Annotated in this window: 43 protein-coding genes and 3 pseudogenes (1 of these 46 only partly in view); 23 read left to right on the forward strand and 23 right to left on the reverse strand. The window is 40.5% G+C overall.

The genetic code is table 11. The annotated features are described in order from the left end of the window. Both BLV99_RS08540 and serA read right to left on the reverse strand, forming a co-directional pair. On the reverse strand, window positions 1–263 hold the beginning of the coding sequence (locus BLV99_RS08540) for an EamA family transporter (RefSeq protein ID WP_092689648.1). It extends 628 nt beyond the left edge of the window; only the first 263 of its 891 coding nucleotides appear in the window; the start codon lies at window positions 261–263; the stop codon falls past the left edge of the window. Window positions 264–515: 252 nt separating this feature from the next. Beyond that, the gene (gene serA, locus BLV99_RS08545) at window positions 516–1,748 is read right to left on the reverse strand and encodes a phosphoglycerate dehydrogenase (protein ID WP_086164685.1); all 1,233 of its coding nucleotides are present in this window, start codon (window positions 1,746–1,748) and stop codon (window positions 516–518) included. Window positions 1,749–2,103: 355 nt separating this feature from the next. Here serA and BLV99_RS08550 point away from each other — a divergent pair, with 355 nt between their 5' ends. From BLV99_RS08550 to craA, 4 genes are all read left to right on the forward strand, one after another. Further along, the gene (locus BLV99_RS08550) at window positions 2,104–3,513 is read left to right on the forward strand and encodes an FAD-binding oxidoreductase (protein WP_092689650.1); all 1,410 of its coding nucleotides are present in this window, start codon (window positions 2,104–2,106) and stop codon (window positions 3,511–3,513) included. A 96-nt stretch (window positions 3,514–3,609) separates the two neighbouring features. Further along, window positions 3,610–3,987, forward strand: coding sequence for a hypothetical protein (locus tag BLV99_RS08555; protein ID WP_092689730.1), 378 nt, complete (start codon window positions 3,610–3,612; stop codon window positions 3,985–3,987). A 94-nt stretch (window positions 3,988–4,081) separates the two neighbouring features. Beyond that, window positions 4,082–4,930: a hypothetical protein gene (locus tag BLV99_RS08560; RefSeq protein WP_086184280.1), complete on the forward strand. Its 849-nt coding sequence runs from the start codon at window positions 4,082–4,084 to the stop codon at window positions 4,928–4,930. Between the two features lie 429 nt (window positions 4,931–5,359). After that, the gene (gene craA / locus BLV99_RS08565; protein ID WP_092689653.1) at window positions 5,360–6,589 is read left to right on the forward strand and encodes a chloramphenicol efflux MFS transporter CraA; all 1,230 of its coding nucleotides are present in this window, start codon (window positions 5,360–5,362) and stop codon (window positions 6,587–6,589) included. Between the two features lie 75 nt (window positions 6,590–6,664). Here craA and BLV99_RS08570 read toward each other — a convergent pair whose 3' ends face one another. The 5 genes from BLV99_RS08570 to BLV99_RS08590 form a co-directional block, all read right to left on the reverse strand. Then, window positions 6,665–6,961, reverse strand: coding sequence for a DUF3817 domain-containing protein (locus tag BLV99_RS08570; protein WP_086164919.1), 297 nt, complete (start codon window positions 6,959–6,961; stop codon window positions 6,665–6,667). 121 nt (window positions 6,962–7,082) lie between these two features. Continuing rightward, window positions 7,083–9,233 carry a YccS family putative transporter gene (gene yccS / locus BLV99_RS08575; RefSeq protein ID WP_092689655.1) on the reverse strand — a complete coding sequence of 717 codons (2,151 nt, stop codon included), beginning with the start codon at window positions 9,231–9,233 and terminating at the stop codon, window positions 7,083–7,085. A gap of 462 nt (window positions 9,234–9,695) precedes the next feature. Then, entirely contained in the window at window positions 9,696–10,247 is a 552-nt protein-coding gene (sodC, locus tag BLV99_RS08580; RefSeq protein WP_092689658.1) for a superoxide dismutase family protein, read from the reverse strand. Window positions 10,248–10,369: 122 nt separating this feature from the next. Further along, a complete protein-coding gene (locus BLV99_RS08585) occupies window positions 10,370–11,500 on the reverse strand; it encodes an AI-2E family transporter (RefSeq protein ID WP_167356316.1) in 1,131 nt (376 codons plus the stop codon). 140 nt (window positions 11,501–11,640) lie between these two features. Beyond that, window positions 11,641–12,285 carry a ParA family protein gene (locus BLV99_RS08590; RefSeq protein WP_092689660.1) on the reverse strand — a complete coding sequence of 215 codons (645 nt, stop codon included), beginning with the start codon at window positions 12,283–12,285 and terminating at the stop codon, window positions 11,641–11,643. Between the two features lie 119 nt (window positions 12,286–12,404). Between BLV99_RS08590 and BLV99_RS08595 the strand changes: the two genes are divergently transcribed. Further along, the gene (locus BLV99_RS08595) at window positions 12,405–12,872 is read left to right on the forward strand and encodes a Holliday junction resolvase-like protein (RefSeq protein ID WP_092689663.1); all 468 of its coding nucleotides are present in this window, start codon (window positions 12,405–12,407) and stop codon (window positions 12,870–12,872) included. An 18-nt stretch (window positions 12,873–12,890) separates the two neighbouring features. Next, window positions 12,891–13,148 (forward strand): annotated as a pseudogene (locus tag BLV99_RS18470) (hypothetical protein); the annotation flags it as partial. 167 nt (window positions 13,149–13,315) lie between these two features. Here BLV99_RS18470 and BLV99_RS08605 read toward each other — a convergent pair. After that, the gene (locus BLV99_RS08605; RefSeq protein ID WP_092689665.1) at window positions 13,316–13,945 is read right to left on the reverse strand and encodes a class I SAM-dependent methyltransferase; all 630 of its coding nucleotides are present in this window, start codon (window positions 13,943–13,945) and stop codon (window positions 13,316–13,318) included. A gap of 175 nt (window positions 13,946–14,120) precedes the next feature. Between BLV99_RS08605 and BLV99_RS08610 the strand changes: the two genes are divergently transcribed. Beyond that, window positions 14,121–14,684, forward strand: coding sequence for a hypothetical protein (locus BLV99_RS08610; protein WP_086184273.1), 564 nt, complete (start codon window positions 14,121–14,123; stop codon window positions 14,682–14,684). Window positions 14,685–15,104: 420 nt separating this feature from the next. Here BLV99_RS08610 and BLV99_RS08615 read toward each other — a convergent pair whose 3' ends face one another. Continuing rightward, window positions 15,105–15,437, reverse strand: coding sequence for a HopJ type III effector protein (locus BLV99_RS08615; RefSeq protein WP_092689733.1), 333 nt, complete (start codon window positions 15,435–15,437; stop codon window positions 15,105–15,107). Between the two features lie 161 nt (window positions 15,438–15,598). Here BLV99_RS08615 and crcB point away from each other — a divergent pair, with 161 nt between their 5' ends. Beyond that, the gene (gene crcB, locus BLV99_RS08620) at window positions 15,599–15,979 is read left to right on the forward strand and encodes a fluoride efflux transporter CrcB (RefSeq protein WP_092689668.1); all 381 of its coding nucleotides are present in this window, start codon (window positions 15,599–15,601) and stop codon (window positions 15,977–15,979) included. 132 nt (window positions 15,980–16,111) lie between these two features. On the opposite strand, the gene BLV99_RS08625 is transcribed toward crcB, so the two are convergent. The 4 genes from BLV99_RS08625 to BLV99_RS08640 all read right to left on the reverse strand — a co-directional run bounded on the left by BLV99_RS08625 (window position 16,112) and on the right by BLV99_RS08640 (window position 20,111). Further along, entirely contained in the window at window positions 16,112–16,366 is a 255-nt protein-coding gene (locus tag BLV99_RS08625; protein WP_092689670.1) for a type B 50S ribosomal protein L31, read from the reverse strand. Between the two features lie 120 nt (window positions 16,367–16,486). After that, on the reverse strand, window positions 16,487–17,785 hold the full coding sequence (locus BLV99_RS08630; protein ID WP_092689673.1) for an ABC1 kinase family protein: 1,299 nt from the start codon (window positions 17,783–17,785) through the stop codon (window positions 16,487–16,489). Between the two features lie 463 nt (window positions 17,786–18,248). Then, a complete protein-coding gene (locus BLV99_RS08635) occupies window positions 18,249–19,553 on the reverse strand; it encodes an MATE family efflux transporter (RefSeq protein ID WP_167356317.1) in 1,305 nt (434 codons plus the stop codon). Between the two features lie 96 nt (window positions 19,554–19,649). Beyond that, window positions 19,650–20,111 carry a DMT family transporter gene (locus tag BLV99_RS08640; RefSeq protein WP_092689676.1) on the reverse strand — a complete coding sequence of 154 codons (462 nt, stop codon included), beginning with the start codon at window positions 20,109–20,111 and terminating at the stop codon, window positions 19,650–19,652. A 124-nt stretch (window positions 20,112–20,235) separates the two neighbouring features. Between BLV99_RS08640 and hemW the strand changes: the two genes are divergently transcribed. Both hemW and BLV99_RS08650 read left to right on the forward strand, forming a co-directional pair. Then, on the forward strand, window positions 20,236–21,390 hold the full coding sequence (gene hemW / locus BLV99_RS08645) for a radical SAM family heme chaperone HemW (protein ID WP_092689678.1): 1,155 nt from the start codon (window positions 20,236–20,238) through the stop codon (window positions 21,388–21,390). A gap of 38 nt (window positions 21,391–21,428) precedes the next feature. After that, entirely contained in the window at window positions 21,429–22,364 is a 936-nt protein-coding gene (locus tag BLV99_RS08650) for an acyltransferase family protein (RefSeq protein ID WP_092689680.1), read from the forward strand. Window positions 22,365–22,410: 46 nt separating this feature from the next. On the opposite strand, the gene BLV99_RS08655 is transcribed toward BLV99_RS08650, so the two are convergent. Continuing rightward, on the reverse strand, window positions 22,411–24,234 hold the full coding sequence (locus BLV99_RS08655; RefSeq protein ID WP_092689683.1) for an acyl-CoA dehydrogenase C-terminal domain-containing protein: 1,824 nt from the start codon (window positions 24,232–24,234) through the stop codon (window positions 22,411–22,413). A gap of 241 nt (window positions 24,235–24,475) precedes the next feature. On the opposite strand from BLV99_RS08655, the gene BLV99_RS08660 reads away from it, so the two are divergent. Beyond that, a complete protein-coding gene (locus tag BLV99_RS08660) occupies window positions 24,476–26,899 on the forward strand; it encodes a hypothetical protein (protein WP_092689686.1) in 2,424 nt (807 codons plus the stop codon). Window positions 26,900–26,955: 56 nt separating this feature from the next. On the opposite strand, the gene aroE is transcribed toward BLV99_RS08660, so the two are convergent. The 4 genes from aroE to ribA all read right to left on the reverse strand — a co-directional run bounded on the left by aroE (window position 26,956) and on the right by ribA (window position 30,645). After that, window positions 26,956–27,744 carry a shikimate dehydrogenase gene (gene aroE, locus BLV99_RS08665; protein ID WP_092689689.1) on the reverse strand — a complete coding sequence of 263 codons (789 nt, stop codon included), beginning with the start codon at window positions 27,742–27,744 and terminating at the stop codon, window positions 26,956–26,958. A gap of 147 nt (window positions 27,745–27,891) precedes the next feature. Further along, entirely contained in the window at window positions 27,892–28,098 is a 207-nt protein-coding gene (locus BLV99_RS08670; RefSeq protein WP_086184261.1) for a hypothetical protein, read from the reverse strand. A gap of 586 nt (window positions 28,099–28,684) precedes the next feature. Beyond that, entirely contained in the window at window positions 28,685–29,626 is a 942-nt protein-coding gene (gene hemF, locus BLV99_RS08675; protein ID WP_092689691.1) for an oxygen-dependent coproporphyrinogen oxidase, read from the reverse strand. Between the two features lie 416 nt (window positions 29,627–30,042). After that, window positions 30,043–30,645 carry a GTP cyclohydrolase II gene (gene ribA, locus BLV99_RS08680; protein WP_086184259.1) on the reverse strand — a complete coding sequence of 201 codons (603 nt, stop codon included), beginning with the start codon at window positions 30,643–30,645 and terminating at the stop codon, window positions 30,043–30,045. Window positions 30,646–30,953: 308 nt separating this feature from the next. Between ribA and dxs the strand changes: the two genes are divergently transcribed. From dxs to BLV99_RS08720, 8 genes are all read left to right on the forward strand, one after another. Beyond that, entirely contained in the window at window positions 30,954–32,864 is a 1,911-nt protein-coding gene (gene dxs / locus BLV99_RS08685; RefSeq protein ID WP_092689694.1) for a 1-deoxy-D-xylulose-5-phosphate synthase, read from the forward strand. 111 nt (window positions 32,865–32,975) lie between these two features. After that, the gene (locus BLV99_RS08690) at window positions 32,976–33,806 is read left to right on the forward strand and encodes an inositol monophosphatase family protein (protein ID WP_004650520.1); all 831 of its coding nucleotides are present in this window, start codon (window positions 32,976–32,978) and stop codon (window positions 33,804–33,806) included. A gap of 542 nt (window positions 33,807–34,348) precedes the next feature. Next, complete coding sequence (locus BLV99_RS08695; protein ID WP_092689695.1) at window positions 34,349–36,310, forward strand: DEAD/DEAH box helicase; 1,962 nt, start codon at window positions 34,349–34,351, stop codon at window positions 36,308–36,310. A gap of 404 nt (window positions 36,311–36,714) precedes the next feature. Further along, window positions 36,715–37,533, forward strand: a complete 819-nt coding sequence (locus tag BLV99_RS08700) for an ABC transporter ATP-binding protein (protein ID WP_086184257.1) — start codon at window positions 36,715–36,717, stop codon at window positions 37,531–37,533. Further along, window positions 37,530–38,309: a lipid asymmetry maintenance ABC transporter permease subunit MlaE gene (gene mlaE / locus BLV99_RS08705; protein WP_004650515.1), complete on the forward strand. Its 780-nt coding sequence runs from the start codon at window positions 37,530–37,532 to the stop codon at window positions 38,307–38,309. Before BLV99_RS08700 ends, mlaE begins: the two co-directional genes overlap by 4 nt. Further along, on the forward strand, window positions 38,309–38,977 hold the full coding sequence (gene mlaD, locus BLV99_RS08710; RefSeq protein WP_092689698.1) for an outer membrane lipid asymmetry maintenance protein MlaD: 669 nt from the start codon (window positions 38,309–38,311) through the stop codon (window positions 38,975–38,977). The genes mlaE and mlaD overlap by 1 nt, the downstream gene beginning before the upstream one ends. A gap of 18 nt (window positions 38,978–38,995) precedes the next feature. Next, window positions 38,996–39,628, forward strand: a complete 633-nt coding sequence (locus BLV99_RS08715) for an MlaC/ttg2D family ABC transporter substrate-binding protein (RefSeq protein WP_092689700.1) — start codon at window positions 38,996–38,998, stop codon at window positions 39,626–39,628. Between the two features lie 15 nt (window positions 39,629–39,643). Next, a complete protein-coding gene (locus BLV99_RS08720) occupies window positions 39,644–39,934 on the forward strand; it encodes an STAS domain-containing protein (protein ID WP_086184254.1) in 291 nt (96 codons plus the stop codon). 108 nt (window positions 39,935–40,042) lie between these two features. On the opposite strand, the gene BLV99_RS08725 is transcribed toward BLV99_RS08720, so the two are convergent. Further along, window positions 40,043–41,056, reverse strand: a complete 1,014-nt coding sequence (locus tag BLV99_RS08725; protein WP_086184253.1) for a CorA family divalent cation transporter — start codon at window positions 41,054–41,056, stop codon at window positions 40,043–40,045. Between the two features lie 152 nt (window positions 41,057–41,208). Between BLV99_RS08725 and BLV99_RS08730 the strand changes: the two genes are divergently transcribed. Beyond that, window positions 41,209–41,802, forward strand: coding sequence for an LOG family protein (locus tag BLV99_RS08730; RefSeq protein WP_086164916.1), 594 nt, complete (start codon window positions 41,209–41,211; stop codon window positions 41,800–41,802). Window positions 41,803–41,804: 2 nt separating this feature from the next. Next, entirely contained in the window at window positions 41,805–42,206 is a 402-nt protein-coding gene (locus tag BLV99_RS08735) for an NUDIX hydrolase (protein WP_092689703.1), read from the forward strand. A 43-nt stretch (window positions 42,207–42,249) separates the two neighbouring features. On the opposite strand, the gene BLV99_RS08740 is transcribed toward BLV99_RS08735, so the two are convergent. The 3 genes from BLV99_RS08740 to recG are packed head-to-tail and all read right to left on the reverse strand — an operon-like array spanning window position 42,250 to window position 45,377. Next, the gene (locus BLV99_RS08740; RefSeq protein WP_092689705.1) at window positions 42,250–42,882 is read right to left on the reverse strand and encodes a ComF family protein; all 633 of its coding nucleotides are present in this window, start codon (window positions 42,880–42,882) and stop codon (window positions 42,250–42,252) included. Between the two features lie 44 nt (window positions 42,883–42,926). Continuing rightward, a complete protein-coding gene (locus tag BLV99_RS08745) occupies window positions 42,927–43,313 on the reverse strand; it encodes a DUF7668 domain-containing protein (protein ID WP_092689708.1) in 387 nt (128 codons plus the stop codon). 18 nt (window positions 43,314–43,331) lie between these two features. Next, window positions 43,332–45,377 carry an ATP-dependent DNA helicase RecG gene (recG, locus tag BLV99_RS08750; RefSeq protein ID WP_092689712.1) on the reverse strand — a complete coding sequence of 682 codons (2,046 nt, stop codon included), beginning with the start codon at window positions 45,375–45,377 and terminating at the stop codon, window positions 43,332–43,334. Between the two features lie 34 nt (window positions 45,378–45,411). Between recG and BLV99_RS08755 the strand changes: the two genes are divergently transcribed. After that, the gene (locus BLV99_RS08755; protein ID WP_092689716.1) at window positions 45,412–46,218 is read left to right on the forward strand and encodes a sugar nucleotide-binding protein; all 807 of its coding nucleotides are present in this window, start codon (window positions 45,412–45,414) and stop codon (window positions 46,216–46,218) included. 95 nt (window positions 46,219–46,313) lie between these two features. Here the strand turns inward: BLV99_RS08755 and plsB are convergent. Next, window positions 46,314–48,485, reverse strand: a pseudogene (gene plsB / locus BLV99_RS08760) (glycerol-3-phosphate 1-O-acyltransferase PlsB); the annotation flags it as partial. A gap of 51 nt (window positions 48,486–48,536) precedes the next feature. On the opposite strand from plsB, the pseudogene BLV99_RS18035 reads away from it, so the two are divergent. After that, a pseudogene (locus BLV99_RS18035) lies at window positions 48,537–48,646 on the forward strand (IS6 family transposase); the annotation flags it as partial.

The following is a 48,646-nucleotide window of genomic DNA, read 5'->3' on the forward strand; positions in this document are numbered from 1 at the left end:
TAGAACATGGCATTCATACCTGCCAAAGCAATGCCATAGCTGCTAATGGCACGCCAGTTCACGTGTCTAAAATTGATGTGCCAAATTTTAAAAATCATGGCCAGAATGAGAGAGCCTAATAACAGGCGCATGACTGAAACGGTCAGTATAGGAAACTGACCGAACAGAATTTTGGCCAGCGAGCCACTGCTTTGCATACTGATCATGGCAATAAACAATAAAATTAAAGCTTGAGTTTGTGGCGTATTTTTAAAATTCGGCATTCATTTCTATAACTAAATTTGTTTCGATTATTCGAATAGCGGGAGATGAGCGATCAGCGGTAAAATGACTGAAAATTTTTACATATAAACGTTTAGAACACATCTTTGTATTTGGATGATTGTCTGTCTATTTTCTATAGTAGAACTGCATATCGTGTCATTACGGAACGTATCTTTTCTTAAATGCTGCTTTTAAATGTTCAAAATAAAAAACCACAGCACGAATGCTGTGGTTTTGCGTTCTAAATTAAATTAGAACAATACGCGAACGCGGATTGTACCTTCAACTTCGTTTAAGGTATCCAAAGCTTCTTTAGAAGCAGTTGCGTCAACGTCCATGACTAAGTAACCAACGTCACCTTTGGTCATTAACGATTGACCAGAGATGTTGATGCCGTGTTCAGCAAACAAGTTGTTGATTTTAGAAAGAACGCCAGGAATATTTTTGTGAATGTGCAGTAAACGGTGTTTACCTTCAGTCAACGGCAAAGCAATTTCTGGGAAGTTCACCGCAGATAAAGTCATACCTTTATCTGAGTAAGCAACAAATTTCTCTGCCACTTCTAGACCAATGTTTGCTTGCGCTTCCATGGTCGAACCACCCACGTGAGGGGTTAAAATCACGTTGTCCAAGCCACGAAGTGGAGAAACAAATTCTTCACCGTTTGCTTTAGGCTCTTTCGGGAATACGTCAACTGCTGCACCCGCAATGTGACCCGATTTAATCGCATCCGCCAAATCTTCAATAAGCACACATGTACCACGTGCAGCATTAATGAAGATCGAACCTTCTTTCATTTGAGCAAATTGGTTTTTGCCAAAGAAGTTACGCGTAGATGGTACGTCTGGCACGTGTAAAGATACCACGTCAGCATTGGCAAGAAGTTCAGCCATAGAACCGACTTGACGTGCATTACCCATAGGTAATTTAGTCACTGCATCATAATAAATGACGTGCATACCCATGCTTTCAGCAAGCACTGAAAGTTGAGAACCGATTGAGCCGTAACCCACGATACCTAAAGTTTTGCCACGTGTTTCGAATGAACCAACTGCCGATTTGTTCCAACCACCACGGTGCGTTGAAGCAGATTTAGCAGGAACACCACGAAGTAACAGAATTGCTTCAGCAAGTACCAGTTCAGCCACTGAACGTGTATTTGAATATGGTGCGTTAAAGACTGGAATACCACGAATCATCGCAGCATTCAGATTAACTTGGTTAGTCCCGATACAAAAACAGCCAACAGCGATAAGCTTGTTGGCTGCTTCAAATACTTCTTCAGTCAGCTGAGTACGTGAACGAATACCGATGAAGTGAGCATCTTTAACCGCTTCTTTCAACGCTTCACCCTCAAGCGCAGTTTTACGGGAATCGATGTTGGTGTATCCAGCAGCATTTAATGTATCGATTGCGTTTTGGTGAACGCCTTCTAACAACAAGAAACGAATTTTATCTTTAGGTAGAGAAAGATGTTGGCTCATTACGGCTCCGCTACAAAGGCCAAATTTAGTCGCGATATGATAACATACGAGAAGGGTCTATATACATTTCCTTTATGACGCAGCGGATAGGTATTTTTGCCATAGATACACTATGAAATGCAGATTTTGGTCTAACTAAAGCTGTAATTTCTAAGCTGTGATGATCAAAAAGCTTATTTTCGCAGGGTTTCGAGAGAAAATGTCTTATAATGCTATGCAGTGAAAAGCATCCCCGTGATGCTGTTGATTTTATCTTCACGCCCAGTCTTAAACAGTGTTTTTTTCTTCATCTTTTTTAAATGAATGCTGTATAGACCATCCACCACTTGTATATTTCTTGCTAGGTCTGCAAACGATGAATGCTCCAGTCGCTTTAACACCTGAGTTATTAACCCAATTGACAGCTATTGTTGGTGAAAACCGCATTAGAACTGATGCTGCTAGTCTAGATGCCTGGGGCAGAGACTACACCAAGCATTTTGATCCAAATCCATCTGTCATCGTTTTTCCATCCAGCACAGAACAAGTGCAAGCAATTGTTAAATTTGCTAATGAACAGAATATTGCCATTACCCCATCGGGCGGCCGTACCGGTTTATCTGCGGGTGCTGTTGCAGCCAATGGTGAAATTGTCGTGAGCTTCGACAAAATGAACCAGATTCTTGAGTTCTTCCCCGCAGACCGTATGGTACGTGTACAAGCAGGTGTGGTGACGGAACAATTGCAAAACTATGCTGAACAACAAGGCATGTATTATCCTGTTGATTTTGCATCTTCAGGTTCTTCTCAAATTGGCGGTAACATTGGCACCAATGCAGGCGGTATTAAAGTGATTAAATACGGCATGACGCGTAACTGGGTGTTGGGTTTAACCGTTGTGACCGGTAACGGTGATGTACTGCGCTTGAACAAAGGCATGATTAAAAATGCCACAGGTTATGCACTACAACATTTATTCATTGGTGGTGAAGGCACTTTAGGTTTAGTGACAGAAGCGGAAATTAAGCTTGAGCGTCAACCGCATGACTTACAAGTGATGGTATTGGGTGTGCCAGACTTTGATGCGATCATGCCTGTGTTGCACGCATTCCAAAGCAAAATTGATTTAACTGCATTTGAGTTCTTTGGTGAATTGGCAATGCAGAAAGTGTTGGATCATGGTCACGTGCAACGTCCATTTGAAACTGCTTGTCCTTTTTATGTCTTGCTTGAGTTTGAAGCGCCATATGAACCGATTATGGATGCGGCAATGGAAATCTTTGAGCATTGCATGGAACAAGGCTGGGTGCTGGATGGCGTGATGAGCCAAAGCCTAGACCAAGTCCATAGCTTATGGCGTTTGCGTGAAGACATTTCGGAATCAATCGCGCCATTTACCCCATACAAAAATGACATTTCCGTGTTAATTACCCATGTTCCTGCATTCATTAAAGAAATTGATGCAATTGTGGAAGCGAATTATCCTGATTTTGAGATTTGTTGGTTCGGGCATATTGGTGATGGTAACTTGCACTTAAATATCTTAAAACCTGCGGATTTAAGTAAAGATGAATTCTTTGCCAAATGTCAGGTGGTGAATAAATATGTGTTTGAAACCGTGAAAAAATATGATGGTTCAATTTCTGCGGAACATGGTGTGGGTATGACCAAAAAACCATATTTGGAATATTCACGTACTGCACAAGAAATTGAATACATGAAAGCATTGAAACAAGTATTTGACCCGAAAGGTATTATGAATCCGGGTAAGTTATTTGATTTATAAGGTTGTTGCGCGGATAACTACATAAAGTTAATCGTGTGAAAAATGAAGGCATGGCATCATGGGTGCGATGCCTTTTTTGTTTTGGGGAATATAATGATGATCCGTTTATTTTCAATTTCTGCTTTGTGTTTAGCTGTACTTTCTGGTTGTGCAACCACTGAGAAATTAGCCAGTAAAGTCAGTTTTTCTGGCCCAGATACACCGATGCAGCAGGTATTAAAAGCACAACCTGATTTGGTCAAAAATCAAAATAGTCTTTCGATTCGTCAAGTATTTGACCGAGTAGAATCCCCAACAGCTGCACAAATTGCAGTGATTGAGTCCAATTTAATGGATGATTCTGTTTCTGCGATTCGTACCGATTATATTTTTAAGTGGGTGGAAGATGATTGGAAATTGCAGGAAAGAAAGACGAGTTATCAATGTGCCCGTGGGAAAAATAAAAGAAGTTTTCAAACAGCCGTTTGTCCATAATAAATATTTGATTTTGCTTGAAAGTTAGGCTGTTGTACCTCATAAAAAGCGTATCAGATTTGGTACGTTTTTTAGTTTTGGGGAAATAATAACAATGAGTTTAAATGAAATTATAGATAGAGATTTAAATAAGCTATCAACTTTTTTTCTTGATTCGTTAGATTACAAAGTTAATAAAAATAACAATAGTTTTCTACAGCTCATGAATTTAAAGCATTGGTTTATAGCTGATAAGTCAAGAAAAATAAGTTTTGCTAAGGATTTTAGATTACCACTGGAGTATGAAGATGGATTTAAAATTCTACTTAATAAATGTAAATCTGGTACTGGTGGAATATATCAGCATCAAAGTAGGAAGTTATTTAAAGGTAATACTATAGATTTGATGTTATGTGATTTTGGTATTCATCATTTGCATTTAGGTGTTAAGGAAGATTCTAATCATAAGCGGATGGTGCAAGGTACAGCAGATGTTGTATTTGTATATGTGAATGATGATGAGATTTTTTTTATTAAAGTGGCAGGACATGGAGAATGGCACTTAAAAAACAGTTTAGAAATTATTCATAGAGAACGTCCTGATTTAATTAAGCACAGAATAATAAGAGGCATTAAGGGGAATAGTTTTAAAGATGAAGAAATATTAGCTTTAAGAAGTAAGGGGTATGCTTATTTTATAAAGATTGGTACAGTCTGTTATATGCCTGAGCAGATTTGGGCCGGGAAAAATTTAGTGAAAGGTTTAGCATATTTTATTCAGCTAAAATTGAAAATTGAACAGATTATTGAAAGACAAATCAAGATAGTTTGTTCTGAGCAAAATTTATCTAATACTGATGAAGTTAATGTGAAAATAGTTGATTTTGATTTTAGTAAATTTGAAGATTTTCATTTTGAGTTGATAGTTAATAACAATATGACGAGTTATAAAGCACAGATATGAAAACCCTCGCTTTTATCAATACTAATATCATACAAACTGCCATTGGTGACTTACGCTAGTGCTCTCAGCATTTTTCTGATTACGAGTTGGGTAATACTATTCTATTATTATTACTGATTTATGCTTGGTGAAATTCATAGTAATTAATCTAACTAAATGATTTTAAGAGGCTCACAGATTTAGATGATAGTTTCTGTTAAACTATACCTACTCAACCAAGTCGGTGTACTTGGTTGAAACATAATAACCTCACAATTACTTATTTTTATCTACTCAGACACCTTGTGAAAACGGTGTTTTAAATCGCTTATTTTCAAGCGTATTTTTCCAACTCAATTTCTAAAAACTCAGTGCTTGTCATTGGGCTGACGCTTATCTCCCTAAAAATAGTGTTTAGCTCCACAAGCCTATAACGATATGTAGAAAACAATGCAAAAGGTTAAAACCACAACGTTAAGCCGTGCCACGCTTATGTTTCCATTGGCATTGGTCTTATTTGAATTTTCCGTCTATATCGGCAACGACTTAGTTCAACCCGCTATGCTTGCCATTACCAAAGAGTTTGGTGTGAGTAGCAGTTGGGCACCTTCGTCTATGTCATTTTATTTACTCGGTGGCGCATGTGTTGCATGGCTACTCGGCCCATTGTCTGACCGCATAGGACGAAAAAAAGTTCTACTGGCAGGCGTATTATTTTTTGTCCTGTGTTGCTTACTCATTTTACTGACACAGAATATTGAAAGCTTTTTAGCACTGCGCTTTTTACAAGGCATAGGCTTAACCGTGATTTCCGCTGTCGGTTATGCTGCCATTCAAGAAACCTTTGAAGAACGTGATGCCATTAAAGTCATGGCACTTATGGCGAATATTTCACTGCTTGCGCCATTACTGGGTCCTGTGGTGGGTGCATTTCTAATTGATCATGTGTCATGGCATTGGGGCTTTATTGGTATTGCATTGTTGGCTTTTTTAAGTTGGTTTGGTTTAAAAGCCAAAATGCCAGAGAGCCAAGTGAGTATCCGAAAACAGCCGCTTAGCCATATTTTTTATGACTTTAAAAAAGTCTATAAAAACAAACGTTTTTTAGGCATGACTTTGGCACTGCCTATGGTCAGTATGCCGTTAATGTTATGGATTGCACTGTCACCTGTCATGTTGGTGGAAGAATTGGGTTTTAGTAGCATGCAATATGGCTTGGCACAATTTCCAGTGCTGGGTGGCTTAATTCTGGGCAATATTGTATTAATTAAAATTATCGACAAATTGGCTTTGGGTCAGTCCGTGTTAATTGGTTTACCCATTATGTTATTGGGAAGCTTGGTTTTAGTTGCAGGGGTGATTTGGCAGGATTATCTGATCTGGTGCCTAATTGCAGGGATGACGCTACTAAGCTTTGGTGAAGGCATTAGTTTTTCGGTACTTTACCGTTTTGCTCTCATGTCTTCGGAAGTATCAAAAGGCACTGTGGCAGCAGCAGTGTCGATGCTGTTGATGTTTAGTTTCTTTTTTATTATTGAATTGGTGCGTGTGTTGTATGAACAATTTCATTTAATCGGTTATAGCATGTCATGTTTTATCTTGATTGCACTGTGGTTTACTTTCCCTCGGGCCATACTGAAACAAGTGCTACTAGAACGTAAACAGAGTGGTGTGTTTTAAATACCTTGATCTGATCAGTTCCTCTCCTGCAAAAATGGAGGAGAGGACGAGTGAACTTAACGATAAGGAGTTTTTTTATTCACTGATCGGCTGTTCAAAGCGCTTTAATTTTCGATCAAAAACAAAAGGCCCAAAGGGTAAAATAGAGGCAGCTAGACCCATTAAAAAAATCGTAATTGACCATTTCTGTTTTTCACAAACGGTAAATAAAACAATTAAAAACAGGATGAAAAGTACGCCGTGCCCCATGCCAACATATTTCACTAAAATTGGATTATCAAACATATATTTCATCGGCATAGCGATGAATAAAAGCAGAAGAAAGGAAAGACCTTCCAAAAAACCGACAACACGTAAAGTTTGGATATTCATGGTCATGCTTAAATCAATCAGAATGACCCCTGAGTGTACTCAATATTGCAGTAGAGGTGAATGAAAAATAAATATATTTATGAGTAGTATCAAATATTTATAACCAACGATTTGACTCTGGTTATTTTATTTCCTGTAGAAACAATGCAGTTCTTAACTTTAACAATTCAGGCAAGGTTTCCAATAATAAACTGATCTGTTTGAGCACCAATAATAAGTCCTCGGATAAATTTTCTTGTGTGCTTATCTGTTGAATTTCTTTTAGCTTAGCCTGAACTTGATCTTCGGCTAAAGGTTGTTGTTGCAACAGGACTGCGAATAAAGTGTCTTTGCACCAGCGCATTAAATCCAGTACTTGTGTGTCTTGCACTTGCTCACGGTGACTGCCTAAAGCCGAGACATAACTCAACTGACTATGGCTATAGACCAAATAGCGAAATGCAGAATGAATCAGTGCTTGGTTCGGGTTCGGTTCAGTACTTAAACTGGAAATCATGCTCGACAGTTCAATTTGTGCATTATGCGCAGAACGACGTGCTTTACGATAATCAATACTGTTGTTTTTACCCGATTGGTATTGTTGTACCACTGCATCGAAATACTCCAAAGTGGCTTGATTGCTTTTTTTGATGGTGTTTGAAATGTCACGAAAATTCCAATCGGGCCAAATAAAACTGACCGCAAACCATGCAATGAAACAACCTAAAAGGGTGTCGATAATGCGCGGTAAAATAATGGCATAGCCCGCACCTTTTAAGTTAAAAATCAGTAACACCATCAGCGTTGCCATCAGGGTCGCCATGGCATATTTTTTCGAGCGTAAATAGAAAAAAGATACGCCAAAAATAATGGTCAGTACCAATTGTCCTTCAATACTGGGCACAAAATATAAAACGGGAACCCCTAAAATAACGCCTAAAACCGTGCCTAAAGTGCGCAGTTTCAGACGGCTTTTGGTGGCAAAATAGCTCATCTGACAGACAAATAAACTGGTCAGTAAAATCCAATAACCATGTTTGGCAAAGGACAGTAATGAAATGGCATAACCGACGGCAAAAACAAAGGCGATGCGAACCGCATGGCGAAATAGCGCAGACTGGGGCGTTAAGTGTTGTTTAAGCTTGAGCCATAAATCGGGTAGATCGTGAATATCGTCATCCAACAAATTTAAGTTGTCCTGATGCTGAAAATAGTTTTGACGATAATTATTCTGTTCACGACTGAGGTTGATAAATTGTTCCTGAATTTTCTTTAAATTGCGCAAAATCAGTAGCAGGTTTTTGACTTCTAAATTATGTGGATTTTCTGCAATCCATAATTGGATGGACTGTTCTAAGTTAGCAATCGCAATATCTGTTTGTGGGTCAGATTGATAGGTCTGATGGTTGAGAATATTTTGTGCCAGTTTTTGACAAGATAAAGCATGCAGTTTTACATTTTTTTGAATGCGAAAAATCAGGTCGGTGCGGCTAAAATTTTGATGAATTTTTTCGTAATGCAAATAATTGGATGTGGCTTGTTCATGAATATCTTGTGCTAAAAAATACAAATTGAGCCAGTAAATGGTATTTTTATTGGCACGAGCGGCTTTTAAACGGGTGAGTAAAGAGCCTTTTGTCATATTTAAACTTTGGACTACAAGGCTGTTTTTAAGTGAAAGTTGATACAACAAGGGTTCAATATTATCGGTATTGTCTGGGTCAAAGAGATGGGCTTTGCTCAGCAATAAGTCTGCAATGGCATTAAAATTGGCGGCTAAATTGTCTTGTAGTGCTTGAGTGGGTTTGAGTAAATAAAAGATGATTGAGGTTAGGCCATACCACAGTGTGCCCAGCACAAAATAGCTGGGCTGTTGATACCATTCGCTGTATTCACCTAGTCCAAACATGGTGTAAATAGACAATAAAATCGTACCAAAAGAAATGGTTGCATAACGCTGCCCAAATGCACCCATTAAAATAAAAGCAGCACTGGATAGGGATAAATACAGAATAAACAGCAGTTTATAAGGGTAGAGAAATTCAAGAATACTACTGACAGCAAAAAATAGGATGCAGACATAGAGCAAATTGCGTAAGCGAATACTCAAGCGATCATCAAAATCGGTTAGCGCTGTTGCAATTGCTCCTAAAGTGATTGGCACAATTAAGGGTTCATGATCTAAAAAAAGCAGACCGAGCGTCGTTCCCGTAAGAACAATAAAAATTTGCAAGCAATAGATCAAAATGGAATTAGATTTAAAGCGTTGCAGCAGATCTTTTAGGCTATTCACGATTTTTCTAAAGTGTCATTATTATGCATATAGCGTGAGCTTTTTTAACTGTGCTGTCAATTTATGATCCTCCTCATTGCTGGATGGAATGTTGCCATAAGTAAGCGAATTGAACAAAAAAGCAGGTCTGGAGCCTGCTTTTTTAATAGATAGTTTGCGTTAGTCGTTTTCTGATCTATATGGGTGGTTTGTAAAGCCAAAATTTAAAACAAATTTTAGCAGGTATTGGATTCATGAGTGTGGCATGGATGCCGCACGTTTCCCATCCTTGCACTGCGTTTTAAAGCAGTGCCTTAAAACTGGCTCAGGATGTCGTGTATGGGGAACAAAAGGTTTTTCTTGCGTAGCAGTGCTCCTCATTTTGACCTTTCAAAAGTAGAGGTAATGCCTACGAAAAGGCATAAAAATTGAATCAATCAAATGAGGCAATGCTGATTTTAAAAAATAGAATTTTAAAGAAGATTATTGAATCAGACCACAAGCAATGCGCTCTCCACCACCGCCTAAGGGTTTAGGCTGATCGGCATAGTTATCGCCACCCGCATGGACCATTACGGCTAAACCATGAATGTCTGCCAATTTTAAGCGTGGCGCAATTAAGCTGGTTTTCGCCTGACCTTGAGCATCGACATTTAATACAGGTAAATCACCGAGATGACCTTGCAGAGGGGTGCCGTGATGAGGGGCTTGCGTAGGGTTAAAGTGACCACCCGCAGCAATGGCTGCACCCATTTTCCCATCTTTTTCAGCAGGATCACATGAACCTTTTTCATGAATATGAAAGCCATGAGGGCCAGATGGTAATTCAGATAAGTCGGTGTTAATCACTAAACCTGCTGGACTGTCTTTAAATTGAATACTGCCAATAGCACGGCCGACACCCTGAGCAGACACAGCATGAACGATTACCCGATGTTCGTTGCTGGATGATGACATGGGGGTGTTGGCGCAGCCAACCATTGCAAGACCCGTCATGGCGCAGAGCAATGTGAAGTTAAACAGTGACGATGACATTGAGTTGCATCCTTTTCTTTTATAATGACCTTGATCATTCAATCAAGGTAGAGGATACAATTCAATGTTGATTAAGTATTTGAATGTATGAGTTTCTTAACCTTTAAGCTTAATCTTTTAGCTTAGTTTTTATCGTTACTTGGCGGGTCTTCTTCGTCATCAATATCATACGCCAGTGTCGATTTTGGCATCATGAGGGCATTAAAATCATTGGTCTCATGTAGCCATTCACGCCAAATCGCCAGTAATACAGCAAGAATAACAGGGCCAATAAATAAACCGACCAGACCAAAACTGGCAATTCCCCCCAAGACACCGAACATAATCAGTAAAAATGGAATTTGTGTGGCACCTGAAATGACCAAGGGGCGGATCACATTATCCGAGGTACTGACAATACAGACTCCCCATGTCATCACACCAATTGCTTCAATCGTTTGACCTTGCGAGAACAACCATAAAGAGACAGCCCCATAAGCCAGCGGAGTTCCAAATGGAATCAGTGCCAAGATGAATGTCACAATGGTGAGTACCATCGGGTTAGGCACACCTGCGACGAAATAACTTAAACCAGCTAAACCAGCTTGTGCAACTGCTGTTAGCCCTACACCATAAACAACGGCACGGGTGGTTTCAGAAATGGTGTCTAAATAATGATGTACGCGTGGGCCAATAATCATTTCCAAGGCTTTACTGACTTGGTTGAGAATGGTTTGACCATCGCGATAGAAAAAGAAGAGCGACAATACGGCAAAACACAGCTTAACGATGTTTTTACCAATTTCATTTAAAACGAAACGGCCGTAATTGAGATGACCTTGAATCCATGTTGAAACCGTTTGCACAATACTATTGGGGTCAGTATTAATGTCATGCAGTGTTCGGCTAATTTCCTTACCAATAAAGGGCAAATCCCGAATAAATTGCGGCACATTGAGATGACCTGAAAAAACTTGTTTTTGCAATTCATAGTATAAGTTTCGACCTTCATGTTGCAGCATAAAAATGCCGAAGGTCAGTGGAATACCAATCAGTAAAATGATCAGGCTGATCATAATCGTCGCACTGAGTGTGGCACGTGAGCCGCACCAGCGATGAATGGAGTGATACAACGGCCAAGTCATATAGGCAATAATGGCCGCCCAAAGTACAGGCACAATAAAATATTTGAGAACATTAAAACTCAAAAACAGGAGGATAAAAAACAATCCAAATAATAATACTTTTTGTAATGTTGGCGCGTACTGTTGCACTGCATTCACTGATTTGTTTCTAAGGTCCATGCCATCTTAACTGAAAAAAAAGAGATCGAAAATGAAAGCTGAGTAAGTTCTAGTGAATAATGAATAAACTCATTGGTTTTCTGGGGCTGACCTTAGAACCTTTTAATCGACTAAAACCACTTGGCTGGATCATCAATAATGGCATTTAAGACGGGTTGCCACTGATTTTGCATGCTTAAATAATTTTTTTGCGTTTTATCAAACACCGTTAAGCCGTGCATTGCCAGCTGCCCATAAGCCGTGCGTTCCGAAATCCAAGCTACAGGTTGTTGTTCAATTTTGCTGAAAAAATCTTGAATATCTTTAGCACTGGCACTGTTGGCTTTAACACGATTGGCTAAAAGTAAAATTTGTACTTTACCTTTACGAATCCGTTTAATCTCTTGTAAATGTTTTAAGAAACGACGCGTACTGTCGATATCAAAAAATGAAGGTTGTAAGGGCGTAATAATAGTGTGAGCTTCACTGATTAGCTGTTCGGCATGATCGCCTGAAAGCGCACCAGGTGCATCAATAATAAGATACTCTATATTGGTTGGTGTATCACCAATAGATTTTCCTTGACGCCAGTCGAGGTCTTGAATGGGCGGGGCTTCTTTAGGGCGTTGTTTAAGCCATTGTAAAGTTGATTTTTGGTTATCTGCATCGGCAAGTGCAACCCGATAACCCTTTTGTGCTAAAGCGGCAGCGAGATTAATCGCGGTAATGGTTTTCCCACATCCACCCTTTTGATTGGCAATTAAGATTGTTTTCATGACCCTGATGATTTTATTCTGTTCGACCCTAGCATATCATTGTTTGATGCCATGAATATGACACATGACAAAAGTCTTAAAAATTCATGTGATAGTACTTTTTTGATTAGGAAAAAATAATGTCCATTTGGATGGCAATGCTGATTGGTGCATGCATAGGGGTGGTTTTAACCACTCTGATTTTAAGTAATACTCGCAATGGACGGATCAAAGCAGAGTATGAGCAGTACATTGCTGAATTGGCGTTGGAGCATCAACAGGCTTTAATCAGTGCGAAAAAACGCAGTGTAAATACCAGTCGTGCGGTATTAAAAGGAAAAATGGCGGAGCAACTGGCGCCCATTATGCCTGAGTTTCAATACTTACCCAGCGATGCCAAATTCTTAGGTGATCCCATTGATTACGTGGTGTTTGATGGTTATAGCGACTTTCGTGATGGTGAAGGTCGGGCAGAGGACATCGAAGTGGTACTGATTGATATTAAAAGTGGCGGAGCACGATTGACCAAAGGACAGCAGGCAATTGCTCAAGCCATTGCCCAAGGTCGAGTACGTTTTGAAACGATTCGTATCGACTTTGATGATTAAACCGAGATTGATGGCTGAATGAATAAGCTCATCATCACTTTCGTTCTATTTGCCCTGATGATTTGGGTGTGGTCATCTTATTTTCGTGCCATTCCACATTTACAGCAAGTCGGTGTATTGAAAAATTTTCAGCTTAAACATCTGGATGATTTTTCAGGTGAATATGTACTGCTTAAAAAATGCTATTACAGCCTAGCAAGACGATCTTTTCATCCTGCATCACCTGTAGTGGGAAGTTTTAATGATTTGGCTTATGTCAGTAATATTGATTTGTTATAGGGAGCTGGACAATTACGCCAGCTTCGCACTGGACAACGAGTTCACGTTATCAGGGATTGGGTTGAGGTTAATTCAATTCCTGCACACGTAGGTTCGATGTTTCCACCTCAGCGTCAAAACTGTGCGATTTTACGCGTGCATTCGCTCAGTCTTTTAAAATAGTTTTACTCAGCTCGTTTTTGCGCACGGGCAAAGAACATGCGCTGTGCAAGTTTAGGAATACCTTGCGCAGCAAAATAATGCTGTTCTGTAAAGTCGAAATGCGCATCGCGTAATGCCTGTTCAATATTACGGTTGAGATGACAACCATCGGCAAGCCGTTTTTGAATGGGCGTGAGTAAATTTTGTAAATGCTGAAGTTTTGCATTGTCTTGATACTGAACATGTTCGACCAGATGCAACGTCCCATTCGGTTTTAGCACGCGATACATTTCAATTAAAGCTTGCGCTAAGTTTTCAATGCTACATAAAGTCCATGTACTGACAATATGGTCAAGGCTGGCATCGGCAAAAGGTAATTTTTCTGCATAAGCTTGAATGTGTTGGACATGAATTGCACTTTCATGGATGCGTTTGGCTGCCAGTTGATAAAGATCGGCATTCGATTCTAGCGCATACAGTGTTTCGACATTTTGATAAAAAGGCAGATTCACCCCTGTACCAAAGCCAATTTCCAACACATCACCTGCAATAGGCAACAGCAGTTGCCGACGCTGATCCATGAGACTGGGCGTTTGCATAACTTGATTGAGTAAATGCGGAAAAATGTGTTGCTGGTAAAATTTATAAATCATGGTTGAGCTGATTGTTCTTTATGTGTCTATGTCGAGCTTAATGGCTATTTTGATCGAATAATAAGACAAAAAAGTGACTGAATATATCTCTATTGTTACCAAGTCGATATGGTTATTTCAGTTTCATCACTTAAGATAAAAACTGGAAGATAGAAATTCGTTTTGAGGTATAGAGATGACTCGGCAATTATTATTCAGTGCTTTACTTGCAACCAGCATGCTACACGTGAGTGCTAGCGCATCATCTGTCGATCATAATATTTCTAAAGGTCTGATGCCAATATCAAAAGAACAATCGATTAAAATGCTGCAACCCTTTAAAGGGGACTTTCGTATTTTAGGATCGAAAATTTATACCCAAGATGAACAAGCAAAATTTTCACCGATTGATTATGCGGTCAGTTGGGGGTTATTTGCTGAACCTGAAATTGCACGCCATATTTCTGTCAATCAATATGACCGTTATCTGAATTGGAAAATTGATCGTCTGCCTGTGCCTAAAGAGCAAGCAATGCAGATGGTGTCAAATATGCATATCATTCCTGCAAATCCAACGATTGCCAAGCAAATTAAAAATGTAAAACGTGGTGATTTAGTCCGTTTAAAGGGCGATTTGGTTGAAATTAAAGATAAAGATTTGGTCTGGACGTCATCTTTAACAGCCACAGATACTGGGGATGGTGCATGTGAACTCTTTCGCGTCAGTTCAATTGAATGGATTGAAAAAGTAAAAGGCTAATGGTTGAAAATATTGCAAAAAGCCCTCTTTATTAAAAAGTAATGCCAGTCAGTTAAGAAACTGACTGGCTTTTTTATTTTTTAAATTCATGATGTTATTCAATACGTGGAAACGTCATCCGCAACTGTTCGAGGCAAAACCATTTTAAAAAGGTAAGGTTTCTGCGATTAATCAATCAATAAAAGGTATTTGGCGAGTTTTGCGGTGAGGCGCACTGCGCCGCAAGATGCCTTTCTTGCGAACTCAAAATATATTTTGAGTTTCTCATTTGGGCTTATTCAAAGTAATAGATGAGCTCCAAGTATTTGATTTAAAAAATATAAGACTCCGTCGTGAATAACTAGAAAGCTAAGGACTTTATTGCTAAAACCCTTGACTGACTGCATTACTCTATTAAAGAGAGCTTTTTAGATAAGAAACTTATTTAGCGGCTAAAGCTTCGCCTTCAAATTGGATACCATCCCAACCATTTAACATAAACTGACGAATATTTTGATGGTCAGTTGCTTCTGGTGTAGCTAAAACTGAGGCGTAATGTTCAGCAAACAAACTTAAGGTTTGTGCTTGATCCAAATCATTGAGTTGAGCAAAAGAAAATACTTTTGCACTGCCTTGGTTTTCAGTTGCCACATTGGCCTGTTGCCCATTTTTAAATGCAGTTGGGCTATGTTGGTAACGCGCTTCAATATACGCAATGACATCGGTAAATTTAGCTTCACCTGTTTGAAGTTGTGTTAATAAATCTTGAACCATCATTTTTTAATCCAGAAAAATAGTGAATTTAATGGCGAGACTATAGCAATTTTTAGGCATTTTATTCAGCATTATTTCTTTGTAAAACGTGTGGATTCGTGCAAAAGTAATGGCTTAATTAGGATAGGGTTGTGCTATAGACAGCCGATATTGGGTGAAAAATGAGTTGGCTATGGGTGGCTTTGGGCGGCGCTATTGGTGCAAGTTTGCGTTATGGTGCAGGGGTGTTTTTAGTTAAACCGACCAATTTGTTTCCATGGGGCACATGGTGGATCAATATTGTGGGCTGTTTATTGGCAGGAATCTTTTTTGCTTATAGTCAAAAATTTCCCATTTTGCAAAATGAAGCACGCCTATTTTTGATGGTGGGTATTTTAGGTGGCTTTACCACATTTTCCAGTTTTGGTTTAGAAACATTTCAGCTGTTAAAACATGGTCAACCGATACTCGCATTGCTTTATGTCATGTCAAGTGTGATGGTTGGTGTGATGGTTTTGGCGTTGGGGTTTTATCTTTTTCAAACGCTATTAGCGAGTAAATAACACAGCCAGTAAATAAAATCGAAACGTTTTTGCTATCAATACAGCAGATAAAAAAAGAAGCCTAAGTGGAGGAGGAGGCTTAGGCTTCTGAATAATTAAAAAATAACAAGCTGAGCTTAATTGAATATTAACTTAATGTGAGCGTTTGAAACGAGAAAAACGCTTGTTGAAACTCGCGACACGACCTTCATTATTGGTTTGACGTTGTTCACCAGTATAAAAGGGATGTGATGCACTTGAAATATCTAAACTGACATAGGGATAGTCCTGACCTTGGTAACTTTTTGTCTGTTGTGTTTGTAAGGTACTGCCAATAATGAAATAGACATCAGCATTGGTGTCATGGAATAAGACTTCACGATACTCTGGGTGAATATGAGAACGCATGGTTGGCTCCAAAATTATTGTTAATACAAGTATGTTATAACATAACATTTATTTTTACAAATAAAATAGTTTGCCAAATTAGAACCCAAATCAAACTTTCATTTGGGTTTTGTACCTATTTTATGCGCGGGGTGGAGCTAACTCGTCAAATAAGTCATTAAGATTGTCATGCATTTTTAAATGAATCATATTCCAATAATGACCCGATACCGTGCGATTCACCATCAGTGTTTCTGGTGAAGGTTTAAAGACATCCCAATATTTTAATGAGGGTTTGAGCAATTCCATTCCATCATGATGTGCTGAGTTTTCTGCAAAATCATATAGGGTGGTGAGTGGGCGTAGAAGCACTTCTAACCATTGATTATATAATTCAGTTGGAAATTTTCCTTGTGCTGAAATGGCATGTAACGCATCCAATTGTTGTTCTATTTCGGCAATATTACCTTCACGAGCAGCTTGTATTAACTGTTTAAAGTGCTGCACCGTTGTACTGGATAATGTTTTCACACCACCGTAGTCATAAATAATCACAGTGCCATCTTCACGAAAGGCAAAGTTGCCGGGGTGTGGATCGCAATGAAAGCGTTTTAGATAGAAAATTTCTTGTCCAATGGAGCGGAATAAACGACGACCGAGTTCATTTCGGGTGGCTTGTGACCATGTACTGGCCGTTTCAATACTTTCACCTTGTTCTAAGCTTAAGGTTAAAACATGGCGTGAGGAATAGTCTTTATACACTTGCGGAATAATAATTTTGCTGTCTAAGCTTTGGTGGAAAGTACGCGCAACTTCTAAATTTTGTGCTTCAATTTCATAATTTAATTCATTGTCTAAGCTTTCTTGAATTTCTTTAAACAGTTGATCTTGTAGTTTACGATCAACTTTTAGCACGCCCATCAGACGCAGTGCCAATCGCACTTGTTTAAGATCACTTTCGCAAGCTTCATCGACACCCGGATATTGCACTTTAACCACCACCTGCTGACCATTGGGTAGCAGGGCTTTATGTACTTGACCAATGGATGCTGCGGCAAAAGGTTGCTCATCAAAGCTTTTAAAAATTTGATTTAGTGGTTTGCCGAGTTCTTTTTCAACTTGTGCTTTAATTTCAGCAAAAGGCATGGCAGGGGCTTGGCGCTGTAATTTGGCAATGGCGCGCGCAACTTCAGGTGGGAAGACATCTTTATATTGTGAGGCAATTTGCCCGACTTTCATTACTGCGCCTTTCATTTCCCCAAGGGTGTCAGCAATTTGCAGACCAATATCTTGAAAAAGTTTACTGCGTGAAGCATTTTTTTGTTCTTCATCGGCATTAAAATTTTTGATCGAATTTGAAACTGTTTTGGTTGCGATGCTCGCCGTCATACTGGCAAGTTTCATAAAGCGACGACCGGGTGTGCTAGCCGTTTTTGCCATGCGATATTCCTCAAGGTCATCATTGGTATGTTTGAATGATCATAGGCGACAAAGTTAAAAATACCTACTTTAAATTGTTAAGCATTTGTTGGAGTCTGAATATGTTGAGCTTTATGGGGGTGGATTTTTCTGTGGGAAAATATGCAGTTTTGCTATGCCGATGCAAGTTATTCAGCTTAATTCAGGTATGAAGAAATGTTCGAATTTAAGTGAATCAATATTTTAAAATTTGATATGCGGTAAAGTCCATCATCAATGAACTTTGCCTTATTTTAATTGCATCATTCAGATTACTTTGTGTAGGAATTAAGGTCACTTTTGTTTGGGAAAAATGAGAAGCGAAGCTTCGCAAGGAAACCATTATTGTGCTGAAGCAACATACATGTACCTTAGCCCAACAGCGGCATCCTTGCCGCCTATGTGATCGTTAATCTCGGAGAGAATAATAGAGGTGACAGGTTTTTTAAGTTGAGGCGTGATGACTTAGGCGCTGATTATTCATATACAAACGTGTCAGTAATAACACACAAGCAATACTTAAACCGACAATCAATCCCACCCAAACCCCTGCTGCACCCATCTCGGTAAAGCGCGCCAGATAAATTCCGACAGGGAAGGCAATAACCCAATAGGCGAGCATGGTGATCCACATGGGGCCTTTGGTGTCCTGCATACCGCGTAAACAGCCTGCGGCACTGACTTGCCATGCATCCATGAGTTGATATGCAATTGCAAATAAAATTAAATACATGGCAACTTTAGCCACGTCATAATCTGAAGTGTAAATGGCCACAATTTCAGCGCGGAACAACCACATAAATAGCATGGTGATAAAAGCAAAAATGGTTCCTGTCGCCAGACCCAGATATTGTACTTTACGCATGGCTAGCCAATTATGTTCACCATAATAGGTTCCGACCCGAATGGTGAGCGCAATGGCCAGTGACATCGGAATCATAAACAGTTGCGAAGTAACTGAAATCGCAATTTGATGTGCCGCGATAATGGTTTCACCCAAAGGACTTAATACAATTGCTGCGGTGCTGAAAATACTGACTTCAAAGAAAATGGCCAAGCCAATCGGTAAACCGAGAGTCAAAATGCGTTTGACCCAATAAGGATCTAATTTTTCCCACAGCGCAAACGGTTGGGTTTTTTGATAGCGTCGTGCTTTTAGAATATAGGTGGCGAGGGTGATGAACATCAACCATTGTAAAATAGCAGTGGCAAAGCCAGAGCCTGCACTGCCTAAATGTGGAATAGGACCAATGCCATACATAAAAATAAAGTTTAAAGGAATTAACAGCACCAGAGCAATTAAGCTAATGGCGGTGACGGGGCGTGGATAACCCAAGGCTTCCGAATAGCCTCTTAATGCTGCATACATGGTCACAGCAGGCATACCAAAACCAATCGCATGTAAAAATAAACTGGCTTTAGGCAATAAATTTTCAGGGACACCTAAAATGGGCAGCAGCAAAGGCATGAACTGTAAAATCAGCCCAGCAATGACTCCTAAAATAAAAGCCACCCATAAAGATTGACGGGCAATGGTGGCAATTTTTTCAGGCGTACGTGCACCATTGGCTGCGGCAACTAAGGGGGTGGTTGCAATCATGATGCCACTAAACAGCAACATGATTGGAATCCATAAACCCACACCAACGGCAATGGCAGCAAGGTCTTGTGCAGATAAATGCCCCGCCATAATGGTATCAATCAGGCCAAAACCTGCTTGGGCAAACTGCGTGATCAAGATGGGAATCATAAGATGGAAGAGTTGTTTTAACTCAAAGCGGGTGGTCGTAACAGATGTAGCATTTAACAAAAAAATTACTCATTTTAATTATGTGCTTAGAAGGTGTTAGCGTTGTAAAGTGAGAAGCACACCAATAAAAATCACCACGCTACCTAAAAGACGTTGCCAGTTAACCGGTGTTTGTTCCGTACCCAGTAAACCAAAATGATCGAAGAACATCGAGGTGATGATTTGACCAAAAATAATTAATCCTGCAAAGGTCAAAAAACCAAGTTTGGGTGCGGTATAAATACTGATGCTAATGGCATAGACACCGAGAAAACCGCCAAGCCATAGAAACCAAGGAAGTTGAAGCAAAATGGTAAAAGTTGGTTTATCTACATTTTGAAAAAACACCAACATGGCAAGTACTATTGTACCAACCAAAAAGGATAAAAGCGCGGCTTGCAGAGGTGAATGTAGATATTCTCTTAATTGACTATTAATTGCCGTTTGAAAAGTCATCGCTACACCAATCCCCATGGTGAGGGGCAACAATAATAATAACTGAGTCGATATTTTCATCATATTCACGATTTAATTATTCTTGGTTTTAAGTAGTTTATCGTAGATAGGAGAAGAATTCAGAAGTGTCTTGATACAGTCATGTTAAAATATATATCTCCTTATTTTGTTGTTTTGAGCTTATTCCTTGGCTGATTTAAATCCTGCAAGTATTCCACTGTCTTTATATATTCACATGCCATGGTGCGTGCGTAAATGTCCGTATTGTGACTTTAACTCACATGCCGTGCCTGATGGAAAATTGTCTTTAGATTTAGAACAAGAATATCTACAAGCGTTGGTTGAAGACTTGAAAATACAGGTCAATTTTGCTCAAGGTCGGCATATTCATAGCGTCTTTATTGGCGGTGGAACGCCGTCGTTAATTTCGGCCAAAGGTTATCAATGGCTATTTAGCCAGCTTAAAAGCCTCATTCCTTTTGAAGATGGTTGTGAAATTACTTTAGAAGCCAATCCGGGTACGGTAGAGCACGATCCTTTTGCTGGTTATTTGGATGCAGGGATTAATCGCCTTTCTATTGGTGTGCAAAGTTTTAATACCGATCATCTTAAAAAACTAGGACGAATTCATAGCAATGCTGATGCCGTGAATGCTATTCATTTGGCCAAGGAAGCGGGTTTTGCACGGGTCAATGTAGACTTGATGCATGGTTTGCCTGAACAAACTTTAGAGCAAGCTTTATACGATTTAAAACTGGCGGTAGAAAATGGGGCAACCCATGTGTCGTGGTATCAATTGACCATTGAACCGAATACGGTGTTTTTTAGAACTCAACCTATTTTGCCGGTTGATGACGTGTTGGAAGAGATTCAAGCACAGGGTGAAGCGTATTTAACAGCGCAGGGTTTTGTCAATTATGAAGTGTCGGCATGGCGTAAGGAAAAGCCTTCTGCACATAATTTAAATTACTGGCAGTTTGGCGATTATTTAGCAATTGGGGCTGGGGCACATGGCAAAGTGACACAACCTGATGGCGTGTATCGTTTTCAAAAAACCCGTTTACCAAAAGACTATTTAGCCAAAGTCCCCGCAGAACATGTACAGTTTAAACGCATTGAAGCGGATGATATGCCGTTTGAATTTATGATGAATGCACTACGTTTAAACCAAGGTGTTGACGCGAAACTGTATGCAGAACGGACAGGTGTGAGTTTAGCTGGCTTGGATGAACTTTTAAGTTCTTTACGTACACGAAAGTTGATGGTTGACGATCAAACTCGAATTTCATGTACTGAGCAAGGGCATGTGTTTTTAAATTCAGTGTTGGAAGAGTTTCTTTGATTTTAAAATTTAACTTTATGTACGTGTATGAGTAGAAAATGGAAAGAAATTTATCGATTGATATTTTGAAAGTCATTTTAGCAATTGCTGTGGTTTTTTTACATACCCGTATTTTTTATGATGTATCGACACTTTTAAGCCATGTTTTCGTGCAGGGAATATTTAGGTTAGCAGTCCCTATTTTTTTAGTCATTACAGGTTATTATTTTTTTTATATCAATAGTCTCCAAAGATATAAAGCATGGCTGAAACGTATTTTTATTTTGTATGCCGTTTGGATGATCTTTTATTTACCCATATGGTGGACTCAAAGCTTCTCCTATAATTTTTCTGTTTTGTACAATGGTTATTATGTGCTTTGGTATATTCAGGGCGTGTTGTTAGGTGGCTCTGTTTTATATTTCTGTAGAAATATAAATGCGAAAAAGCTCTTTATTGGGAGCCTTTTTTTATTTTTGCTTGGCGTTATACTTCAGCAAGTCGGTAATTTACATTTATTTCAGGGTCAAATGGATGCTGAATTGAACACCTATACCGTGCATCGTAATTTTTTATTGATGAGTTTCCCTTTTCTGACCTTAGGTTTTCTGCTGAATAAATGTCAGGCTACAATTAGTAATAAAATAAATATAAAGCTTTGGCATGTGATTGTTGTGGTTGTTTTAGTGGTCGTGGAATCACTTGCGAATTATTTTTTCATTAGTCGGAAGGAAAGTCTGGATCAGATGTTTTCCTTATTTATTGCTGCGCCAATTATTTTTATATACGTTTTTAATCAGAATATACTGGGGAAAAATAAAGAATTGGCAAATTTATCGACGGCCATTTTTTTAATTCATCCTTTTTTTATTTACCATTTAAAAGGCTATTTTTTAAATCAACAGACCTTATTTAGCTTGGTTGTATTGGTGTGTTCAATCTTTGCCGGATTAATATTGCTGCAAATGAATAAAAAACTAAAATACTTGTTATAAAAAAGAGCGCCTAAGCGCTCTCTTCTTTACTCTAAAAACTTAAACCTTAGTAGTCGAAGCTAAAGTGTTCAGGTGCTAATGAAGTCATGGTTTTTGAAGGATTGACCATGGCTTCAGCATGACCTTGGGTACGTGGCAATAAGCGTTCGAAATAGAAGTCAGCGACTTTAATTTTCGCTTTATAGAATTCAGCAGATTCTTTGCCATCACCAGAAGCCAATTTTTCTGAAGCAACAGCAGCTTGTTGCGCCCAGAAATACGCCATCATCACATAGCCAGAGAACATCAAGAAATCGACAGAAGCTGAAGAGACAACGTCACGGTCTTTACGTGCCGCAAGCATAATGCGCACCGTTAAGGCATTCCACTGTGCACATACTTTGGTTAAGTCCCATGCAAAACGACGCATGTATTTGTTGGTGGCATTTTGCGCACAGAATTTCAAAATTTCAGTGGTGTAGTCACGAATAACTTTACCTTTAGAGGTCAGTAATACTTTACGACCAATCAAGTCGAGTGCTTGCACGCCCGTTGTACCTTCATAAAGCGTCGCAATACGTGCATCACGTGCAATCTGCTCCATACCCCATTCTTTGATATAACCGTGACCGCCATAAATTTGCATACCGTGGTTTGCTGCTTCTAAACCTAGCTCAGTTAAGAAACCTTTTAGGATTGGAGTGTAGAAACCTAAATGATCATCTGCTGCTTCAAATGCCGCAGTATCACCGCGCTCTAGGGCATCGGCCATTTTGTCAGCCAGTTGCGCTGCATAATAAATCATGGAACGACCGCCTTCAGCAATCGCTTTTTGCGTCAACAACATGCGGCGAACATCAGCATGGTGAATAATGGCGTCAGCAACTTTTTCAGGGTCTTTCTTGCCAGACAGAGCACGCATAGACATACGATCTTTGGCATACGGTAAAGCACCTTGGAACGACAGTTCAGCATGCGCGATGCCTTGAATTGCAGTCCCAATACGCGCCGTGTTCATAAATGTGAACATGGCATGTAAGCCTTTATTTGGCTCGCCAATTAAGTAACCCACAGCATTGTCAAAGTTTAAAACCGCTGTTGCAGAAGCACGGATCCCCATTTTATGTTCAATTGAACCACAGGTTACAGGGTTACGCTCACCTACAGTACCATCGGTATTGACCAAGAATTTAGGCACAATAAATAAAGAAATCCCTTTTGTACCTGCGGGCGCATCTGGAAGACGTGCAAGGACAATGTGGATGATATTTTCTGTTAAATCGTGTTCACCCGCAGAGATGAAAATTTTTGTCCCAGTAATATGATAAGTACCATCTGCATTTGGCTCTGCTTTGGCTTTTACTTGACCTAGGTCTGTACCACATTGTGGTTCAGTTAAGCACATGGTGCCTGACCACGTACCTGCCACAAGGTTAGGCATGTAGATATTTTTTTGTTCCTCAGTACCAAACTGAAGAATGGTATTCATGCAGCCAACGCTTAAACCTGGGTACATCTGGAATGACCAGTTTGCTGTGCCCATCATTTCTGATTTGATCAGATTTAAAGATTGAGGCAAATTTTGACCGCCAAATTCTTCTGGAAAAGACAGACCTTGCCATCCCCCTTGCACAAATTGGTCATAAGCTTCTTTAAAGCCTTTCGGTGTTTTGACTTCGCCATTTTCGAAATGACAGCCTTCTTCATCACCCGATTGGTTTAAAGGTGACAGTATATTTTCACAAAAATCTGCTGCACCTTCTAGAATCATGTCTACAGTGTCAGCATCGGCAGCTTCGCCATTGGATAAAGTTTTATAGTGGGCAGAGAAGTCAAAAACTTCATTCATTAAAAAGCGAATGTCGTGTAAAGGAGCTTTATAAGCAGGCATAGTGTTAATCCTAATTTAGAAATAGTTTTGGATTATCCGAATCGATAGTTTGATTATTCACATTGCTCATCAAAATACATTGATAGTGTAGCCTTGGAAAAATGTCAGAAAGGCGAATAACAATGAAAATTAAACGGCTTAGAAAATATTTTTTTGTTAAAGTATAAACTTTGATTTTGATCAAAAAGTTAAATTGATCAGTGTTTAAGTATAAATAACATAAGGTATTTAAAAAGAAATCATGCAAATAAGATATTTAACTTTATGCTTAATAGCCTTAAGCCTAAGTGCTTGTTCACAACATGTCATTAAATCCAATGCCAATACTGGACAGAGTTTAGAGCAAAAAGCTGTTACAGGTTTAAACGCCATGTTTGAAACGTCGGGCTATGATTATCAAGGAAAATTGAATTTTCATGCAAATTTAGCCCCAAATACGACAAAAAACTCGAAAGTGACTCAACAAGAGAGTGCTCCCTCATTAGATCCTGTGTTGCAGCATCAAATTGAACAATATCTTAAAGTTCAAAAGCTTCGTTTAGGTCATCAGGAAAAGCAGCATTTATATACCGCATTGGCAAAAGAACAGCTTCCGAATGCCGATCGGTTTGCTGCGAAAGAGGGATACGGGAGTAACTTTGATCAGTTTGCTTTGAACTTATTAAGTAATATTCAGTTTAGTTACAATGGTTCAGTGCATTATCGGCAAAAACTCGCCTCTTTAAATTTAGAGGCAAAATATGAAAAACCAACGCTGCTGGTGCATGCCAAAGTCCCGATGGTGGTTGATTTTAATGAGTATAAGTTTTATATCAATTATTTTTCACTGATGCCTTATTTAGTCAATAAAGACAGTCAGGCAAGTTTTGCCTATATTGATTTTTCCAAGTATAAAAATGAAATCAATCGCGTTGATTTTAAAAAACTGGCAGATTATTTAAAGCAAGTCAATGCTTTGTCTTATGCCTTGGCTGAACCGAAAGGGATTCAAGCTTTGCCGTTGAATGCCAAAGATAAGAATTTGGCTGTAGTAGAGAAAATTCGTTTAAGCACCACCTTAGAACAACTCCAGTTGCAAATGGCGTTATATGAACAAGTCAACCGACCTTATTTTCTCAATTCGGTGGTTGGAATCAAGCCGACAGATGCAGTTGCCGAGCAAGCCGCGACAACTGTAGCAACACAGGATTCGACCCAGAAGCATAAAGCTGTCGCTCCAGCAGGGGAGGTAGATGATGTACCAAGCTTGACTAAAGATGAAGCAGCTGAATCAAGTTTGCAGTTAAGCCTATTAATCGATACGCATTTTAGTGCTTTAGGGCAAGGTGATACAGCAGAGCCAGCAACGGAGTCTGGTTGTTTAAAACAGGATAAATCCTGTGCTGCTACAGCAGTGGCAGCGGATACGGTTGTTGTAACAGAGCAACCCGAAGATATAGTCGCAGCGGATGCAGTGCAAACCGCAGATAAAGGCTCGGATGAATATTTAAATCAGCAGCAGTGTCAAGAATTGATCAGCCAACCCCAGCGTGCCACGATGGGCGCTTTAACCTTCTGCCAGCATGAATATGATTTAAATGCTTTTGCCAGCAAAGAGCAGGATGTTGATCAGACAAAACTGATTGATGCGCTAAGCAGTTTGAGTCCTATTTTTGAACCATATGCGTCAGATCAATTGATGGATGTCAAAACATTTTCAGGCTTATGGGCGAAGCATCAACCTGAAATTCAGCAAGCACTGAAAGCCAATGCACAGCAAATTCCTCTGGTCATGGATGTCGGACTGGATGCCCAAGGTCGAGCCATACTGGTAGATTATGATGTACAAATCACCAGTCAAAAATATGGCACAGTCAATATTCAGGCCGATTTTAATATTCAGAATTATGGTCAGGCCAGTACAATTGATGGTGCTCAATTACGTCAAGCCAAGTCTTTAGCAGAAATATCTAAAGGGTCGGTGATTGAAAATATGGTTCGTGGTTTTTCTACTGCAACAGGGGGAGAAGAAACCGAAACAGATGCAGCGACAACCGTGAAAAATATGCTGAGTTTGAATGAACAACTGAAGCAATTGGCAGAAAAAACCTATCAGCAAACCCATTCTTATGCGCAAACTTATCAGGCGCTGTGGGGAATGCAAATGGCAGCCCAAAATCGTGATTTGCTTAAAAACTACAATGCACAAAGCCTGCACGAAATTGCACAGGTCTATGCCTATTGGTTTGCAGACGAAGCGATTTATAACCCTACAGGTCAGGCGCTGAAACAGATTCAAGCGTTGCAGAAAAAACATGATTTAGAACTCGATCAGCAGTTTAATCACGAGTTAGGCGAAGCGGTGTATCAAATCGTGAATGCCGTTGTTGCAAAGGATGCTGAGCGTCAGGCATGGCAGCAACTGGTTAAACAATATAAACAACCAAAAGCCATTTTTGCTCAGCAGTATATGCAGAACTTTAAACAAGACTACGACGTAGATCAGCCGCAACAATTGAAAGCTGTTGCAGATATCTTGGCACAAGCCTATGTAGATTCAACGCAAAACCGTTTGTCTTTAAAGTCGATTGAAAAACTGACTTTAGAACAAGATGGGTATATTGATTTAGAGCTGTATCAAAAAACTTATACGGCATTAAAGGAAAACTTGAACCCTAAAAAATAAGTGTTAAAAAGAACCTCAGATGAGGTTCTTTTTTTGGATATATGTTAGAGATCGGCTTAAAGAAAATCTTTCAGTGATGGTTTTATTCCATTCCAGATGGAAAAAGATTCAATCGCTTGACCCACCAACATGCCATACCCTTCAGATGTGGGAATACCACGCGCTTTGGCTTGATCTAAAAAGCTAGAGGGTTTGCCATAGGCCATTTCATAAGCATATTTAAACTGCAATGTTTCAGGTAAGACTAAAGCATCGCCACTTAAGCTTGCTGAGGTCGCATTAATCACCAGATCAAACTCACCGCTTAAATGCTCTAATGAAACGGCAGCAAGGGTGGCTTGCGGAACAGCATCTTTTAAATCTGCGACCAATTGTTCTGCACGGGCTAAAGTACGGTTGGCAATGACAATATTTTTCACACCTGCTTGCACCAGCGGGTAGACCACGCCACGCGTTGCGCCACCTGCACCAATGATTAAAATAGCGGTATTGTCTAAATTCCAATTTAAAGCTTGAATGGCATCGACCAGCCCTTGACCATCGGTATTGTCACCATGCAGTTTTCCATCTTGCATCCACAGCGTATTCACCGCTTTAGCAATTTTGGCACGTTCAGTCAGAACATGGCATTGCGCAAATGCTTGCTCTTTAAAAGGCACAGTGACATTCATGCCGCTGCCACCTTGGGCAAAAAACGCTTTAATGTTGGCTTCAAAACCATCCAGTGGAGCAAGACGTTTGCTGTAATGGAGGTCAATACCTGTTTTTTGTGCAAAAGCATGATGAAGTTCTGGTGAGCGCGATTGTTCGATAGGGTGACCAATCACCGCGAATTGTTTGCTCATTTCACAAGATCCATGTGCGGAAATGGCATTCAATATACGTGATTTTTAAACAAGGCTAAAGTCAGAAGGAGAGAAAATAAAACAATTAGGAATTGGAAAAATACACTTCAATAATGTGTAGCGAAACGCAAGCGATTAAAGTTAAAGCTAAGGATTACAGATGTCGTGCACCACTTCTTCAAGCAACATTGCCGCAGTAAAAAATAAGCCAAAACCAGCAAGTACGCTAAAGCTAATCGATAAGCTATCGGAAAAGGTATTGTCTGATGAGAAGGTAATGCTTATGGAGCAAAGGATCATGATGAAAATTGACCAAAATAAAAATACTTTGCGATTGAGTGTTTTGTTGAACATTTTTTTCTCCTTAAGCATGGTTTGTTGTCATTTATGCTGGCTTTAAAATAGGCGTAAAGTGCTTAAATTGAATGACCCAGTCTAAACGATTTTAGAAATGCCATTGCATCTCGTGCTGTAAGGAAATATGTCGGCAACATTATTATTGATGGAATAGTCCACTATATTTATAGGCGAATGACTTTAATTCAAACAGTTTTATGCTTTAATCAATATTAACTCAGAGACTGCTTAAAGTTAAAAAACCTCCTTGATCCAATATGGAAAAAGGGGTTAATTTTTTTAAATGTTTAACTATTAGACTTCTTTCATAAGTCGCCTTTTGATCAATAAAAGTAGTTCGTAAAGCCAACATTAAAAAATAAATTTTAGGAAATATTGGATTCATGAGTGTGGCATGGATGCCACACGTTTCCCATCACGACAAGGATGTCGTGTATGGGAAACAAAAGGTTTTTGCCTACTTTTGACCTTTCAAAAGTAGGGATAATGCCTACGCAAAGGTATAAAAACTGAATCAATTAAATGAGGCAGTGCTGATTTTAAAGAATCAAATATTGAACAGTTTTTGATTTATGCAAGTTATCTATTGATGTTCAGTTAACCAATCATGTGGTTTTAAATAGTAATCGGTTAAGCGTTTTTCAGTTGAATCCTCATCCCATTCTGGACGATATGACCAAGCGGCAAGCGGTGGCATACTGACCAAAATTGACTCAATCCGCCCGCCTGTTTGTAAACCAAACAAAGTCCCACGGTCATAAACCAAATTATATTCCACATAACGACCACGACGGTAGAGTTGAAACTCACGTTGTGCTTGGCTATAAGGTTGATTTTGATGGCGTTGGAAAATCGGCAAAATCGCGTCTAAGTAACCATTCCCCACGGCTTGAATATATTGAAAGCAGGTTTCAAAATCCCATTGATTTAAATCATCAAAGAATAATCCACCGACACCGCGTTGTTCATCACGATGTTTTAAATAGAAGTAGTCATCACACCATTTTTTATGTTCGGCATAGACGCTGTCACCAAAAGGGGCACACAGGTCATGGGCTTTTTGATGCCAAGCCACTATATCTGCATCATCTGGATAAAATGGAGTGAGGTCAAAACCACCACCAAACCACCAAATTGGATCTTGCCCTTCAGGCTCTGCGACAAATAAACGCACATTGGCATGTGAGGTCGGAACATTTGGATTCTTGGGGTGAATGACTAAAGAAACCCCTAAAGCTTGTGCTTTTGCTCCAGCAATTTGTGGATGACGCTCAGTTGCAGAAGCTGGAAGTTTTGAAATATTGATGTGTGAAAACATCACGCCACCTTTTTCAATCACCGTGCCATTTTGTAAAACACGTGAACGACCGCCACCACCTTCTGGACGTTCCCAATCATCAATTTCAAATTGAGCAGTGCCACCACTCTGTAATTCTCGTTGTTCTAGACCTGCACAAATACGGGCTTGTAAATCGAGGAGAAATTCGCGAACGCGTTGAATATCAGCTGACGTTGGGTTCTGCATAGATGACCTCTATAGCATGATTTTAAGGACTGAATACATCAAAGCATAAAGTCATAAAAAAAGTAAGGGATTTTTTAACATCTTGTAAAAAATCCCTAAATCTAGGGTCTGTGGACATTTCAGCCATGCATTGCGTTATTCACTAAAACAACTCAAGCAAGGCATGAAATGCAGACAATGGTGATCCCCTTGTCAAGTTTCATAACGAAGTTTGGGGAAGTTTTAGTAATAACCCTATGGGACAGGGACATTTTTTCCGCTACTGCGTTATCTTGCGCAGCTTTAGTCACTGCTCATCATTTAGAATGACTAAATTTCGTAAAACATGCCTTGTAGCATCTAAAAAATGTCCTCTGTCGCAAGCATCTGTGAAATGTCAACAGACCCTAATGATTTATAATATTTTTTAAAATGAATTAGAAGTCATCTTTATCATACATGTGTGACATACGTTCATGTTTGGTTTTTAAATAGTCAGCATTAAATGGATTCAAACCGACGGTGAGGGGAACACGATCGACCACATCAATACCCAGTTCTTTTAAGGCTTTAATTTTTGTAGGATTATTGGTGATTAATTTGACTTGTTTAATTTTCAAATGTTCCAGCATGATATTACACATGTCGTAACGTCGAGCATCCGCGGGTAAATTCAACATTAAGTTGGCATCAACCGTATCATGACCTTGATCTTGCAAAGCATAAGCGCGAATTTTATTGGTTAGCCCAATACCACGCCCTTCTTGGCGCAAGTATAAAATCACGCCTTGCCCCACTTCATTGATTAATTTTTGTGTGGCTTGTAACTGAGGCCCACAATCACATTTGAGTGAGGCAAAGGCATCACCAGTTAAACATTCAGAGTGAATGCGAACCAATACTGGAGCCGTGGGTGCTGTGTCGAGGCCTTTAGAAAGTGCTACATGCTCTTCACCAGTTTCTGGATCTTGAAATACAGTGATTTTAAATTCACCAAAAGCGGTTGGTAATCTTGAAGTTGCAACAAATTCTATAGGCACTGCTTAACCCGTCAGATAGATTATTAATTGATTAAAGTATAGCGTAATGCTTGGACATTGGTAGAATTGCTATGTTGAAATTATGCATAAGATTTTCTTTTTTGTATAAAGCGAACGATAATGGTTGATAAATAGTAAGATTATTCAGGATAATCTGGTTTTATGAGTAAACACCCAGTTGAGAGAACTCCTCAAAACTGCATCGCTAGAAATGTGGCTGATTTAAAGGTGATACAATTCGACAATATGATCGAGTAACCCATTTACCTAGCTTAGGATTTGCCAGGCTTTAGAAGGCTTTGCCATTTATGTTGTATACAGAAATACCGACTCACCGCCCTATAACACCGTTGCTGGATGCGATTGATCACCCACAACAATTACGTTTGCTCGAGCGTAGCCAATTAGAACAAGTGGCAGATGAGTTACGTCAATACATTTTGTATGCAGCAGGACAAAGTGGAGGCCATTTTGGTGCCAACCTTGGGGTGATCGAACTGACGGTTGCTTTACATTATTGTTTTAATACCCCGCATGACCGTTTAATTTGGGATGTGGGACATCAAGCTTATCCGCATAAAGCGTTAACGGGTCGTCGTGAACAACTCACCACCATTCGTACGAAAGATGGTTTGGCTGCATTTCCTACACGTGAAGAATCGGTATTTGATACCTTTGGCGTTGGACATTCTTCAACTGCCATTTCTGCGGGTTTAGGCATGGCACTGGCACGTCGTTACCAAAAAAATCCATGTGAAGTGGTTGCCATTATTGGCGATGGTGCTATGACGGCTGGAATGGCTTTTGAAGCCATGAATGATGCAGTGGCGCATAATGCTGACTTGATGGTCGTGCTGAATGACAATGATATGTCCATTTCATGTAGCACGGGTGGCTTTGCTAAACACCTCGCTGCGATTTGGGAAAGTGGTCAATCGGTCAATATTTCAGAAACAGGCGAAGCTTATCTAGAGCCACATCCGGAGTGGAATTATAATTCACGCTTACACAGTTCAGCCACGGATGCGGCAGATAACCTATTTAAAGCCATTGGTTTTGACTACTTTGGGCCTTTCGATGGTCATGATGTGAATCAGTTGGTTCAAGTCTTTAATGCATTGAAAAAACGTCAAGGACCACGCTTAATTCATGTCTATACCAAAAAGGGTAAAGGCTTTATTCCTGCTGAATCCGATCAAATTAAATATCATGCCATTAGCAAAGTAAGCGCAGTATCTTCAGCAAATAGCGCACCAAAATATTCGGATGTCTTTGGGCAATGGCTGTGTGATGAAGCTGCGCAAGATGACCGTTTACTTGCGATTACCCCAGCCATGTGTGAAGGTTCAGGTATGGTGCAGTTTGCCAAACAATTTCCAACACGTTTCTTTGATGTCGCGATTGCGGAACAACATGCAGTGACTTTGGCGGCAGGGATGGCCTGTGAAGGGTTAAAACCAGTGGTTGCGATTTATTCGACCTTTTTACAACGGGGTTATGATCAGCTGGTTCATGATGTTGCTTTACAGAATTTAGATGTAACTTTTGCGATCGATCGCGCTGGTTTGGTGGGTGAAGACGGTCCAACGCATGCAGGAGCTTATGATTATGCTTTCATGCGTACCGTACCCAATATGGTGATCATGGCGCCGAAAGACGAAAATGAATGTCGTCAAATGTTGCATACGGCTTACTTATATTCAGGCCCTGCTGCTGTACGTTATCCGCGTGGCAATGGTGTCGGGGTGGAAATTCAACAACAATTAAGCGTTTTAGAGATTGGTAAAGCAGAAATTGTGGCTAGCTTTAATGAACAATATGATGAACAAATCAGTATTCTGGCTTTTGGCAGTCGTGTAACGGTTGCAATAGAAGCAGCACAAGCGTTGGCACAAACCCATGATGTCGGGGTACGGGTCGTGAATATGCGTTTTGTTAAACCACTTGATGAACAGATGATCGCAGCACTTGCACCAAGCACCAATTTATTTGTGACGGTTGAAGAGCATGCCGTTATGGCGGGTGCGGGCAGTGCAGTCAATGAATACTTGGTTCAAGCACAAATTGTGAAACCGAGTTTAAATTTAGGTTTGCCTGATACTTTTATGCATCAAGCTTCACATGCACAAATGTTGCAACAAGCAGGACTCGATAGCAAAGGCATTGAAAAATCGATTGAATTGGTGTGGCTGAAACTGATGGAAACCGTTTCATCCTGATTTATTAAATTTTAGAAACATTTTTCCCCTAAAAGCCTGCATATTTGCTAAAATGTGCGGGCTTTTATGCATTATTCTTTATCAGTATCTTCAATTTGTAGTGGGTGTTCAATGGAACCTATGGTGGTTATGGCTGCGCGTGCGGCTCAATTAGTTGGTCAAGAGCTTTTAAAAGCGCATCAAAATCGTCATAAACTCGATCTACAAGTCGAAGAAAAAGGGATTGATGGCCCAGTAACGCGTGTAGACCGTTATTTAGAACAATTGGCGATCGACACGCTCCGTAAAAGTTATAAAAACCACAGCTTCCTTGGTGAAGAGTTTGGTCTACAAGAAGGTAAAGGTCACGACGCTGATTGGTGTTGGGTGATTGATCCTCTTGATGGCACTTTAAACTTTATTCACGGTTTCCCACATTTCTGTATTTCCATTGCCGTTAAGCATAAAGGCATCACTCAGCATGGCGTTATTTATGACCCTGTGAAAGATGAGCTTTTCTCTGCTAGTCGTGGTCGCGGTGCCATGATGAATCAACGTCGTATTCGTGTAAATGTGAAAGATAGCTTGGACAATACGTTCTTGGCTGTAGGTCATGCTTACCGTAATAAACGTAACGGTGAAGTGGTTTCTTATGCGAAAAACCATTTTGATTCATTATTAAATGTGACTGAAGCGGGTGCACAATTCCGTCGTTCGGGTTCTGCTGCATTAGACTTGGCGTATGTTGCTGCGGGTCGTCTTGATGGTTACTTCGAGCTTGGTTTGAAACCTTGGGATATCGCTGCGGGCGAGTTAATCGTCAAAGAAGCGGGCGGTACTGTAGTCGATGCCCGTGGTGGTTCTGACTCTATGGAAAATGGTCAAGTGATTGCTTGCTCTATGAAAATGCTCAAACCTTTAATGCAAGCTGTTGTTCCAGCTTGGGGTGACGCAGCAAAGTAACATTGATTTGACCTGGTGATATAATGAAAGCTCTCAATGTGAGGGCTTTTTATATTTCAGGCAAAAGTTTATAGGCTTTGAACAGATTGTTTTAAGGGTCTACTTAGCCACTGGATTCACTGATCAGCTATTTATATAAAATATTTGTTTAAAAATTAAACAAAAAACAAGTTGTAAAATAGACTGTTACTGAAAAAAACAGTACATATTCATAATTTAATCGAAAAAAATGATTACTTTTTAAAATGATTCTGTTATCATGCCGTCACGCACTTAAATTTCCGTTCTTTACCTGAACATTATCTTCTAATCATTGTATGCGCGTGCTGTCCATAGAGAGGACATATCCTTCGCGCCCCAATCGCTTAAGCGATTCCTTCAGGTTTGCGGCCGTAATCATATACGTGCGTTATATCCACATCGTCGTTATTCGGATCGCTGCTGAATCCTTATTTTTCAGCTCTATTTGCTGTGCCGCTTTTTGCCGATGTCCATATTGTAATTTATTAAATGGAGCACCCACTTTAGGGTGAACACTCTCTATGAGCAAAACTTTTGCTGATTTTTCCCTCGATGAGTCTTTAACACTAGCGATCGAAGGTTTAGGCTTTACTACACCAACTCCTGTACAAGAACAAGCGATTCCAGCTGCACTCGAAGGTAAAGACCTTCTTGTATCAAGCCAAACAGGTTCTGGTAAAACTGCTGCATTCTTATTACCTACTTTAAACGGTTTAGCGAATCAAGATACGCTAGTGCCATTTAAAGATCGCATGAAAGCGATTACACAACCGAATATTTTGGTGATTTCACCAACTCGCGAACTTGCACAACAAGTATGTCAAGATGCAATTGCATTGGTACGTCATATGAAAGGTGTGCGTGTTGCTGCGATTATGGGTGGTATGCCTTTTGGTAAACAAATCCAACAGTTAAAAGGTGCACAAGTTGTCGTTGCGACTCCAGGTCGTTTACTTGATCTTGTTAACCGTCGTCAAATTAAACTTGATAACGTTGATGCGTTAATTGTCGATGAAGCTGACCGTATGCTTGATCTAGGTTTTTCTGAAGACTTAGAAGCAATTGGTGATTTAGCGGCAAACCGTAAACAAACATTGATGTTCTCTGCAACGTTTGCACCGCGTATTATCACGCTTGCTGAACGTATGATGAATGATCCGATGCGTATTGCAATCGAAACTGGTCACTCTACCAATACAGACATCACACAAACATTGCATTGGACTGATGGCTTCGAACACAAGAAAAAATTACTTACACATTGGTTGTCTGATGAGTCTGTAGATCAAGCTGTTGTGTTTGCAAGTACTCAAGAAGATACAGATATGTTGGCTGAAGAACTTGCTGAAGCAGGTCTATCAGTTGTAGCGCTTCACGGTGCTATGCCACAAACTGTTCGTAACCGTCGTTTACGTAGCATCCGTGAAGGTCGCGCTAAGATTTTAGTTGCAACTGACGTTGCTGCTCGTGGTCTTGACGTACCGACAATTTCACACGTAATTAACTTCGGTCTTCCAATGAAGAACGAAGACTATGTACACCGTATTGGTCGTACAGGTCGTGCTGGTCGTACAGGTAATGCAATTACACTTGCAACTTACCGTGAACGCGGCAAAATTCGCGCGCTTGAAGACTTCCTAGATGCACGTTTAAGCGTATCTGAAATTGAAGGTCTTGAGCCATCTCCACCTCCTGCACGTGGTAGTCGTGATGGCGGTGGTCGTGATGGCGGTGGTCGTGGTCGTGGTCGTGATGGCGGTCGTGGCGGTTTTGGCGGCGGTCGTGATGGCGGTCGTGGCGGTTTTGGCGGCGGTCGTGATGGCGGTGGCGCACGTCGTAGCTATGATGATAAACCTCGTGGTGATCGTCCAGCTTATGCTGGTGGTGAAGATCGTCCACGTCGTAGCTATGATGACAAGCCTCGTGGTGAGCGTCCAGCTTATGCTGGCGGTGATGATCGTCCTAAGCGTGATTTCGGTGATCGTCCAGCGCCACGTCGTGAAGGCGGTTTCGGTGATCGTCCACAACGTTCGTTTGATGATCGTCCTAAACGTGATTTTGGTGATCGTCCAGCGCCACGTCGTGAAGGTGGTTTCGGTGATCGTCCACAACGTTCGTTTGATGACCGTCCTAAACGTGATTTTGGTGATCGTCCAGCGCCACGTCGTGAAGGTGGTTTCGGTGATCGTCCACAACGTAGCTTTGGTGATAAACCACGTTCTGCGGATGATAACCGTGGCAACCGTGTAGACTATAAACCAAGTGGTGATCGTCCAGCTCCACGTCGTGATTTTGGTGATCGTCCAGCACCACGTCGTGAAGGCGGTTTCGGTGATCGTCCACAACGTAGCTTCAGTGATGATCGTCCTAAGCGTACTTTTGGTGGCGAAGATCGTCCACGTCGTAGCTTTGATGACAAACCACGTGGTGAGCGTCCAGCTTTTGGCGGTGAAGATCGTCCACGTCGTAAATTTAACGACTAATTTAGTCGTTCGATTTAGATAGAAAAAACCGGTGGAAACACCGGTTTTTTTATGAGATTAATCTTTGTTCTTATTTAATAAAATTGTATACTCAATCATGTTTTGTTTTAAATTCGTTAAATATGAACAATAAATCTGCTCATTATATTTGGAATTTCAATCAAGAGGTGATTATGCCTTATATTGGTTTGTTCTTATTGTTATGCAATATTGTGTACTATATCTATAATTCTTTTCTGTAACGCACTGTTCTATTTTTATACCTATTTTTTATTCATAATCGAACTACAATTAAATTAATTAGAAAATTACGCTAAATTTATTGCGTTTTGATCAAATACAACATTTTGAACTTGAATCCTTTATAGTATGCATGCTGAAAAAATGTAGGAAACCCCTCAGCTATGAATAATCAAATACCTCAACAAGCTCAATCTTGGATTGAAGTCAATGATTTGAGCTTTAAACGAGGGAGACGTGTCATTTTCGATCATGTCAGTTTAAAGATTCGGCGTGGTCAGATTACAGCGATTATGGGACCTTCAGGGACGGGCAAAACAACATTGCTGCGTTTGATTGGTGGTCAATTGACACCAGAGCATGGTGAAATTTTGTTAGATGGCAAAAATATTGCACATATGTCGCGTCAGGAATTATTTGCGGCGCGTGCACGTATGGGGATGCTGTTTCAAAGTGGTGCTCTGTTTACCGATATGAGCGTCTATGAAAACGTGGCTTTTCCGTTACGTGCACATACGCAACTCCCTGAACATCTCATTGCAGAACTGGTGGCACTTAAACTGGAAGCGGTTGGCTTACGCGGTACTGAAAGGTTTATGCCTGCAGAACTATCTGGAGGGATGAACCGTCGTGTTGCGTTGGCTCGTGCAATTGCGCTTGATCCAGAACTGATTATGTATGATGAACCCTTTGCTGGACAAGATCCAATTGTGAAAGGGGTACTGACGCGTTTAATTCGGACCTTGCGTGAAGCACTGGATTTAACCACGATTATTGTCTCGCATGATGTGGGGGAAACCTTATCGATTGCCGATTACATTTATATTATTGCTGAAGGTGTTATTCAAGGTGAGGGAACGCCCGCTGAATTAAAACAGCATGAATCGGCATTTGTCCGTCAGTTCCTAACTGGTGCTGCCGAAGGTCCTGTCGATTATCAGTTTAGTCATAAGGCTTATTTAAGTGATGAGGTGCGTTCATGAATGCTATTGCCTCATTAGGTAGACGCGTCATTGAAAGTGTACGTGGCATCGGTGTAGCAACGGTGATGTTGCTGCAAATCCTATTTTCCATGCCGACCTGGCTCGGGGTCAAACTGTTTATTTACCAAATGCACCGTATTGGGGTCATGTCTTTATTGATTATTGCTGTATCAGGTTTATTTATTGGTTTGGTGCTTGGCCTGCAAGGCTATTCTATTTTGGTCAATATTGGTTCTGAATCCATGCTAGGGACGATGGTCTCACTGACTTTATTACGTGAACTTGCACCTGTGGTCGCGGCTTTGTTATTTGCAGGGCGTGCAGGTTCAGCTTTGACTGCTGAAATTGGTTTAATGAAAGCCACCGAACAGCTGTCGAGTATGGAAATGATAGGTGTTGATCCACTGAAACGGATTGTTTCACCACGTTTATGGGCAGGTATTGTGAGTCTGCCGATGTTATCGATCATTTTTGGTGCCATTGGCATCATGGGCGGTAAAATGGTGGGGGTCGATTTTTTAGGGGTGGATGAAGGTTCTTTCTGGAGTGGGATGCAAAATAGCGTGCAATTCTATAAAGATATTTTCAACGGCACCATTATTAAAAGTCTAGTTTTTGCATTACTTTGTACTTGGATTGCGGTGTATCAGGGTTATGCCTGTGTGCCGACTTCTGAAGGGATTGCAACATCAACTACGCGAACAGTAGTGTATTCCTCATTGTGTGTTTTAGGTTCTGATTTTGTGTTGACTGCGGTCATGTTTGGAGGGGTTTAATGAAATCACGTACAAGTGAGCTGACCGTCGGTATTTTTGTCATTATCTTTGGTGTGGCATTATTTTTCTTAGCGATGAGAGTGAGCGGATTATCGGGCACCAATTTACGTGATGCCTATGAGATGACTGCGCAATTTGACAATGTGAATGGTTTAAAACCACGAGCTAAAGTGACCATGAGTGGTGTCAGTATTGGTCGTGTGACTGATATTACCCTCGATCCGGTATCACGTTTAGCGACTGTGCATTTTGATTTAGATGGCAAATTAACTTCATTTAATAAAGAGCAATTGAAAACAGTGACGGCAAATGCGCTAGAAGAGCTGCACTATAGTGCTGAATATACAGAAGCGATGCCTGCACAACAAAAAGAAATGGAAAAACAACTCACCGATAACATGCACTCCATCACCAGTATTGATGAAGATGCTTATATTATGGTTGCAACCAATGGTTTGTTGGGCGAAAAATATTTGAAAGTTGTGCCGGGTGGTGGTTTGAACTACGTCAAACGTGGTGAGCGTATTGCCAATACTCAAGGTACGATGGATCTTGAAGATTTGATTAGTAAGTTTATTACTGGTGGTGCTAGTAAGTCATCAGAAAAAGCGCCAGATGAAAAGACATCGGGTGAATCAACAGGTGCAGAAGCATCATTCGTTGAATAATTTGGAGAGAAGGTTTTAGTGAATACTTTAATGAAACAAACGCTTACAGCGAGTATTTTGTCTACAATGATTGCAAGTACTGCATTTGCAGTACCCGCGGAAGCACCCCCAGTTTTTGTTAAAAAAGTTGCTGACGGTTTGATTGCTCGTTTAAAAGCTGATAATGCGAAATTACAAAATAATCCAGCCGCTGTGAAAGCAATCGTACGTCAAAATCTTGACCCATATATTGATTCACAGGCATTTACTCGTATTGTGATGGGGACATATGCAACCAATCAATACAGTACAGCAGCGCAACGTGCGCAATTTGAACGTAACTTTCGCGAAACTTTAATTGAAAACTATGGTACTGCATTTGCGAAGTTCTCGAATCAAACCTATAACATTCGTCCATATAAAGCTACGGACAGTAAAAATCCTGTAGTGACACTAGACTTTAATAATAAAGGCGAAAAAATTCCTGTATCGTTCCAATTGGTCGATAAAGGCAGCCAATGGAAAATCCGCAATATCAATGTCTCAGGCATTGATTTAGGTTTGCAGTTCCGTAATCAGTTTGCGGCAACAGTAAAACGTAATGGGGGGAGTTTGGATAAAGCGATTGCCAACTTTGAACCAGATGCAGAAGTTGCTGTTAATAAAAAATAATGGAGTACGTGTTCGGTGATTGAAATCATTCATCAGGAATTACATGTTTCTGGAAAAATAGATTATGCAAATGCTGAAAGCTATTACCAACAGGGTTTGAAATTGATTCAAGCGCAGAATCAGTTTCCGTTGGTGGTGAACTTGGCACGGTTAGAGCAGGGCAGTACGTTGGCTTTAGCGGTATTGGTGCGTTGGTTGCGTCAAACGCCTCAAGCCCAAGGCATACAGTTTAAGGCTGTTCCTGAAAGAATGATGAAAATTATTCAGGCCTGTCATTTGCAAAATGACTTGCAGTTAATTGCTTGAACACGACATAAAAAAGCACCGTAAGGTGCTTTTTTATTGCCAGACAACATATTCAAAATCTGAACATTTTTTGTGTTTCGCTTTAACATTCGTGTTTTTAAAACTGGCTCAAATCCATTTTTTCCAGCGGAAATAAATCAGTGGGCCAATGAAGAAGGCCAGCAGAATAATACCCACCATGACAAAACTGGTTGTCCCTCGAGCAAAAGGTAGTACATCTGTATTCATACCATAGATACTCGCAACGAGCATGGGTGGCGCGAGCATACTGGGCAAGATGGAGAAGCGACGAATCGTATCATTCTGTTCGGTGTTAATGAATCCAGAGGTGGTGTCGAGTAAGAATCGAACCTTTTGGAATAAGAACGCATCATGTTCAACCAGTGAGCGAACATCTTCACTGAGTTCTCGAATATCGGCATCGTAAATATGACTGCCTAAAGCGCGTGGACGCGAGAGAAAGGTTAAAACTCGGCGTAAATCGATTAAACACAATTGTGCTTTTCCCAGCATATCTTCGAGTTGTGCTAGGCGAGTAATCATGTCATCTAAATCAAGTATTTGTTCGCGATGACGATTGTTGAGCACTTCTGTAGAGTATTTTTCTAGGTCTTTGTGAATATCTTCCAAGATATCCGCAAGTTCATCGAGTTTGGCTTCAAGTAAGCCGAGTAATACCCACGTGGGATCTTTATAGTCAATTTCATAGTCATTACGGCGTGCACGTGCGCGAAAGGCACGAAAGGCGACCAGTTTTTCACCACGTAAGGTAAATAAGTGTTGTTTATGCAGAATGAAAGCAACGGTTTGTACTGTGGCTAAAATACTGGAATTGTCATCTGGTTCACCATCCACTTGAAAGTTTTTATTTTTCGTTAAAAAATAGGTGCTGATATGTAAAATACCATCATCATCACGGTAGAATCGTGCCGATGAAGAGATGTCTTCTAAGGATTTTAGTGTGGGCAGGTTTTGCTCATAAGCGTCAAGGACCCATTGTTGTTCTTCTTGTGAGGGTGCAATTAAGTCAATCCACACTAAATCTGGATGAAGATCAAAGCCCCCATTAATAGTGGCATCTTCCAAACTACCGCGCTCTGTGGCGTAAAAGGCTTCAAGCATGCTGTCTTTGCTCCCCTGCGCAGTCTGGTTGAATCAATGGGTGTATTTTAGACAAGGAATTGAATAAAAACACTGCTCGAATTGCTTTTTTATGAAAAAATCTCCTTAAAATTTACTTTAATAGTATGACATTTTCAAAACAGGGTGAAAAAATGACGAATTCTATCGCAATTTTTTGTGGTTCAGCTATCGGGACGGATTCCATTTTTCTAGACACCGCACAAAAAATGGGTCAAACCATTGCTGAGCAAGGCAAAACACTGGTGTATGGCGGTGGTCGTTCAGGTTTGATGGGGGTTGTGGCGGATAGTGCTTTGCAGGCAGGCGGAAAAGTGATTGGTGTTATTCCGAATGCCTTGGTTGACCGTGAACTTGCACATCCACATTTAACGGAATTACATGTGGTAAAAAATATGCATGAACGTAAAACCAAGATGTCGGAATTATCGGATGCATTTATTGCCTTGCCCGGTGGTGCAGGTACTTTGGAAGAAATTTTTGAGCAATGGACTTGGGCGCAACTGGGGATTCATTTAAAGCCGTGTGCATTTTTAAATGTGGCAGGTTTTTATGATGATTTATTGAAATTCATTCAGTTGACCACAGTCAAAGGTTTTACCCATGCTCGCTTTTCTGAAAGCATTATTGCCTCAGATTCGATTGAACAAATTTTGCAACAATTTGATGCTTTTCAAGCGCCGCAACCGAAATGGGGTATGGTCGATCAGCAGGATTTGGTGAAATAAACATGAAAGTGATTACCGTTGCAGCAGCGATTATTTTAAATGCTCAACAGCAGCTTTTGGTGGTGCGCAAGCATAATACGACGTGTTTTATGCAAGTTGGTGGTAAGTTAGAATCGAATGAGCCACCCGAACACACCATGCTGCGTGAAATTCAGGAAGAAATTGGTTGTCAGGCACAGATTAAACAATTTGTTGGGCGTTATGAAACGGCAACGGCAAATGAACCCGATCATCAATTGGTCAGTTATGTTTATGTCGTAACTTTAGATCATGCACCCCAAATTGATGCCGAAATTGCCGAGATGAAATGGGTGGATTTGGATGATCAAAGTACCTTACTTGCGCCCTTAACCACAGAAATTGTGATGCCATGGGTAAAAAACTATTTAAAGGCAGAAGCTTGATTTAAGCTATTACACTGCGTGAGAAAAATGGTGCAGTGATGGCTTAAATCGCTGCACTCGCGATACATGCCGCATAGACTTTCTGACAGCCCAATTGCTCAAGTTTTTGTTTTAACGCAAAGATTGAACTTCCTGTTGTCACTACATCATCCAAAATAAGCACACGGCGATAACGCAATTTAGACGTTGTATTGATTTGGAATTGCTGCTGAATATTTTCAATGCGTTCTAGGCGAGTTAAGCCTTTTTGTGAATGTTGTTGTAAGCGCGTGATGGGTTGCCAAATCGGCAGGTCTAATTGCTTGGCTAAAATCTTGCCAAGCACCAAGGATTGATTATAACCGCGTTCTGCTAGACGTTGATTGGAAATGGGCATCGGTACAATGGCTTGAACTTTGGGTAGCCGAAGTTGCATGAATGCGCCTGCCAGTATTTGCTGAAAATGCAGCTGTTGTTCGTATTTAAATTTTTGAATAATACGATCAATCGGATAGTCATAATGACAAGCACTTTGAATATCCATTTCTTGTCGTTGCACCGTACTTTTCAACCACGGTAATTGTTGCCAGCAATCTGCACAGACAGAGTGGATCTGTTGTTGCTCAGCATTGCAGAGTTGACAAGGGGAGATGCTTTGTAGAGCTTTTTGAAGTAATGGGTTAATGAATTGAAGCATCTTATTCTCAAGATTATATTTTTAATTTATTGATCATCAATTGATTATGGGACATAAATATTATTAATTTGGAATATAAATTGATTTTCTTTCTTGAAGATAAAAAGATCAATGATTAAATCACTTCTGCCTTCTTCAACGGTAAATAAATCGATAATTGCCTTCCAAGATTCATTTTCCATATATATGCATACGGATGTATGCCATGATTCTTCAGCTAAGCTTATGAGATGAGCGCCATAAGCATCAATATTTTCTGCAATCTCTGCAGCATATGCTAAATCAATACATTGAACAGATGGAAGCGTGTTTAAACGGCCAAAATCCTTATCTTTAAAAGCCTCAATAATTTGAATAATGCAGTCCCGCCAAATGCTTGGAATTGGAGATTGAAATTCTGAATCATATGGAACAGGTATATTTTGAGTCATTTTAACTGTCCTGTTCTTTTAGACATAGGCATAGCGTGGTGCTTCAGGCAGCCAGCGTTTTAATAAAGCCTGTGCATTTTTAGGATAATCTTTTAAAATTTGCTGCGCGACATAATGCGCTTGATTGAGTAAATGATCATCGCGTTCTAATTTCGCCACTCGAAAACCCATATCGCCCGTTTGTTTGGTGCCGAGTAATTCACCCGGCCCGCGAATTTCCAAGTCTTTTTCTGCAATGATAAAACCATCATTCGTTTCACGCATAATGCGAAGCCGTTCTTGTCCATTTTGTGATAAAGGATGTTTGTAGAGCAGGGCACAAAAACTGGCTGTTGCACCACGCCCAACACGACCACGAAGCTGATGCAGTTGAGAAAGCCCAAGGCGTTCTGCATTTTCAATCACCATGATCGATGCATTCGGTACATCTACGCCCACTTCAATGACGGTGGTGGCAATCAGTAACTGCAATTGATTGTCTTTAAATTGTTGCATTACCATTTGCTTTTCATCGGCTTTCATTTTGCCATGTACTAAGCCTGTGTTCAGATGAGGAAAACGGTCTTTAATTTCAGCAAAAGTGGCTTCAGCAGCTTGTGCATCTAAAGTTTCGGATTGTTCCACCAAGGTACAGACCCAATAGGCTTGTTTGCCTTCCGCACAGTTACTGGCAATCCGATTTAAAACTTCTTCACGACGATCCAGTGGAATGGTCACTGTTTGGATCGGGGTTCGTCCCGGGGGTAATTCGTCAATCACAGAAGTATCTAAATCACCATACGCTGACATCGCCAAGGTACGGGGGATAGGGGTGGCAGTCATCACCAATTGATGTGGAGTCATATTCTGCGCACCCTTGTTGCGTAGTGCTAAACGCTGATCAACCCCAAAGCGATGTTGTTCATCAATAATCACCAAACCGAGTTTGGCAAAGGCAACATTGTCTTGAAATAAGGCATGTGTGCCGATGACTAAATGCGCTGAGCCATCTTTAATGCTTTGCTCAGCTGCTACACGCGCTTTGCCTTTTTGTTTTCCTGAAAGCCATGACACGGTTAAACCCAGCGGTTCAAACCATTTTTTGAAATTTAAGTAATGTTGTTCCGCTAAAATTTCCGTCGGTGCCATGAGTGCTACTTGCCAACCTTCTTCTAAAGCATGACACGCTGCAATACCTGCTACTAGTGTTTTTCCTGCACCGACATCGCCTTGAACCAGACGCAGCATCGGTTTGTTTTGTTTTAGGTCTTGTGCAATTTCTTTGGATACCCGTTTTTGTGCATCGGTCATGCTAAACGGTAAGCCTGCCAACAGTTGCTTGGCAAAGTTTTGACTGACTGAAAAAGACGGTGCTGCAATTTGCTGAATATAAGCCCGACGTGAAAGCAGGCTCAGTTGATGGGCAACCAATTCTTCAAAAATTAAGCGTTGCTGAGCGGGATGTGAACCTTGGGCCAATTGCAACATGTTGGCATTGGTTGGCGGTTCATGAATATATTCGAGTGCCTGCTTGAGCGCATAACCATTGGTGAATTTCGCTGGTAACAGTTCAGGGAGGTCATCGCTGTGCTGTTGAAGTGCTTGCTTGACATATTCACGTAGCTTGGGCTGTGTTAAACCTTCTGTCGCAGGATAAATGGCGGTGAGTTCTGTTTTAGGCAGAGCAGTATGTTCAGTAATCAGTTGTATTTCTGGATGATAAAGTTCTAAACCACGTGCACCGACACGTACTTCACCAAATATGCGCAGATGATTGCCAATTTTGGCACGATCCGTCAGGGCTTTATACACATGATAAAAACGCAAAGTGACTTTGCCAAAATCATCTTGTAATAACACCGCCATAGACTTACGTTTACCGGGTGGGAAATCGACACCTTTGACTAGACCTTCGAGCAAATAACTGCGCCCCACGATCAATTGGTTCATGGCGATGATCGTGCTACGATCTTCATAATCACGTGGCAGATGAAACAGTAAATCATCTGTGGTGAAAATATTTAGTTTTTCCAGTAAAGCAGCAGAGGCAGTTCCTACCCCTTGTAATTGATGGACGGCAGCCATTTCCCCTCAACTTAGGTTATGTAATCAGGTGCTTATGCATATTTTATTTATCGGTTATGGTAAAACATCTTGGCGTGTTGCTAAACAACTATTTGAGCAAGGGCACCAAATTACCACAATCAGTCAAAGTCCTAAAATGGATGGATACGCAACTCATTTGATTCAGGATGTGCATCAGCTTAATTTAGATCAGATTTCACCGATTGATTGGGTCTATGTGTTGCTGAGTCCAAATGAAAGTACGCCCGAGGCTTATCAACGGGTGTATGTCGATTCGGTACAACCCATCAGCAAGGCTTTAAAACAACATCCTGTGAAAAAGGTCGTAGTTGTCTCGTCCACGCGAGTCTATGGCGAAAATCATGGTGAGCGAATCGATGATAAGTCAGAAATCATTCCAACTGATGAGCAAGGACGACGATTGTTAAAGATGGAGCAGCTTTGGCAGCAGGCTTATCCATCTGCAAGTATCATCATTCGTCCGACCGGAATTTATGGTACATCGGTGGCTCGAATGTTGAAACTGGCTGAAAAAACTAAAACCTACCCGAATCTGCATTGGTCAAATCGAATTCATATCGATGATCTGGCAAGTTTCTTGGCATATTTGCTTCACGTGGAACATGCTGAAAAATCGTATATTGTCAGCAATAATCAGCCCAGTCTTTTGCATGAAACGATTCAATGGTTCCAACGACAATTGAATGTGCCTGAGTTGGTTTTGCAGAGTAATGAATATTCTGGAAAAAGAATTTATGCTACGCGAATGGCTGAAATGGGTTTTCAGTTGCAGCATAAGGATTGTTTTGAGGATTATTTAGAGATGTTAGGAACGTTATAAGTAAATCCTCCTCCTTTTTTTAAAGGAGGGGTTAGGGGGTAAAATGAAAACCCTCATCCCAACCTTCTCCCAGAGGGAGAAGGGGTTTAAGGCGCTTATTTCTTTTTACGCTTTAAACGACGTTTTGCTTGTTGTGCGGCAACAGCATCCAAAGCTTCTTTGAGTTCATCATCACTAAAAGTGGTGATGTGTTGCAACATTTGTAGCGTGACATCATCTAAAACCAGATTGGCATACTGGGCAACATTCTGGAAGTTCTCATCAAATACAATCGCATTGTCTTCGTTGTTGCGAATGTAACCTTGTTGCGTCAAGACTTTCATAAAGCTTTGGAATAAGGCTTTATCAAAGAATTCAGGTGAGTTGAACTCATAAAGCACAGATAGACGTTGACCGACCAAATGACTGAGTTCTTCCACCTGACGAATCGAAATATTGCCTGAACCGCGTTGGGTAATTAAAGCCAACGTCATGTAATAACGCTCAAGACTTTGCATCACAGGTGCAGCAAGCACCACCAATTGGTTGTGATCTTCTGAATTGGGCGCAGGGGAAATCAGATGATCTTCAGCATCGGCCGCGATGAGTTTCGCGTTAATTAATGCATCGACATAAGCGCAAATTTGATCTTTGAGTTCATCATCTTGCCATTTTAAGAACAATTCAGCTTTTAAGAATGGGTAAAGTGTACGAATCACACTGATTAAATCACCACGGCGGATGGAACCGTTATGTTTAACCAAAGCGGCAATTAAAGAGGGTAAGACAAAGGCATGTAAAATGTTATTGCGGAAGTAAGTCAGCAAAACGGCTTGATTGTCTTCAATCGCAATAATATCGCCCAACACATGCTTAACGCGTTTAATCAGTTTAAGTTTTAAACCGTAGGCAATAATTTCTTTGCCCGAAAGCGGTGTTACTTGTGCGCGAGCATCGTAAGGTAAAGCAGTGACTAAATTACGATAGGCATCAAGCTGTTTAATGCAAATTTCTTCATCTAAGGTATGTTTTGGGGTGGCCAATAAGATTAATGACAACAGGGATACAGGATTGATCACCACAGCACGATTGATATTTTCTAAGATGGCATGCGCTGAACCATTCACCGCATCCGATACTTGCTGCGGAATAGGTTCGTCATTCTTTTCAATTTTGATTTGATCGGCACCATGTTTTTTAAGTAAATCATCTAAAAACACAGGTTCACCAAAGTTGACATGCACTTTACCGAAAATACGTTCGATTTTACGTAAGCTTTTTAAAATACCGACAATCGATTCAGACTCTTTCGGCTTGCCTTGCATTTCGCCCACATAAGTTGAACCTTCCATCAGACGTTCATAACCAATGTAGGTCGGTAAGAACACAATGGGTTTCGCTCGACCACGTAAATGACTATGCACGGTCATCGCCAACATGCCCGTTTTTGCGGGGAGTAAGCGCCCCGTCCGTGAACGACCACCTTCAATGAAGTATTCCAATGGCGTGTTGCGGGACAAAATACTGTACAGGTATTCTTTAAATACCGTAGTGTACAAGCCATTGCCACGGAATGTGCGGCGGATAAAGAATGCACCACCACCACGCAGTAATTGCCCGACAAAAGGCATATTGAGATTATCGCCCGCAGCAATGTACGGCACCATCATGCCACGTTTGTAAATCACATAAGACAGTAATAAATAGTCGATGTGGCTACGGTGGCATGGAGTGTAGATAATTTGGTAGTCTTTCGCCAGTTCACGCACTGTACTGAAGTTGTGAACTTCCACACCATCATAAAGCTGAGTCCATAAACGCGTAAGTGCCATATCGGCAAAGCGAACCGCTGAATGTGAATAGTCAGAAACAATTTCGTTCAAATAACCAATGGCACGACGTTCAGCTTCAATCATGCTGACTTTACTGCGAATACTTTCACGACGAATAGCATCTTGTACATCGTGAGATTTAATCAGTGAATGCACCACATTACGACGGTCTGATAGGTCAGGGCCAAGCACAACTTCACGTTGACCATCTAAATAGTTATTCAGGGTATTTAGAATATAGGTCGCAGGAGACAAGTTTGGATGGGTCTTTTTGGCAAAATTGACCAGTGCACGTAAAGATTGTCCTTTATGGAATTCTAAATAGGACTGACGACCATGCAGGCCAATATTGACCAATTGTTTGACTGTACCTGGTGTTGCCCAAGTATCGGTAAACAGCAGTTTGAACCAAGAATCTTCTTTATCGGGCGAACGTCCCCAAAGGGCACTGTTGCAAATAGGCTGACATGATAAGCTAAATATCTTATTTATTTCGAGATACAGCAGATGAATCCCTTCCATGGTCGGCACTTTCAAGGTGAAATCATTCTTTGGGCTGTTCGTTGGTATTGTAAATATGGCATCAGCTATCGTGAACTTCAAGAAATGCTCGCTGA

Origin of the sequence: Acinetobacter kyonggiensis (genome assembly GCF_900107285.1) — a bacterium.
In the GTDB taxonomy this organism is placed as follows: Bacteria; Pseudomonadota; Gammaproteobacteria; order Pseudomonadales; family Moraxellaceae; genus Acinetobacter; species Acinetobacter kyonggiensis.

Bases quoted from the DNA above. Each gene is read 5' to 3' on its own strand.
- BLV99_RS08660 (WP_092689686.1), top strand. From the start codon at position 24,476: ATGCAAATAAGATATTTAACTTTATGCTTAATAGCCTTAAGCCTAAGT.
- BLV99_RS08725 (WP_086184253.1), bottom strand. From the start codon at position 41,056: ATGCTTGAAGCCTTTTACGCCACAGAGCGCGGTAGTTTGGAAGATGCC.
- BLV99_RS08655 (WP_092689683.1), bottom strand. From the start codon at position 24,234: ATGCCTGCTTATAAAGCTCCTTTACACGACATTCGCTTTTTAATGAAT.
- BLV99_RS08745 (WP_092689708.1), bottom strand. From the start codon at position 43,313: ATGACTCAAAATATACCTGTTCCATATGATTCAGAATTTCAATCTCCA.
- BLV99_RS08610 (WP_086184273.1), top strand. From the start codon at position 14,121: ATGACTCGGCAATTATTATTCAGTGCTTTACTTGCAACCAGCATGCTA.
- BLV99_RS08590 (WP_092689660.1), bottom strand. From the start codon at position 12,285: ATGAAAACAATCTTAATTGCCAATCAAAAGGGTGGATGTGGGAAAACC.
- BLV99_RS08730 (WP_086164916.1), top strand. From the start codon at position 41,209: ATGACGAATTCTATCGCAATTTTTTGTGGTTCAGCTATCGGGACGGAT.
- BLV99_RS08605 (WP_092689665.1), bottom strand. From the start codon at position 13,945: ATGATTTATAAATTTTACCAGCAACACATTTTTCCGCATTTACTCAAT.
- BLV99_RS08740 (WP_092689705.1), bottom strand. From the start codon at position 42,882: ATGCTTCAATTCATTAACCCATTACTTCAAAAAGCTCTACAAAGCATC.
- BLV99_RS08695 (WP_092689695.1), top strand. From the start codon at position 34,349: ATGAGCAAAACTTTTGCTGATTTTTCCCTCGATGAGTCTTTAACACTA.
- BLV99_RS08650 (WP_092689680.1), top strand. From the start codon at position 21,429: ATGGAAAGAAATTTATCGATTGATATTTTGAAAGTCATTTTAGCAATT.
- BLV99_RS08595 (WP_092689663.1), top strand. From the start codon at position 12,405: ATGTCCATTTGGATGGCAATGCTGATTGGTGCATGCATAGGGGTGGTT.
- BLV99_RS08615 (WP_092689733.1), bottom strand. From the start codon at position 15,437: ATGGTTCAAGATTTATTAACACAACTTCAAACAGGTGAAGCTAAATTT.
- BLV99_RS08640 (WP_092689676.1), bottom strand. From the start codon at position 20,111: ATGATGAAAATATCGACTCAGTTATTATTATTGTTGCCCCTCACCATG.
- BLV99_RS08570 (WP_086164919.1), bottom strand. From the start codon at position 6,961: ATGAATATCCAAACTTTACGTGTTGTCGGTTTTTTGGAAGGTCTTTCC.
- BLV99_RS08625 (WP_092689670.1), bottom strand. From the start codon at position 16,366: ATGCGTTCTCATATTCACCCAGAGTATCGTGAAGTCTTATTCCATGAC.
- recG (WP_092689712.1), bottom strand. From the start codon at position 45,377: ATGGCTGCCGTCCATCAATTACAAGGGGTAGGAACTGCCTCTGCTGCT.
- mlaD (WP_092689698.1), top strand. From the start codon at position 38,309: ATGAAATCACGTACAAGTGAGCTGACCGTCGGTATTTTTGTCATTATC.
- BLV99_RS08755 (WP_092689716.1), top strand. From the start codon at position 45,412: ATGCATATTTTATTTATCGGTTATGGTAAAACATCTTGGCGTGTTGCT.
- dxs (WP_092689694.1), top strand. From the start codon at position 30,954: ATGTTGTATACAGAAATACCGACTCACCGCCCTATAACACCGTTGCTG.
- BLV99_RS08690 (WP_004650520.1), top strand. From the start codon at position 32,976: ATGGAACCTATGGTGGTTATGGCTGCGCGTGCGGCTCAATTAGTTGGT.
- BLV99_RS08735 (WP_092689703.1), top strand. From the start codon at position 41,805: ATGAAAGTGATTACCGTTGCAGCAGCGATTATTTTAAATGCTCAACAG.
- BLV99_RS08670 (WP_086184261.1), bottom strand. From the start codon at position 28,098: ATGTTCAACAAAACACTCAATCGCAAAGTATTTTTATTTTGGTCAATT.
- mlaE (WP_004650515.1), top strand. From the start codon at position 37,530: ATGAATGCTATTGCCTCATTAGGTAGACGCGTCATTGAAAGTGTACGT.
- BLV99_RS08560 (WP_086184280.1), top strand. From the start codon at position 4,082: ATGAGTTTAAATGAAATTATAGATAGAGATTTAAATAAGCTATCAACT.
- BLV99_RS08630 (WP_092689673.1), bottom strand. From the start codon at position 17,785: ATGGCAAAAACGGCTAGCACACCCGGTCGTCGCTTTATGAAACTTGCC.
- crcB (WP_092689668.1), top strand. From the start codon at position 15,599: ATGAGTTGGCTATGGGTGGCTTTGGGCGGCGCTATTGGTGCAAGTTTG.
- serA (WP_086164685.1), bottom strand. From the start codon at position 1,748: ATGAGCCAACATCTTTCTCTACCTAAAGATAAAATTCGTTTCTTGTTG.
- hemF (WP_092689691.1), bottom strand. From the start codon at position 29,626: ATGCAGAACCCAACGTCAGCTGATATTCAACGCGTTCGCGAATTTCTC.
- sodC (WP_092689658.1), bottom strand. From the start codon at position 10,247: ATGTCATCGTCACTGTTTAACTTCACATTGCTCTGCGCCATGACGGGT.
- aroE (WP_092689689.1), bottom strand. From the start codon at position 27,744: ATGAGCAAACAATTCGCGGTGATTGGTCACCCTATCGAACAATCGCGC.
- BLV99_RS08700 (WP_086184257.1), top strand. From the start codon at position 36,715: ATGAATAATCAAATACCTCAACAAGCTCAATCTTGGATTGAAGTCAAT.
- BLV99_RS08555 (WP_092689730.1), top strand. From the start codon at position 3,610: ATGATCCGTTTATTTTCAATTTCTGCTTTGTGTTTAGCTGTACTTTCT.
- BLV99_RS08550 (WP_092689650.1), top strand. From the start codon at position 2,104: ATGAATGCTCCAGTCGCTTTAACACCTGAGTTATTAACCCAATTGACA.
- craA (WP_092689653.1), top strand. From the start codon at position 5,360: ATGCAAAAGGTTAAAACCACAACGTTAAGCCGTGCCACGCTTATGTTT.
- BLV99_RS08635 (WP_167356317.1), bottom strand. From the start codon at position 19,553: ATGATTCCCATCTTGATCACGCAGTTTGCCCAAGCAGGTTTTGGCCTG.